The sequence below is a fragment of the Mesorhizobium sp. M0276 genome, assembly GCF_040321755.1.
In the GTDB taxonomy this organism is placed as follows: domain Bacteria; phylum Pseudomonadota; class Alphaproteobacteria; order Rhizobiales; family Rhizobiaceae; genus Mesorhizobium.
In genome coordinates, this window is record NZ_JAMYSC010000003.1 from 55,689 (window position 1) to 112,969 (window position 57,281).

Sequence of the window (57,281 nt, forward strand, 5' to 3'; positions counted from 1 at the left end):
GCACAAGATCGGGCGGCGTCGAGCCATCCTGGTCGCCGGCGACGCAGAGCGTCGGTACCGCGATGCGCCGCGCGCTGTCGGTGAAATCCGCATCGCGAACGGCCGCGCAAGTGCCGATGTAACCGGTAAGCGCCTGCCGGGTCATCATGTTCCAATAACCGTTCAGGTCAGGGTGACGCTGCGCGTGGAAGGCCGGCGTGAACCACGTTTTGAGCACCGCGCCGGCAATCTCCTGAATGCCTTTGCTTTTGACCGCGGCGATGCGTGCGTTCCAGCTTTCGGCGGTGCCGATCTTATGGGCCGTGTCGCACAGGATCAGGCCTTCGACCATTTCTGGGCGCCTGCGATAGAAGCCTTGCGCGATCAAGCCGCCCACCGACAGGCCGCACAGCACGACCTTGCTCAATCCGAAATGATCGATGAGGCCTGAGAGGTCATCGACATGATCGTCGATCGAACTGATGTCGCCGATATCGGACAGCCCATGGCCGCGCTTGTCATAGACCAGCAGCGGCATCTCACCATCAAGCGCCGAGACAATGTCGTCCCAGATCCTGAAGTCGGTGCCCAGCGAATTGATGAATATGATCGGGCGCACATTGCCGGTCGCTTTGATGTGGCGATGGTGCAGCGTGATGCCGCCGATGGTGACGAATGGCACGATTTCGATCCTCCATCCCCACATTGCACAAGGCGTTTGGCTCGGCAAAATGATTTTTGCGCCGTTTCATAAGCTCTGGGCCCATCAAATCCGTGTCGGACAGTCTGGCCCGACCACATCGGATGTCTTGCCGACCTGGTCGGCCCCAATCACGTCTGCATCAGTCTGGGCTGCGCGTTTCCGGCCGGCGCCACGAGCATCGACCGCATCATTTCCGACGACCCGCAGTTCCGGCCAAGAGCGAATATCAGGAGGGGCACGACCGAACCGCGAGGTCAGGCCGCCCGTATCGGCGATCGCGTTTTCGCCCGTACCCACTTGCCCATGCAGACATGAGGGGCCTGATCAGGCCATCGATTTTGGCAAGGCGGCGGCCAGTGCATCCACGGCCAGCCGCACCTTCAATGGCAAATGCGGCGTCTGCAGCCAAAGCGCGTAGCAGTCGTAGAGAAAGCGCGTCTCATCCGGCAACAGCGCCACCAGCGCTCCGGCCCGGATGCGGTCACGCACCAGCCAGTAGGGCAGCCAGGCGACCCCCATGCCCTCGGCAGCCGCGTCAGCGATGGCATCGAGATCGTCGAGACGCAGCCGGCCGGCTGGCGTGATCTCTTGCGTGAGTTGCCCCTCGCGCGCAAACAGCCACGGTTGAACGATCTGGCCGAGCCGGCGGTAGACAATCGCTTGATGGTCGACGAGATCCTCAATGCGCCGCGGTTCGCCGTGACGTTGGAGATAAGCGGGCGCCGCGCAGACGACCATGCCCTGGCGCGCGACGCGACGGGCGATCACTCCCGCCTTGTCGTCGAGGGCACCGGTGCGGATGGCAAGATCGTAGCCGTCCTCGGCGAGGTCGGCGAAGCGGTCGCTGAGCGACAGATCCAGTTCCAGCATTGGATATTGCCGCGCCAATTGCAGCAGCACGGGTGCCACGCAGTGGCGGCCGAAATGTGCCGGCATGGTAACACGCAATTTTCCACGCGGCTCCGCAAGCTGGTCGGCGGCAAGCGCGTCGGCGGCGTCGGCTTCGGCCAGCACCACGCGGCAGCGTTCATAGTATGCGCGTCCGAAATCGGTCAGGCTCTGCCTGCGCGTGGTCCGGTTGAGCAGACGCACGCCCAGCCGTTCCTCGAGAACCCGGACATGCTTGCCAACCATCGGTCCGGACATATCGAGTGCGACCGCCGCGGCTGCGAACGAGCCGAGGTCGACAGCCCTGACGAACACTGCCATGCTCTCAAGCCTATCCATATTCGGAACTCCTGCTTTCTACTGTTCTCCTTTGCAGCCATTTATCCTCGGCCAACCTAGCTGCATAGCTCATTCGGTTCAGATAATTTGGAGTATACCGAATGGCACGCGTAGTTCGCTTTCACCGGCATGGAGGCCCCGAGGTTCTGCGCATCGAGGATATCGAGCTTCCCGGACTGGGTCCCGGCGAAGTTCAAATCCGCGTCAAAGCGCTTGGTCTCAATCGCGCCGAGGCACTGCTGCGCGCCGGTGCTTATATCGAGACGCCGACGCTGCCCTCGGGGCTTGGCCTCGAGGCGGCGGGTGTTGTCGAGGCGGTGGGTGAAGGCGTGAACGACTTTATGCCCGGCGACAGCGTCAGTGTCATCCCACCGCAATCAATGATCCGCTGGCCGGCCTATGGCGAGTTGGTCACCTATCCCGCCAATCTCGTCGTCAAGCACCCGCCATCGCTCGACTGGCGGACAGCAGCGGCGGTCTGGATGCAGTATCTGACCGCTTATGGGGCGCTGATCGAGATCGCTAGCCTGCACAGCGGAGATATCGTCGTCATCACCGCTGCATCGAGCAGTGTCGGCCTTGCCGCGATCCAGATCGCCAACAGGGTCGGCGCGACCGTGATCGCGGTGACGCGAACGTCAGCCAAGAAGCAGGCGCTGCTCAACGCCGGTGCGTCGCATGTCGTGGTCTCGGCCGAGGAGGATCTGTCGGCACGGCTGAATGAGATCGCAGGGCAGCAAGGCGTGCGCGTCGTCTTCGACGCGATCGGCGGCCCGGTTTTCGAGCCGCTGACGGCGGCAATGGCACGCGGTGGCATCCTCATCGAATATGGTGGCCTCAGCCGCGAGCCGACGCCGTTCCCCTTGGGCGCTGTGTTGGGCAAGACGCTGACGCTGCGCGGCTACCTCGTCCATGAGATCACCGGCGACCCGGCGAAACTGGAAACGGCCAAGGCGTTCATCCTAGACGGGCTGGAGAGCGGAACGCTGAGGCCGATCATCGACAGGACCTTTGCGTTCGACCAGATCGTCGAAGCGCATCGCTACCTGGAATCGAACGAGCAGTTCGGCAAGATCGTGGTGACGGTTTGAGCAGAGATGGCGAACAAATCACCATTGCCGGCAGCATCGCCCTTGAAGGCGGGACTCTGCCCTCCTAACTGTGCCGTGCGGGCCGGGCCCCTCTGACAGTCGCTTTTGGCGATTGTGATGTCGGACCGCTTTAACGGGCCCGTTTCCATTCCTTTCGGTCAAGCGGGCTCAAATACTTTTGGTTTGGAGCCCCACATGACATCTTCCGTGCTTGGTATGGTTTGCCCCTCCTGTCGCGTCGCGCTCGTGATGAGCGAACGCCAAGGTATCGAAATCGATTACTGTCCGCAGTGCCGCGGCGTCTGGCTTGATCGAGGCGAACTCGACAAGATAATCGAGCGTTCCGGCAGGGAGGCGTCGCCCGCGCCGCAGCCGGCAGCATTCTCCCAGCCGCAACATGGCCAAGGGCGCGATGACGATTATTCCCGCTCGCAGGGCCACCGCTATCCGAAGCGGAAGAAATCATTTTTCGAAGAGTTGTTCGATTGACCGCATGACGCCCGGCACCCGGGGCCGGCGTTTGCTGAAAACTTCAATACCGCATCGACAAAGGTTCATCCCGATGATTTCGCGCACAAGCCGATTTGCAGCCCTCTTTGCAGGACTGTTCCTCGCATTTTCCATGGTCGCGATGGATCATGCCGAGGCCCGTCGCGGCGGCAGTTTCGGCAGTCGTGGCATGCGCACGTTCCAATCGGCACCGCCGACCAGAACCGCACCGGCGTCGACCGCACCGGTCGAGCGTTCGATGACGCCCAACACCGGTGTGAACGACGCGAACCGGCAGCCGCAGGCCGGCATGCAGAGGCCCGGCTTCATGAGCGGCTTCGGTGGGACAATGATGCGTGGCCTGTTGCTCGGCGGCCTGATCGGCCTGCTCGTCGGCCAAGGCTTCGGCGGTCTGGCCGGCATGTTCGGTTTCCTGCTTCAGGCCCTGCTCATTGGTGGCGCGATCATGCTGGCTATCAGGTTCTTCCGGTCGCAATCCGCGCGCGGTCCCGCCCATGCGCTCGCCGGTGCCGGCAATGCCCAGGCGTCGCGGTTTGAGAATCGCGCAACGACGCAGCAACAGACTGCGCGCCCTTTCACGATTCCCGGCTTTGGCGGCGATTCGGAACGCTCTGCGGACCCCGGTTCCGAGGAGATCACGCTGACCCAGACCGACCTCGACGCATTCCAGCAGCTGTTGACCGATGTTCAGGAAGCCTTCGGGCGCGAAGACCATGCTGCTCTGCGCCGGACGACGACCCCCGAGATGGTGTCCTATCTCTCGGAAGAGCTGGCCGACAATGCCCAGAAAGGTCTCAGGAACGAGGTGACGGACATCACTTTGTTGCAGGCCGACATTGCGGAAAGCTGGCACGAGGATGACCGCGACTATGCCACGGCCGCATTGCGCTACGAGTCTCGTGACGTGACGCGCGAGCGGGCCAGCGGCAAGGTCGTTGAGGGCGACGGTGACCACCCGACAGAGACGACCGAGTTGTGGACGTTCGTGCGCGAGAATGGCGCGAACTGGAAGCTCTCGGCAATACAACAGGCCTGAGCTTTGTCCGAGGCGGCTGCTTGCGGGCGCTCGGCGAACCAACGGACAGACGCGTGCCGATCTCGATGGCGTGCCCGGTATCGCTCAGCGCCTCGCAGGCAAATACCTGACAATCCTTGCGCATGAATTGCTCCCCTCCCCCGCCGCCACTTCGGCGCGCGGGGGCGGCTGACATTTCGCCTCTTCGTGCTTGCATCGTAATCCCACATGTGAAAAGAATATTTACAAAAGAAGATTGACGGGAGGAGACGGCGTGCATTCAGGCGGCTTGACGCGTGTTCAAACGGTTGCGCGAGACCTTCGGCACGACTGGCGGAGCCGGCCATGAACGACTTCGCGGCTACCGTCGGCGTCGCCTCGACGCACCCCAAAGACATGCCTGAGGACCATGCCGCGCTGCCGGTGTGGAATGCCGAGAACTGGTTCTATGAGGACTGGCCGGTCGGCCAGAAAATCCGCTCGTTGCGGCGTACCATGGCGGAAGGCGACAGCCATTTGTTCAACACGCTGGTGCTCGACATTCACCCCTATGTGCAGGACCAGATGTTTGCCGAGAGCGAAGGCATTTTCGGCAAGCGGCTGATCGCCGGCGCTTTCGTCTTCTCGGCCGGGCTTGGGCTGGTCGCCACCAATTGCATCAACGCCTTTTCCTATGGCTATGACAAGCTCCGCTTTATAAGGCCTGTCTTCATCGGCGATACGATCTATTCGATCCGCACCAACCTCGACAAGAAGCCCCGCTACAAGGAAATGGGGCTGATCCGCGCCAGCTACGAAGTGTTCAAGGGCGAAGGCGAGCTCGTTCTCTATTGCGAGCATCTGCAGACGGTGAAGTACCGCAACCCGGCCGACTTCGTCGGCAAGACGGAGAAATAGCAATGCCGGCAGCAGCCGAATTGCCGCTTGCCGGTCTCATTGTCGTGGACATGAGCCAATTCCTGTCGGGCCCATACTGCTCGTTGAGGCTGCTCGACCTCGGCGCTCGCGTGATCAAGATCGAGCGTCCGGATGGCGGCGACCTCTCGCGCCGGCTCTATCTCAGTGACACCGAGATCGGCGGCGATTCCACCATCTTCCACGCCATCAACAGGGCCAAGGAAAGTTTTGCCGTCGACCTGAAGAACGAGGCGGATCTCGAGGCGCTGCGCGGGCTTTTGGCCAAGGCCGACGTGCTGATCCAGAATTTCCGGCCCGGCGTCATCGAGCGGCTTGGCTTGGATTACGAGGCCGTTCGCAAGCTCAATCCGCGGCTGGTCTACGCCTCGATCAGTGGCTATGGCGAGGACGGCCCTTGGGTCAAGCGTCCGGGCCAGGACCTGCTGGCGCAGGCGCGTTCCGGCGTGATGTGGCTCAATGGAGACGAAGACCAGGGGCCGGTGCCGTTCGGCCTTGCCATCGGCGACATGCTGGCCGGTGCTGCCTGCGCGCAAGGCGTTCTGGCGGCACTGGTGCGACGTGGCATCACTGGCCAGGGCAGCCATATCGAGACAAGCCTGCTGGAGGCGCTGGTCGACTTCCAGTTCGAGGTACTGACCACGCATCTCAACGACGGCCGGCGTTTGCCACGCCGCTCCAGCTTCCGCAGTGCACATGCCTATCTGTCGGCGCCCTATGGCGTCTACCCGGCCAAGGACGGCTATCTCGCTATCGCCATGACGCCGATCCCCAAGCTCGCCGACCTGCTGTCACTTAGCGAGCTGGCGCCCTATCGTGACCTGCCTGCATCCTGGTTCACCGCGCGCGACGACATCAAGGCGATTATTGCGCAACGGATAGCCACTAAAACCGTCGACGAGTGGCTTGATATCCTCGAGCCGGCCGACATCTGGTGCGCCAAGGTGCTGACCTGGCCGGAGATGCTGGCGAGCGAGGGCTTCCAGTCGCTCGATATTCTGCAGACGGTGACGCGCGAGGATAATGTCTCGATCCTGACCACCAGTTCGCCGCTCCGGGTCGATGGCGTCAGAGCCAAGGTCGATCGGGCAGCGCCTCGTATCGGCGAGCACAGTACGGCAATCCGCGAGGAGTTCGGCCTGTGAGCGTGCCCACGCTCAAGGGCATGACCTGGAGCCATCCGCGCGGCTACGATCCTATGGTCGCCTGCTCATCGCTGTGGAAGCAGAAGACCGGGATCACCATCGAATGGGACAAGCGCTCGCTGCAGGATTTCGAATCGTTCCCGGTCGAGGAACTGGCGCGCGCCTATGATCTCATCGTCATCGATCATCCGCATGTCGGCCAGATCACTGCGGAGCGCTGCCTCGAGCCGCTGGATGTCGCTGGTCGCGAGGCGGAACTTGCAGCACTTGCCTCGGGCAGCGTCGGCCGGTCCTATCCGAGCTACAACTGGCAGGGGCGGCAATGGGCTTTCCCGATCGATGCGGCCAGCCAAGTCCAGGCCTGGCGGCCGGACGCGCTCGACGCGCCGCCGGCGCGCTGGAGCGATGTGCTCGATCTAGCCCGCCAAGGCCGGGTGCTGCTGCCATTGCGCCCGCCTCACGTGCTGATGGCGTTCTACACGCTCGCCGGCAATTTTGGCCGCCCTTGCGCAACGGACCCGTCCGGCGATCTCATCGATGCCGACGCCGGCGGCGAAGTCTTCGAGACGATGCGCGAGATAGCCGCACTGGTCGGCCCCGCCTGCTTCGAGATGGATCCGATCGCAGTTTCGGAACGCATGGCGGAGGCCGGCTCCCGCATCATCTGTGCACCGCTGATCTACGGCTATGTTTCCTATGCAATGTCTGGTTTTCGCGCGAACCGGCTGGCGTTCGCCGACATCCCGGTCGTCGGCTCCAGCGGTCCGATCGGTTCGGCGCTTGGTGGCACCGGCATAGCCGTATCGGCCTTTGCCGAAGCGAAGGATGCCGCGATCGCCTTCGCCTACTGGGTGGCAAGCGGCGAGGTCCAGCGCGGTCCCTATGCCGCCGCTGGCGGGCAGCCCGGCCATGCGGCGGCCTGGGAAGACCGGGCCGTCAATGAAGCGACAGGCAATTTCTATCGCGACACGCGCGCGACGCTGGAGGGTGCGTGGGTGCGGCCGCGCCATGAAGGCTATATGGCGTTCCAGCAGGCGGCGTCCGACCGCATTCTTTCCGGAATGGCCTCGCGGCACAAAGCCGCCGAGGTCATTGCCGATCTCAATCGCCTGTTCCGGGAGACTCTTCCGGCATCAAGCGATACCTCTAAAGCGTAAGCGAACTGGTCTAGTCGAGCCGCCACAGTTTGCGGGCATTCGCGAACAACAGCCTGTCGCGTTCGGCAATGCTGCAGCCCGAAAGCAGCGCGTGGGTCGCCGCCACCCAGGTCGAAAGGCCGCCGCCAAGCGTGCAGACCGGCCAGTCGCTGCCCCAGACGACACGGTCCCAGCCGAACGCGCCGATTGTGTGCTCGACATAGGGCCGCAGCGTCTCAGCCGTCCAGCTGCCCGGATCGGCATAGGCAACAACACCCGAAATCTTGGCCATGACATTCGGGCGCCGCGCGATCTCACTCATGTGCTCGCGCCACGGATGCTCGGTTCCACCCTTGATGTCGGGCACGCCACAATGGTCGAGAACGAACTGGACATCCGGCGCCAGGTTGGCCAACGCGATCGCTTTCGGGATCTGGTGCGGCAGCACGACGAGATCGAAGGTCAGGCCGGTGCCGCCAAGCCGCTTGATGTTCTCACGAAAGAGTACGCCTTCCGAGAGATCATCCGGCACGACATGGAGGACTCGGCGGAAGCCTTTGACGAACGGATTTGCTCGCTGCCTTTCAAGATAAGCCGGAAACTCCGCCTCTTCGGGGCGGCAGGCTGCGATCGCTCCAGCCAGCATGCTGCCGGGTTGCCGTGCCAGCCCTTCGACCCGAAGGGTCTCAGCCTCGATTTCGGCCGGGTCGACATCGACCTCCATATGCAGCACACGCCCGATGCCGACACGCTGCGCCTCCACGGAATATTCCTCATAGGAGAAATCGCGGTTGAGCGCCGGCACGCCTGACAGCCAGGGATAGCGCAAGGCTGAGCGATCGATGAGATGCAAATGGGTGTCGATGATCATGACGGGCTCCTCCTCGTGGCTGTTTCAGATCATCTCACGGAGGAATTCTTCATTCAAATAAGAATTCACGCCGATGAGCCGACTGCCGAGCCCGCGAGGTGCGACAGCTTTTGACATGTTGCCAGCAACAACTCGATCGTCCGGGTAATGTCTGGTGCCGACGGCGCGTTGACCACGGTGATATAGGGAATCGATAGCGCGGCGATCGCCTTGCCATCGGAACTGCGCACCGGAGCGGAGAGGTTGAAGACCCCGGCGGTCTGCATCGAGGCCATCATCTCGTAACCGCGGTCGCGGATCTGGTCGAGCCGGGTGAAGAACTCGGCCGACTGCGCCGTCTTGTCGGTGCTGCGGACGTGTTCCGAAATCATCATCTGACGCTCTTCCGGTGAGCGGAAGGCGAGCAGCACATGTCCCGAACCGGTGTCGAACAGGCTGATATGCGAGCCGACCCGGATCGAAATCCCCCAGTAGTTCGGTGCCTCTTGCTGGCCGATGACGACGGCGGAACCGCGATCAAAAACAACGAGTTGGTTGGCCTGCTGCGATGTCTCGGCCAATTCGCGCATCAGCGGTGTGGCGTAGGAAACCAGCCGACGGACGGGCGCGTGCAATTGCGCCAGTCCGAACAGTTTGAGCGTCAGCGAATAGCGGTCGCCGTCGAGCCGCGTGACGTAGCCGCGCCGCACCAGCCGATCCAGCATGCGGTAGAATTCGTTGGGGCTGCGATCGAGTTTCTTGGCGATTTCGGCCTGCGTAAGACCACCGTCGACGCCCGCCAGCAGTTCGAGGATATCGAGTCCCTTGTCGAGCGCCGGCGCGCGGTAGCGCTCGTCTTCGCTATCGTCCATGACTCATCCCTCCAGTGAATTTCATCCTTCATATACGCAGGAACACGGCTGGCGGAAACAAATTTCGTCTTGACGTACTCGTGAATGTTTTGTTTGTATATGAATGTAGGACTTCTTGTCATCAGACGAGTTGCGGTCGCCGCTGAGGCGGTACCAAGGGAGGATACCAATGAACAGACTGCTTTCCGGCGTGTGCGCCGGTGCATTGTTGCTTGCGTCAGGTGCAGGCGCTGCCTTTGCCGGCGACCTGCCCGGCAAGTTCGAAGGCGTGACCGTCGACGTGAAGCTGATCGGTGGCCAGCAATATGAAAAGCTCTACGAGCGCATTCCCGAATGGGAAAAGGCCACCGGCGCCAAGGTCAACATCCTGACCAAGAAGAACGGCTTCGACATCGACAAGGAGCTCAAGTCCGACATTGCCTCGGGCAGCACCAACTGGTGCGTCGGCTGGAACCATTCGTCGTTCGCGCCGCAGTATACGAGCCTCTACACCGACCTCAGCAAATTGCTGCCTAAGGAAGAGATCGACGCCTTCGTGCCGTCGACGATCACCTCGGCGACGATCGACGGCAAGCTGGAGATGCTGCCGCGAGCGCAGTTCGACGTCTCGGCGCTCTACTACCAGAAGAGCCTCTACGAGAATGCCGACAACAAGACCAAGTTCAAGGCGAAACACGGCTATGACCTGGTGCCGCCGGACACCTGGAAGGAAGTCACCGACCAGGCCGAATTCTTCGCCAACCCGCCAAATTTCTACGGCACGCAGTTCGCCGGCAAGGAAGAGGCGATCAACGGCCGCTTCTACGAGATGGTCATTGCCGAGGGTGGCGAGTATCTCGACAAGGACGGCAAGCCCGTCTTCAATTCAGAAGCCGGCATCCGGGCGCTCGACTGGTTCGTCAACCTCTACAAGGCCAAGGCCGTACCGGCCGGAACCACCAATTATCTCTGGGACGATCTCGGCCAGGGCTTTGCTTCGGGCACCGTCGCCATCAACTTGGACTGGCCGGGCTGGGCCGGCTTCTTCAATGACCCGAAGTCGTCGAAAGTCGCCGGCAATGTCGGCGTCAAGGTTGCGCCGAAGGGTTCTTCTGGCAAGCGCACCGGCTGGTCCGGCTTCCATGGTTTCTCGGTGACCGAGAATTGCCCGAATAAGGAGGCCGCGGCCTCGCTGGTATGGTGGCTGACCAACGAGGACAGCCAGAAGCTCGAGGCTGCCGCAGGTCCGCTACCGACCCGCACGGCCGTGTGGGACTGGGACTTGAAGCAGGCCGAAAACGATCCTTACAAGAAGGAGGTTCTTACCGCCTTCCAGGAAGAGGCCAAGCACGCTTTTGCCGTGCCGCAGACGCCTGAATGGATCGAGATTTCGAACGCCGTCTATCCCGAACTGCAGGCGGCGATCCTCGGAGACAAGACGTCCAAGCAGGCACTGGATGAAGCCGCCGCCAAGGCGACGCAAATCCTCCAGGACGCCGGCAAGCTCTAGTAACGGTTCCCAGGGCTGCCTCCCCCACTAGAGAATGGGGGAGGCGATCGCGTTTCTTTGGACGCCAGCGGTTTACGCTGATCCTTCGCCCCAGGCCCGCGCACCGCCGTCCAATGCAAACACCTCAAGGATTCTGATGAAGGGCCTCAAGCCATCCGCGCCATTCCTGCTGCTGCTTCCGGCCATGATCGTGCTGGCGGCCGTCGTCGTGGTGCCGTTGCTGCTGTCGCTCTATTCCAGCTTCACGCCTTTCCGCCTGACGCGGCCCGAGACATTCTACGTCTTCATCGGCTTCAGGAACTATCTCTCAATCCTGTCCAACACCGATTTCTGGTGGGCGTTCGGCCGCACGGTGCTGCTGCTGACCATCGCGCTCAATCTCGAAATGCTGCTCGGCCTCGGACTTGCGATGCTGGTCGAGAAGGCAACGCGCGGCCAGCGTATCCTGCGCACGCTGATGATGTTCCCGATGATGTTCTCGCCGATCCTCGTCGGCTTCCAGTTCAAGTTCATGTTCAACGACAATATCGGCCTGGTGAACAATGCCCTGCAGTCGCTCGGCATCACCAGGGATGCCATACCGTGGCTGATCGAAGGCCATCTCGCCTTCATCGCCATTTCGATCGCCGAGATCTGGTTGTCGACGGCGATCTTCGCGATCCTGATCCTCGCCGGACTGCTCGCCATGCCCAAGGAGCCGATCGAGGCGGCACAGGTCGACGGCTGCACGCCGTGGCAGACCTTCCGCTATGTGACGTGGCCGTTCGTCATGCCGTTCGCCTACATTGCCATGACCATCCGTTCGCTCGACGTGGCGCGCGCCTATGACATCGTCAAGATCATGACCGATGGCGGACCGGCGGGCCGAACCGAACTGCTTTGGACACTGGTGGCGCGCACCGCCTACAGCGACGGACGCATGGGCATGGCCAACGCCATGGCCTATTTCTCGATCCTGCTGTCGATCGCCTTCACCGTCTATTTCTTCAACAAGCTCGCCGCGGCGCGCACGCAGATCGGTGCTGAGTGGTGAGAATGGACGAAAATTCTTCCGCCCGCCTGAAGCGTCGGCTGATTGGCATTGTCTATCGCATCGGCCTGTTCCTGGCGATGCTGACCATCTGCCTGCCGGGTCTCTGGATCGTGCTCTCGTCGCTGCGGCCGGCGGTGGAGATCATGGCCAAGCCGCCGGTGTGGATCCCGCAGGAGATTTCGTTCGACGCCTACATCGCGATGTTCTCCGGCATCGGCAAGGGTGGCATCCCTGTCATCGAATATTTCCGAAACTCGCTGATCATCTCGGTGACCTCGACGGTCATCGCGGTGGCCATCGGCATGGCTGGCGGCTATGCCTTTGCGCGCTACCGCTTCCGCGGCAAGTCGAGCGTCTTTCTCGGCCTGATGCTGACGCGCACGGTGCCCGGCATCGCGCTCTCGCTGCCGCTGTTCTTCCTCTATGTGCGGCTTGGCATCATCGACACGCATTTCGGGCTGATCCTTGCCTATGTTGCGCTCAACGTGCCGTTCACGATCTGGCTGATCGACGGCTTCTTCCGCCAGGTGCCCAAGGACCTCGCGGAGGCAGCGCAGATCGACGGCTGCACGCGCTGGCAGGCATTCTGGCAGGTCGAGTTCCCGCTCGCCGGGCCGGGCATCGCATCCGCCGCGATCTTCGCCTTCCTGACCTGCTGGAACGAGTTTGCGCTGGCCTCGCAGCTGACCCGCTCGGTAAGCGCCAAGACGCTGCCGGTCGGCCTGCTCGACTACACGGCCGAGTTCACCATCGACTGGCGCGGCATGTGCGCGCTGGCCGTCGTGATGATCATTCCGGCGCTCACCCTCACCTACATCGTCCAGAAACACCTAGTCGGCGGCCTGACCTCCGGCGCGGTGAAAGGCTGATCCAATGGCAACCGTTACCCTCACCAAGCTGACCAAACGTTATGGCAATATCGGGATCGTGCACGGTATCGATCTCGACATCGCCGATCGCGAATTCATCGCGCTGGTCGGTCCATCCGGCTGCGGCAAATCGACGACGCTGCGCATGATCGCCGGACTGGAAGAGATCAGCGCCGGCTCGATCGAGATCGGCGGGCGCGTCGTCAACGATCTGCCGCCGCGCTCGCGCAACATCTCGATGGTGTTCCAGTCCTACGCGCTCTATCCGCACATGACGGTGCGCGAGAATCTCGGCTTCTCCCTGAAGATCGCGAATGCGGTCAAGGAAGACATGGAGCGCCGCGTCGCAGAGGCCTCGGCCATCCTCGGCCTCGACGCGCTGCTGGACCGACGCCCGTCGCAATTGTCGGGTGGCCAGCGCCAGCGCGTCGCCATGGGCCGCGCCATTGTGCGCGACCCCGATGTGTTCCTGTTCGATGAGCCGCTTTCCAACCTCGACGCCAAATTGCGCACGCAGATGCGCACCGAGATCAAGAAGCTGCATGCCAAGGTGCGGTCAACGGTGATCTACGTCACCCACGATCAGGTCGAGGCAATGACGCTTGCCGACCGCATCGTCATCATGCGAGACGGCCATATCGAACAGGTCGGCACGCCCGACGAAGTGTTCCGGCGCCCGGCGACGCGCTTCGTCGCAGGCTTCATCGGCTCGCCGCCGATGAACCTGCACGAGGCGACGATCGATGACGGCCGGATGGTTTTCGCCAGCGGCGAAAAATTGCCATTGCCCGGTCAGTTCAAGGCCAATGTCGCAGCCGGAGACAAGGTCGTGTTCGGGCTGCGGCCGGACGACATCTATCCGACCGGACACGGCATCAGCTCCGGGGGTGCGGCCGACGTCCACCAGATCGAACTGCCGATCACGGTCACCGAACCGCTCGGCAACGAGACGCTGGTGTTCGTCGAATTCAACGGCACCGACTGGGTTTCGCGCATGCTGAACCCGAGGCCATTGAGGCCGGGCGAGCGGGTGGCCATGAGCCTCGACATGTCGCAGGCGCATCTGTTTGCCACCGAGACCGGAAAGACATTGCGGAGCTGATCGGCATGGCCAAAATCGAGAAAGTCGACCTTTGCATGGTGGACCTTGTGCCCAAGGTCAAGCGCACCGACGCGATCCAGAGCTTCGTCAGCCAGGAAACGCCGATCGTCACCATCACGGATTCCGACGGCGCGGTCGGTACCGGTTACAGCTACACGATCGGCACCGGCGGCTCGTCGGTGATGCGGCTCCTCTCCGACCATCTGGTGCCGCGCCTGATCGGCCGCGACCCCGACATGATCGAGGCGATCTGGCACGATCTCGAATTTGCCACGCATGCCACCACCATCGGGGCGATCACGGCCATCGCCATCGCGGCGATCGATACCGCGCTTTGGGATCTGCGGGCCAAGAAGCAGAAACTGCCGCTATGGAAACTTGCTGGCGGCGCCAAGGACCGCTGCCCGCTCTACACGACCGAAGGCGGGTGGCTGCATATCGAGACGCAGGCACTGGTCGACGACGCGCTGGCCGCCAAGGCCAAGGGATTTCGCGGCTCGAAAGTGAAGATCGGCAGGCCGCACGGTTCGGAAGATCTTGCCCGCCTGTCGGCGGTGCGCAAGGCGGTCGGCGATGGCTACGAGCTCATGACCGACGCCAATCAGGGTTTCTCGATCGACGAGGCGATCCGGCGCGCGGCGAGGCTGCGCGAACTCGACCTCGCCTGGATCGAGGAGCCGCTGCCGGCCGACGACATCGATGGGCATGTGCGGCTGTCGAACTCGACGCCGACGCCGATCGCCATCGGCGAGTCGCTTTACTCCATCCGCCATTTCCGCGAATACATGCAGAAAGGCGCCTGCTCGATCGTGCAGGTCGATGTCGGCCGCATCGGCGGCATCACGCCCTGGCTCAAGATTGCCCATGCGGCGGAGGCCTTCGACATTCCGGTCTGTCCGCATTTCCTGATGGAACTGCATGTCAGCCTGACCTGCGCTGTTCAGAACGGCAGATATGTCGAGTACATTCCGCAACTCGACCAATTGACCGGCAAGCGCATACGCATCGAAGATGGCCAGGCGCTGGCGCCGGACGAACCGGGCATCGGCATCGACTGGGACTGGGACGCGGTCAAGGCCATGAGCATCGCCGAATTCACCACGGCGATCACGAAATAGGAGACGGGCATGCAGCGGATGGGGATGGTTCTTGGGCTGAAGCCGGAAAAAGTCGAGGAGTATGTCCGCCTGCACGCCGCCGTCTGGCCCGACGTGCTGACCAGGATCTCGGCCTGCAACATCAAGAACTATTCGATCTACCTGAAGCGGCCGGAGAACCTGCTGTTCAGCACCTTCGAGTACCATGGCACCGACTACGAAGCCGACATGGCCAAGATGGCTGCCGACCCCAGGACACAGGAATGGTGGGCGGTCTGCATGCCTTGCCAGGAACCGCTGGCGACGCGCAAGGAAGGCGAATGGTGGGCTGATATGGACGAGGTCTTCCATCATGACTGAAAGCGGTTTCGACCCTGCCTTGCTTGTCCAGTCATGGCCCAAACCCTCCAAGCCGCGGCCGATCGTCACCTTCGGCGCCGGCTCGATTGTCAGGGACGCGCATTTCCCGGCCTACCGGAAGGCCGGCTTTCCCGTCGCTGGGCTCTATGATCCCGATCACACCAAAGCGGAAAAGCTTGCTAGCCAATGGGGCGTGACGGCCTTTCGCACACTTGAGGAAGCGGCCGCCGTCGAGGGTGCGATCTTTGACCTCGCGACGCCGCCCACCCGCCATGCCGATGTGCTGAAAGCATTACCTGGCGGCGCCGTGGCGCTGATCCAGAAGCCGATGGGCGGCCACCTTGCCGAGGCAACCGAAATCCTCGAGATCTGCCGTTCCAAGAAGCTGCAGGCCGCAGTGAATTTCCAGGGGCGCTTCGCACCGATGATGCTGGCGCTGAAGGATGCCATCGCCAAGGGCTGGCTCGGCGAGATCGTCGACTTCGATGCCTGGCTGGCGTTGGCGACACCGTGGGAGCTGTGGGAGTTCCTGCTCAAGGCACCGCGCGTCGAGATCGCCATGCACTCGATCCACTATCTCGACCTGATCCGGCAGCTGCTTGGCGACCCGCGCGGCGTGCACGCCAAGACGCTCGGCCACCCCAACCATTCGGTGGCGCAGACGCGCACCAGCGCAATTCTCGACTATGGCGACACCGTGCGCTGCGCGCTGTCGATCAACCACGATCACAAGTTCGGTCGCCGGCACCAAGCCTCCGAGTTCCGCATCTGCGGCACCGAGGGCGCGGCCTATCTCAAGCTTGGCCTCAACCTCGACTATCCGCGCGGCGAAGCGGAGGTGCTGGAGATCTACCCAAAAGGCGGAACGGATTGGGTCGCGGTGCCATTGGCCGGAGCATGGTTCCCCGACGCCTTCGTCGGCCGCATGGCCAATGTCCAGCGTTTTGCTGCCGGAGAAGATGTTCTGCTGATCAGTCCGGTAGAGGACGCATGGAGCACGATGGCGCTGGTCGAGGCCGCGTATCAGTCGAGCGCGGCACCGGCGACGCCGATCGCGGAAAGGCCCTGATGGAACAGATCCAGTATTTCGAGGACTATGAGATCGGCTCGTCCCGCCTTACCAGCGGCCGCACCATCACCGAGACGGACTTTGTCGTGCATGCCGGCCACACCGGCGATTTCTTTCCGCATCACATGGACGCCGAGTTCATGAAGACGACGCCGTTCGGCCAGCGTATCGCACACGGCACGCTGGTGTTTTCGGTCGGCATCGGGCTGACGGCAACCGTCGTCAACCCTGTAGCCTTTTCCTATGGCTACGACCGGTTGCGCTTCATCAAGCCGGTGTTCATCGGCGACACGATCCGCACGCGCACAACCATCGCGGCCAAGGAAGACGATCCCAAGCGGCCAGGTTCAGGGCGGGTAATCGAGCGCTGCGAGGTGATCAATCAGCGTGGCGAAGTGGTGCTCGCGGCCGACCACATCTACATCGTCGAACGCAGGCCCCCGCAGGGCTGAGACTCGACCTGATGCCTATGAGCTGGCCTTGGCCATGAAGTCGGACCGAGAATGGTCGTGCAGATCTGGCAAGCGCCATATATGTTGTCGTATTCGTCGACTGTAGGTCTTTCAGCCAACTCCTCTCACGCCAGCCACTCTTTCACCGCCGGGCGAGCAAGAACCGCGCGCATCCGGTCCTCGGCGTCGGCGACAGCCAGCGCCATCGGCGCACGGGTCGGGCCACAATCGACGCCTATGACGCGGAAGGCCGCTTTCATGCCCGGCAGGACGCCGGTTTCCAGCACCACCTCGACGAAGTCCTGCGACACCATCTGCAGCATTTTCGCCCGTGCCAGATTGCCGGCGCGGATCGCCTGGTCGATCGCCACGTACAGCCTGCCGAGCAGATTGTAGGTGGTGCCGATGCCGCCATCGGTGCCGAGCATGCCGGCGGCGGCATAGATCTCGTCAAAGCCGTAGTAGAACAGCTTTTGCGGCTGCCGCTTGCGCAGCAGCGAATATTTGAACAGGTCGGTGGAGGTGTATTTGATGCCGATGACATTGCGCAGATCGAGCAGTCGGACCAGCAGGTTGAGCGGCAGCGGCCGGCCGGTGCGCAAGGGGATTTCGTAGACGATCAGCGGCAGGTCCGTCGCCGCCGCCAGCGCCTGGTAGTAGCCAAAGACCTCTTCGTCGGAGAATGGATAGGAATGCGGTGGCAGCGCCGACAGCGCGTGATAGCCGAGCTTTTGCGCCTGCCGTGCCAAGCGGATGGAATCGCGCAGGTTCGGCATGCCGACATGAGCGATCAGCCTGGTGCCGGTGCTTGCAGCACTGGCGAACACCACCTCTTGCTGAACCAGCAATTCGTCCGCCGTCAGCAGGCCAGATTCGCCGCTGCTGCCGCCGACATAGAGCCCGGCCAGGCCCTGGCGCAGGACGTAGTCGTTAATGTTGCGCTGGCGCTGCGGATCGAATTCGCCGGCATCGCTTAGTCCGGTCATCAAGGCGGCATACATGCCCGCCAATTCCTTGGTCATTTGGGAATCCTCAGTCCGTTCGGAAATTTCATTGTGTGGCCTCGCCTGCATGGTGGCAGGCGACGAGATGTTGCCCGGTGATGGGTGAGCCGAAATCGCGCACCTCCGGCGTCACCCTCGCGCAGATGTCGCTCGCCATCGGACAGCGCGGATGAAAATGGCAACCGGGCGGTGGCTTCGACGGATCGGGCACCGCACCGCCCAGCACGATGCGCCGGCGTGTACCACCGGCCTTGGGGTCGGGCACCGGGATCGCCGACAGCAGCGCGCGTGTATACGGGTGCAGCGGGCTGCCGAACACCCCTGCCGTGGTGCCGATCTCGACGATCCGGCCCAGATACATCACCGCGACACGGTCGCTGAGATAGCGGATCATCGACAGGTCATGACCGATGAACAGATAGGTCAGCCCGAGGCGCGCCTTGAGGTCGTCCAGCAGATTGACGATCTGCGCCTGGATGGAGACGTCGAGCGCCGAGATCGGCTCGTCGGCAATAATGAATTTTGGATTGGCCGCCAGAGCGCGGGCAATGCCGACACGCTGGCGCTGGCCACCGGAGAGCTCGAACGGGTAGCGGTCGCGCAGCGCTTCCCGCAAGCCGACCAGCGCCAGCAATTCACTGACGCGGGCATCGCGCGAGGCGCGCGTGCCGATCTTCTGCGCACGCAGCCCCTCGCCGATAATGCGCCCGACCGTCATGCGCGGGTTGAGCGATCCGAACGGGTTCTGGAAAACCATCTGCATGTCGCGGCGGCGCAGCTTGAGCTGCTCGCCTGTCGCAGCGGCATAGTCCCTGCCCTCGAAGACGATGCTGCCGGCGCTCGGCGGCTCGAGCCCGAGCACCGCGCGGCCGGTCGTCGACTTGCCGCAGCCGCTTTCACCGACCAGCGCCAGAGTCTCGCCGCGCATCACCTTGAAACTCACCCCATCGACGGCATGCACGGCGCCGACCTGTCGCCTGAGCACACCGCGCCGAATGGGAAAATGCACCTTGAGATCGGCGACGACGAGCAGCGGTTCTTGCTGTAGCGTCGCAGCCGGTGCCGCGCTTGGCGTAGCTGCCGGCGCACGCGGACATCGCTCGACTTGCCGCCAGCGCCAGCATGCGGCGGTGTGGCCGGCGCCGACCGTTTCCAGTGGCGGTTTCTGCTCGCGGCAGCGCGCCTCGGCATAATCGCAGCGCGGCGCGAAGGGGCAGAACGCCGGCGGCAGGGTGACATTAGGCGGCGCGCCCTTGATCGGCACCAGCCTTGTGTTTGCCGCCGTCAGCGATGGAATCGAATTCAACAAGCCGATCGTATAGGGGTGCGTTGTTGCCGAGAACAGCTCATCGACCGGCGCGCATTCGACGATCGAGCCCGCATACATCACCGCGACGCGATCGGCGAAGCCGGCAACGAGGCTGAGGTCATGGCTGATCCAGATGATCGCCATTCCGAGCTGTTTCTGCAGGCGAGCGACCAGCTCGACGATCTGTGCCTGGATAGTGACATCGAGTGCCGTGGTCGGCTCGTCGGCGATCAGGATCGACGGCTTGCAAACCAAGGCCATGGCGATGCCGATGCGCTGCAATTGCCCGCCGGAGAACTGGTGTGGAAAGGCGCGCATGCGCTGCGGCGCGTTGGCAATGCCGACGAGATCCAGCATGTCGAGCGCCTGGCGCTGTGCTTGTGGCTGGCTCAGGCCCTGGTGCTCGCGCAGCGCCTCGGTCAGCTGCAGGCCGATGGTCAGCACCGGGTTCAGCGACGACATCGGATCCTGGAAGATCATGGCGATGTCGCGGCCGCGGATCTGGCGCAGTTCGCTGTCGGGCATGGCCAGCAGATCGCGGCCTCGAAACAACGCACGGCCGGAGGTGACCCGGCCGGGAGGCTTGCGGATCAGGCCCATCAGCGTCTGCACGGTGACCGACTTGCCGGAGCCGCTTTCGCCGACGATGGCCAGCGACTCGCCTTCGGCAAGATCGAAGGAGACGTCGTTGACGGCATAGACGGAGCTGCCTTTGGGGCCGAATTCGACGCTTACGCCTTGTACGGAAAGCACAGCTTGCTGTCCTATCCCCTTTGCAGCCCTGTCGACGGAAAGCGTGTTGGCCTCCATCATTTGCCACCACCGCCCATGATGTGCTGCGGGTCGAGCGCGTCACGTAGGCCGTCGCCGACGAAGTTGATGCTGAGCACGGCCATCGCGATCATCGCGCCGGGCGGGATCCACATCCAGGGCTGCTCTCGAGGATCGACAGCGTGCGGGCATCGCGCAGCATGTTGCCCCAGCTGGCCGCCGGCGCCTGCGCGCCGAGGCCGAGGAAGGACAGCGAGGCTTCGAGCAGGATGACGGTGGCGACGTCGAGCGTGATCGCCACCAGGATCGGGCCCAGCACGTTGGGCAATATGTGTTCGAGAATGATGACCGACGGCGAGGTGCCGAGCGAGCGCGCGGCGAGGACGAATTCCTGGTTGCGCAGCGCCAGGATCTCGCCGCGCGTCAGCCGGGCGATGGACGGCCAGCTGAGCAGGCCGATCACCACCATCGTGTTGAAGATGCTCGGGCCGACCACTGCGACGAAGGCGATGATGATGACCAGGCGCGGAAAAGTCAGCACCATGTCGATCAGGCCCATCAGCAAGAGGTCGACCTTGCCGCCGAAATAGCCAGCAATGCAGCCGACGAAGATGCCTATTGCTGCCGAGATCGCCACCGCGGCGAAGCCGACCGTCAGCGAGATGCGGCCGCCATAGAGGATGCGGGCAAAGATGTCGCGGCCGGTGCCGTCGGTGCCCAGCCAATGCACGCCGCCCGGCGGCTGGTTGCGGCCGCGCAGGTCGATGTCGTTGGGGCCGTAATGCGCGATCAGCGGCGCCAGCATGCAGGCGAGCACGATGATGGCGAGCATGATCAGCCCAAGCGTCGCCAGACGGTGATTGAGGAAACGGCGGACCGCCTCGGCCCACAGGCCGCGCGAGACGCCGACAGCGATCGTTACATCGGCGGCGGTGACGTCAGTCATAGCTCACCCGCGGGTCGAGCACGCTGTAGGCAAGGTCGGTCGCAAGGTTCGCCAGCATGACGATGATGGCGGTGAGCAGCACATAGCCCATGATGACCGGGCTATCCCTGTTGACCACCGCATCGATGAACATCAGGCCGATGCCCGGCCACTGGAAGATCGTCTCGATCACCACCGAGCCGCCGAACAGCGTCGGCAAAGCGAGGCCGAAGACAGTGACCAGCGGGATCAACGCGTTGCGCAGACCGTGGCGCAGCGTGATCGTGCTTGGCCTGAGGCCCTTGGCCTTGGCGGTGCGCATATAGTCCTGGTTCAGCACTTCGAGCATGCCGGCGCGGGCGTAGCGCATGAAGATCGCGGCGCGGAACAAGGCGAGCGCGGCGGCCGGCAGGATCAGGTGCCTGAGATTGTCGAGGAGCGAGAAGTTGTCGCCCGCCGTCGAGATGCCCGACGACGGCAGCCAGCGCAGTTCAAGCGCAAAGACGTAGACGAGCAGCAGCCCCATGAAGAAATCCGGGATCGACACGCCGACGAAGCCGCCCAGCGTCAGCGAATAGTCGGTCAACTTGTATTGCCGGAGCGCCGAGATCACGCCCAGCGTGGTGCCGATGAGGAAGGCGACGAGCAGTGCCACCGCCATCAGCTCCAGCGTCATCGGCAGGCGCTCGCCGATGATATCGCCGACGCTGCGACCGTTGACGAAGGAGCGGCCGAGATTGCCGTGCAGGATCTGGCCGATCCAGTTGAGGTATTGGATGTAGAACGGCTGGTCGAGGCCGAGCTCGCCGCGCCGCATCGCGATCAGCGCCTCGCTCGACGGCGCCTCCGCCGTGATCATCGCCAGCACGGCGTCGCCCGGCATGGCATGCGCGATCGCGAAGACTATGACGGTGACGCCGAACAGCACCGGGATGCTGAGCAGCAGCTTGCGCATGAGATAGCTGAGCACCGGCTTCTCCTATCGCTGAAGGCGGCTGTTGAGGCGGTTGGTCATGAGGTTCCACCTCATAACCAACCGATGAGGGCGTCTACGCAGCGGCCTATTTTGCCACTTCCCACTTCTCGACTTCGTTGTAGACCGGGTGGTTGAAGATCACGAGCGGCTGCTCCTTGAAGTGCTGCGCCAGGCCAACGATGCGGTTGTTGAAAGCCAGCGGCCGCACCTCGTTCCACAGCCAGGCCTTGGGCAGCTCCTCGTTGAGGATGCGTGACGCTTCCTGGTAACTTTCGGCACGCACGGCTCGGTCGGTCGATTCCAGCCCCTTGTTGAACAGTTCATCGACCTTGGTATTGCAATAGCCCATGCTGAGTGGTTTTGCGCCGCAGACGACGACCGGCGAACCGAGCGAGGGATCGAGCCCCATACCGTTGGCGAAAAAGCCCATCTGGAAGCTGCCGTCGGCATAGGTCTGGTTGATTGCCGCCGGATCGAGCAGGCGCGGCTGGATGTTGACGCCGACTGCGGCCAGATAGCTCTGGATGGCGGTGACGGTGTCGACATTCATCTGGTCGGAATAGTAGTAGATGAAATCGACCGGCTGGCTGCCGTCCCAGCCCGCGTCGGTGAGCAATTGCTTGGCCTTGTCGGGATTGTAGTCGTAGGGCTCGAGGTCCTTGGCGCGTGCCCAATCCTGCGGAAACAGCGTGTTCGACAGCTCGCCGGCGCCTTGCTTGACCGTCTCGATGATGGCCTTGCGGTCGATGGCGTAGAGCATCGCCTGACGCACCCGCACGTCGGCAAAGCGCTTGTTCTCCAGGTTGAACTGCAAGTAGGTCGGCAAGCCGGCGGAGAATTTCGGCAGCACCGTCAAATAGTCGAGCTTCTGCAGCCGGGCGAGTTCGGAGATGGGCACGCCACCGCCCTCATAGGACATGGCGTCGACCTCCTGCGTTTCGAGTGCGGCGATGATCGGCGGCACGTCCTTGTAGATCTGGTAGATGATGCGCTCGAGCTTCGGCGCACCGAGGAAATAGTCGGGATTGCGGTCGACCTCGACATACTGGTCGCTTTCGTATTTCTTCCAGATAAACGGGCCGGTGCCGACGCGGTTGACCCAGAAGGCGTTGCCCTTGATATCGCCGGGCGCGACCTTGCCGAGGATGTGTTCGGGAAAGATGCTGATCGCGATAAGCTGCAGCTCGACCCAGAGAGGCTTGGCGCTGTCGAGTTCAATCTGGACGGTCGTGTCGTCAAGCGCCTTGACCCCGGCAAGCGAGGAGGCCGAGCCATCCTGGAAAGCCTTGTATCCGGCCACCGAGCCGAGCTTCTGCGCCCAAGGCGAGCCAACCTTGGGGTTGGCGTAGAGGTTGAGGCTGAACACCACGTCCTTGGCGGTGAAGGGCGTTCCGTCATGCCATTTGACGCTATGGCGCAGGCTGAAGACATAGGTCTTGCCGCCATCGGGCGTCTTCCAGCTTTCGGCCAGCATCGGTTGCACGCCATCGCCCGTCCATTTGATGTGGACCAGTCCCTGCAGCACGGTCTCGTCGAGCCTATGGCCGCACGTGGTGTGCAGTGTTCCCATCTCGATGCAGCCGGTGCGCACGGCGGAACGGAACGTGCCGCCCCCCTCGGCCTTGGCGATCACTGCGGCAAACATCAGCGCCATCGCCGGCACAAGGCTCATCAGCAGTCGTCTCATGGAAATCCTCCTCCCATTGCTTTCCGCCGGCCGAAATCGGGGCGATGCCCCTGCTCCAGGCCTGCTCCCGCGTCAGACCCTCGCCTGCCGCGCCGACCGCCGCGCCATTGGCCGGCGGCGACCTCCTCCAAACCCATCGGTTCCGCAAGTCCTCGCTTGCGGCGACTGGTCTAATAGCTTAAAAGGTAGACCATGCACAATATGCCGGTTCGAAAAAAATTATCCGATGAAGTCCGCCTCCGCCTGGAGGAGATGATCCGCGACGAGGTCTATGCGGTCGGCGCCTCGCTGCCGTCCGAACGCGACCTGATGTCGATGTTCGATGTCGGGCGCCCCTCGGTGCGCGAAGCGCTGTTTGCGCTGGAGAAAATGGGGTTGGTGCGCATCAACAGCGGCGAGCGGCCGAAGGTGACGCGGCCGACGTCGAAAAACATGCTGGAGCAGTTGACCGGCACGGCGCATCTGTTGATGGACCAGCCCGACGGCATCGGCCATTTCGAGCAGCTGCGGCTGTTCCTCGAAGTCTCGATCGCGCGCCATGCCGCCGAGGTGGCGACGCGCGAACAGATCGATGCGCTGGCAGCGGCACTTGCCGAGAACGAGCGCGCCATCCCGCGCGCCCGCGCCTTCGCCATCACCGATGTCGCGTTTCACCGGGTGCTGACCGCAATTCCCGGCAACCCGATCTTCCTCGCCGCTCATGAAGCGCTGGTGGAATGGCTGATCAACCAGCGCATCCACATGGCCAACACCGAAATGGAAAACCGCAGGAGCTTTGCCGGCCATAAAGCCGTGCTCGAAGCCATCGAGCGGCACGATCCGGAAGCTGCAGGCGGAGCGATGCGCGAGCATCTGGAAAACGCCCGGCGCAAGTTCAACTCGGGTGTGGCGAAACCCGACTAGACGCGCCCGTCTTCACGCTTCGATCTTCATGCCGTCATCTCGGTATTTGGCGCCGCACAGCGATTGGTCGGGCCGCGTCAGAAAGCGACCTTGTCGCCGCCTTTCAATGACAGGATTTCCCGTGCCTCGTCGGGCGTCGCCACTTCCATGCCGAGCCCTTCGATGATCCTGCGGGCCAGGAGCACTTGTTCCGCGTTCGATTTGGCAAGCTTGCCCTTGCCCGCCCACAGGCTGTCCTCCAGCCCAACGCGGATGTTGCCACCGAGTGCGGCTGATTGTGCGGCGATACGCAGTTGGCTGGCGCCGGCGCCCAGCACCGACCAGCGGAACTGGTCGCCGAATAGCCGGTCGGCCGTGCGCTTCATATGGGCCACGTCTTCAGGATGCGTGCCGATACCGCCAAGCAGGCCGAACACCGACTGCACGAAGAAAGGCGGCTTCACCAGCCCACGGTCGGCGAAATGGGAAAGGTTGTAGAGATGGGCGATGTCGTAGCACTCGAATTCGAAGCGCGTGCCATTGTCGTAGCAGGTCGCCAGGATGTACTCGATGTCCTTGAACGAGTTGCGGAAGACGAGGTCGCGCGTCGCTTCCAGATGCGGCTTTTCCCAGTCGAACTTGAAGGTCTCGTATCTGTCGGCGAGGTGATAGAGCCCGAAATTGATCGAACCCATATTAAGCGAGGCGACCTCGGGCCTGAACTGGGCGGCTGGGCGCACACGCTCCTCGACCTTCATGTAGGGGCTGCCGCCGGTGGTGATGTTGATGGCGGCTTTGGTGCCTTGCTTGACGCGTGGCAGGAAGCGGGCGAAGGCCTCCGGCGTCTGGTCGGGCTTGCCGGTCTCCGGGTCGCGGGCATGCAGATGCAGGATCGCGGCACCGGCTTCCGCCGCGGCGATCGCCTCCGAGGCAATCTGGTCGGGTGTGATCGGCAAATAGGGCGACATCGTCGGCGTGTGGATCGCGCCCGTCACCGCGCAGGTGATGATGACCTTGCCCTTGGTCTGCTGAGCGCCGCGGGTCGTCTCAATCATTGTCCATACTCCTGGTCCGATTTTTTCTTGTGCGCCGCCAGCGCCATCAGCCGGCGGTCGCGCCATACCTGCCGCTCGCCGAGGTTCTCGCGCGGCAAGCGTTCGCGGCGGTCGGCTTCGACGGTCTTCATCACCTCGCCCGCCCAGTCGACGCGGCGCAGCATCTGCGGAAAGATGTTCGAATAAATCGACTGATAGCGCTCGACATAGTCGCGCACGCCGCCGGGCGCGTTCAGATCGATTGTCTCGAACGGACCCATGAATGACCAGCGCAGCGCCAGTCCCTCGCGGATGCCGATGTCGACATCCTCGACGCTGGCGTAACCGTCGGCGACAAGCCGGAACGCTTCCTCAAGCAATGCGCCTTGCAAGCGGTTCATGATGAAGCCGTCGAGCTCGCGCTTCATCACAAGCGGTGCGTGGCCGGCATCGATGAGGAAGGCGCGGGTCCTTTCCAAGGTCTCGGCGGACGTCCACGGCGCGGGCACGATTTCGGCTGCCGGAATGAGATAGGGCGGATTGATCGGATGCACGACCAGGCAGCGATGGCGCCTTTGCAGATGGTTGGTGAATTTCGATGGCAAGAGCGCCGAAGTGGAGCTGGCGATGATCGTTTGCGGATCGGCAAGCCTGTCGATCAGAGAGAATACGTCACGTTTCACCTCCAGGTTTTCGGGCGTGTTCTCCTGGACATGGGCTGCACCGGCCAGCGCCTCCGCCAACTCGGCGACGATTGCGATCCGGCCGAGCACGGCGTCGACCGCCTGTCCTCGCAGGAGGTCGTTCCGGGCGAGATCGCCAAGCACGCCGGCAACGTAGTCGCGGGCGCCACCTGTCGCGGCGGGCGACTGGTCCCACATCCGCACACTATGGCCGGCACGGGCAAAGCTGATCGCCCAGGCTCGCCCGATGAACCCGCTTCCGACAATTGCGACATTGGCCATGGATTATTCCTCAGAGTGTTTCGACATTGCCGTCGACGCCGAGCGACTGGCCGGAAATGTTGATGCCCGCATCGGAGAGCAGGACGGCGACCATCGCGGCGACATCATAGGGGCTGGTCATGCGGCGCAGCGAGATGTTCTGTAGATAGCGATCCCTCATCTCCTCATGGCTGATGCCGACCTGCTTGGCACGTGCCGAGATGACGCCTTCTATGCGCGGCCCCTCGATGATGCCGGGTAGGATGGCGTTGACCCTTATGCCGTGCGGCCCGAGCTCCTTGGCGAGACTCTGCGTGAAACCGATGACACCGAACTTCGCCGCCGAATAGGGCGTGCGGAAGGCGTAGCCATGCCGGCCGGCCGCCGACGACATCGAGACAATCGAGCCGCCGCCCGCCGCCTTGATCAGCGGTACCGCGCGCCGGGCACACAGGAACTGGCCGGTCAGGCAGATGTCGATGCAATGTCGCCAGTCCGCCGGATCAATCTCCTCGACACCGCCGGTCGGTCCGGCAATGCCGGCATTGTTGATCAGCGCATCGAGACCGCCGAGCTTTTCCTTAACGGCCTCGAAAAGCCGGTCGACGTCGTCGTCGCGCGAGACATCGGCCTTGATCGCGGCGACCAGATCGATCTTGCCGGGAGCAGCGGCCAGCGCCTCGTCGGAAACGTCGCAGACTATGATGCGAGCGCCGAGCCGCGACAGCGTGTCGGCTATGGCAAAACCGATGCCTCCAGCGCCTGCCGTCACCAGCACGCGCTGGCCTTTCAGCCCGGTCAGAAAGTCGTCCTGCATGCAACAGCTCCAGCGAGATTCCTGGCTATATAGAAACGGACACTGGCGTGGGTACGCGGTTCGCGCAAGTGAGAGCCGGTTTAGCCTACAAGCGCCGGGAACGCGGCGGGAGACCGGCAGTCATGACCTGGGCATTCACCGTTATCGGATTGCCAAGGTATGGTAGTGTGATTATACCAGTTGATAAGCTGACGACGGGCGATGCCGTCGGATGAGACCAGGAGTAGTGGCCAGATGACAACGATTGCTCTGTTCGGTGCCGGCGGGAAAATGGGGTACCGCCTATCAACTAATTTTCGCGGATCGCCCTACACGATACGCCATGTCGAGGTCAGCGAGGCCGGCCGCGAACGGCTGAAGACAGGACTGGGTTTCGATGCGATGAGCGCCGACGAGGCGCTCAAGGGCGCCGATGTGGTGATCCTGGCCGTTCCGGACACGCATATCGGCAAAGTGGCGACCAGCATCGAGAGCCAACTGGCGCCGGGCACGATGGTGGTGGTGCTCGACGCGGCGGCACCGTTCGCCGGTCATCTGCCGAACCGGCCGGACCTCACCTATTTCGTCACCCACCCCTGCCATCCGCCGATCTTCAATGACGAGACCGACATGGCGGCCAAAAAGGACTATTTCGGCGGCGTCAAGGCCAAGCAGCATATGGTAAGCGCCTTGATGCAGGGACCGGAAGAGGATTACGCCAAGGGCGAGGCGATCGCGAAAATCATCTGGGCGCCGGTTATGCGCTCGCACCGCGTCAGCGTCGAACAGATGGCGCTGCTCGAGCCTGGCCTTTCGGAGACGGTGTGCGCCTCGCTGTTGGTGGTCATGAAGGAGGCCGTGGACGAGGTCGTGGCACGCGGCGTCGACAAGCAGGCGGCGCTCGACTTCCTGCTCGGCCATATGAACGTGCTCGGCGCCGTCATCTTCGGCGAGACCCAGGGCGTGTTCTCGGACGCCTGCAACAAGGCGATCGAATTCGGCAAGCCGGTTCTGATGCGTGACGACTGGAAGCGCGTCTTCGAGCCGGAAGAGATCGCCGCCAGCATTCAGCGCATCACCTGACAGACGACAGGCGCTTGCCATCGCGCCTCGATGTGCCTGCGTACTGTTTTCCGGCGTCCAGTTTGCGATCATCAGGTACATATCACCTGAATTTGTGGTTGACTCATCATACCAGTTGGCTTAGCTGTTCTTGGCTCGGATCGACAAGGTTTCGCACGAAGCCTTGGCGAGGGGAGGATGGCCGGGGAGCAACGATCCGTGGAGGGGAAGCCATCGACGGCTTTGGCCCGAAAGCGATCTGCCGACCGCGCCGCTCACGAATTCGAATGCCGAGGCCTTGGTTGACCAAGGCAATTTTTCAAAAGGGAGGACTTCATGAAACTCACACGCAGAATGACGCTTGCGGCTTTCGCCGGCATGCTGGCGCTTGGCACGGCGATGCCCGCCTACGCGGCGGATCTCATCGCCATCATCACACCCTCGCACGACAATCCGTTCTTTAAGGCGGAAGCAGTCGGCGCCGAGGCCAAGGCCAAGGAACTCGGCTACGAGGCGCTGGTCCTCGTCCATGACGATGACGCCAACAAGCAGTCGGAGCTGATCGACACCGCGATCGGTCGTGGCGCCAAGGCGATCATCCTCGACAATGCCGGCGCCGACGCCACAGTCGCCGCCGTACAGAAGGCCAAGGATGCGGGCATCCCGTCCTTCCTGATCGATCGCGAGATCAACGCCACCGGCGTCGCCGTGGCGCAGATCGTCTCCAACAACTATCAGGGCGCCCAACTCGGCGCGCAGGAATTCGTCAAGCTGATGGGCGAGAAGGGCAACTTCGTCGAGCTGGTAGGCAAGGAATCCGACACCAATGCCGGCATTCGTTCCAAGGGTTATCACGACGTCATCGACGACTATCCGGACCTGAAGATGGTCGCCCAGCAGTCGGCCAACTGGAGCCAGACGGAAGCCTATTCCAAGATGGAATCGATCCTGCAGGCCAACCCCGACATCAAGGGCGTCATCTCCGGTAACGACACGATGGCGATGGGCGCCAATGCAGCACTTGCCGCGGCGAACCGCAAGGATGTCATCGTCGTCGGCTTCGACGGATCGAACGACGTGCGCGACTCCATCACCTCGGGCGGCATTAAGGCGACCGTCCTGCAGCCGGCCTTCGCGCAGGCGCAGATGGCGGTCGAGCAGGCCAACGACTTCATCAAGAACAAGAAGTCGCCGGCCAAGGAAAAGCAGCTGATGGACTGCGTTCTGGTCAATGGCGACAATGCCGCCAAGCTTGAGACCTTCGCACTGACCAACTGAGCCAGCGTGATTTGAACAGCGAGGGGCGAATTTCGATTCGCCCCTCGCCGCCATTTTCCGTGGGCCGACCACCACCATACTGAACAACAGGCCATCATGCTGAACACTAAGCCGAACTGGCCGATCCTTGCCGTGACGATCGGCATCAGCCTGACCGCCTGCAAGATCCTGCCGACGAAATCGGCGGACGGCGGCAATGCGCCCGCCTTCGATCCGGACAAGATGGTGGAAGAGATATGGGCGGCGAAGGTCGTGCCTTATCTCGAACAGAAAGCCGGACCGTTTCCGCAGGTTCACACACTGGCAACAACCGATGCCGCTTCTGCCGGCGCCAAATATGGCAATCCAAACAAGCAGGCGAATTCGCCGTGGACATTCGCGGTTCGCGTGGAAGGCAAGATCGTCGCGGCGAATACCCAGTCGCGCGCGGCGACGGTCGACATCGATGTCGACGGCGACGGCAAGGCCGATGCGCGGGTGCAGATCGGACCGGCGGTGCGCGGCACCGCGCTGCGCGACAGCCTGGACTTCATCCAGTTCAACGACTTCACCAACCAGATCGACTTCGCCCAGTTCGGCAAGGCGTTCAACAGCTACGCAGACAAGATGGTGCTGTCCAAGCTGCCGCGCGAGGCGCTGGAGGGCCGCAACGCAAAGGTGCTCGGTGCCTATACGCTGGGCAGCGGCCAGGACCTGCCGCTGGTCACGCCGGCGGAGGCAGAGATCGGGCCGAAGCCATGAGCGCGGCCGGAGAGCGCGACATCATCCTGAAACTGGAGGACGTCTCCAAGGTCTATTCCGGAACCGTTGCGGTCAAGCGCGCCAATTTCGAGGTACGCAAGGGCGCCGTCAACGTGCTGGTCGGCGAAAACGGCGCCGGCAAGTCGACGCTGATGAAGATCATCGCCGGCGTCGAACGGCCGACAGCCGGCCGCATACTGCTGGAGGGCGAAGAGGTGTCCTTCTCGTCGTCCGGCGATGCGGTGAACCGCGGCATCGGCATGGTGTTCCAGGAACTGAACCTGTTCGGCAACATGAGCGTCGCCGAGAACATTTTCGCCACCCGCGAAATCACCAACCGCTTCGGCAAGATCGACCGCAAGGAACAAGAGCGCCGCGCGGCGGAATTTCTGGAACGCCTGCAAGCCGGCATACGGCCCGACATGCTGGTCGAGGATCTGCGCATCGGCCAGCAGCAGCTGGTCGAGATCGCCAAGGCGGTCTCGCTCGACGCGCGCATCCTGATCATGGACGAGCCAACCTCGGCGCTGAGCGCGGCGGAAGTCGAAATCCTGTTCAAGGTGATCGCCGACCTCAAGGCGCGCGGCGTCGCCATCGTCTACATCTCGCACCGGCTGGAGGAACTGATCCGCATCGGCGACTACATCACCGTGCTGCGCGATGGCCACATCACCGGCCAGGAGGAGATGAAGAACGTCGACACGCGATGGATCGTGCGGCAGATGATCGGCTCCGATGCCAAGGATTTCGCCAAGGCCGACGGTCATATTCCCGGCGAAGAAATCTTCCGCGCCGAGGACATTTGCCTGCCGCGTGCCACCGGCGGGCTTGCAGTCGACCATGTCTCGCTGTCGCTGCGAGCCGGCGAGATCCTCGGCATCTACGGCCTGATGGGCGCCGGGCGCAGCGAGTTGTTCGACTGCATCATGGGCCGCCACGGCCATTCGACGGGCGAGATCTTCATTGGCGGCAAACAGGTCAGGGAGCGCGACACGACGCGACGCATCCGGCGCGGGCTGGCGCTGATCCCCGAGGACCGCCAGCGCGAAGGGCTGGTGTCGATCCTCTCGGTCGCCAGCAATCTGACGCTGGCCAGCCTGTCGCGATTTGCCCGCCTGTTCCATATCCGTGGCACCGAGGAAAAGCAGGCGGTGACACAGATGGTGCGGGAACTGGCGATCAAGGTCGCCGACCCAGTGCAGGAGGTTTCGTCACTGTCGGGCGGCAACCAGCAGAAGGTGGTGATCGGCAAGGCGCTGCTCACCGGACCCAAGGTGCTGTTGATGGACGAGCCCAGCCGCGGCATCGATGTCGGCGCCAAGGCCGACGTGTTCCGCACCATGCGCAAACTGTCCCGCGACGGCTTGGGAATTTTGTTCGCCACCTCGGATCTCGATGAGGTGATGGCGTTGTCCGACCGCATCGCGGTGATGAGCAACGGAAAACTGACCGGCATATTCGATCGCGCAGAGGCGACGGAGGCGGCACTCGTCGCTGCCTCGGCGCTCGGCCACGGACCGGTTCGACAGATGGAGAGCACCGCGCATGACTGACATCCCAGCCAAGGCGGCAGCTCCCTCCGCGTCCAGCGGCTCCGTGCTGTTGACGCTGATGAAGCTCAGGACCTTCATCGCGCTCATCGCCGTCCTGATCTTCTTCTCGATCGCGGCACCGAATTTCCTGTCGACCGCCAATCTGATCCTGATGTCGAAGCATGTGGCGCTGAACGCGTTCCTGGCGATGGGCATGACCTTCGTCATCATCACCGGCGGCATCGACCTTTCGGTCGGCTCGATCGTCGGCTTGTGCGGCATGGTGGCCGGCTATCTCGTGCTCAACGGCATCGACCTGCAGATCGGCTATACCATCTATTTCAACGTCTTCGAGATCGCGCTGATCACGCTTGCGGTCGGTATATTGATCGGGGCGGTCAACGGGTTGCTGATCACCAAGCTGAATGTCGCGCCGTTCATCGCCACGCTGGGCGTCCTCTATGTCGCGCGCGGCCTGGCACTGCTGTCGTCGGACGGCCGCACCTTCCCGAATCTCGTCGGCAAGCCGGAGCTTGGAACCACCGGTTTCGGTTTTCTCGGCGCCGGCCGGCTGCTTGGCCTGCCGGTGGCGATCTGGATCCTGATCGTCGTTGCACTGGGGGCCGCCTATCTCGCCAAGTACACACCGCTCGGGCGCCACATCTTTGCCGTCGGCGGCAATGAACGCGCGTCGCGGATTTCGGGCGTCCGTGTCAACATGGTGAAGATGTTCGTCTATATGTTCTCAGGTTTCTGCGCGGCGATCGTCGGCCTGATCATCTCGTCCGAGCTGATGGCCTCGCATCCCGCGACAGGCGAAAGTTTCGAGCTCAACGCCATTGCGGCGGCGGTGCTCGGCGGCACCTCGATGTCGGGCGGCCGCGGCACGATCGGCGGCACCATCGTCGGCGCGTTCGTCATCGGCATTCTTTCGGACGGATTGGTGATGATGGGTGTGAGTTCGTTCTGGCAAATGGTGATCAAGGGCCTCGTCATCATCGTCGCCGTCGTCGTCGACCAGGCGCAGCGGCGTCTGCAGAGCCGCGTAACGCTGATGCAAATGGCAAAGGCGGGCTGATCATGGCGGAGCTGCGGGGAGCGCTGATCGGCTGCGGCTTCTTTGCCGTCAACCAGATGCATGCCTGGCGCGACATAGCGGGCGCCTCGATCGTCGCCATCTGCGACCGCGATCCGGAACGGCTCAGGATCGTCGGCGACCAGTTCGGCATTGCGAAACGCTATACCGACGCGACCTCTCTGTTCGAAGGCGAGACGTTCGACTTCGTCGATATCGCCACCACCGCGCCCAGCCATCGTCCCCTTGTCGAGATGGCGGCCGCCCACCGCGTTCCGGCGATCTGCCAAAAGCCGTTCGCGCCGACGCTCGCCGACGCCAAGGCGATGGTGAGGGCTTGCACCGACGCAGGCGTGCCGCTGATGGTGCATGAGAATTTTCGCTGGCAGTCGCCGATCCAGGCGGTACGCGCCGTGCTCGACAGCGGCGAGATCGGCACGCCTTTCTTCGGGCGCATTTCCTTCCGCTCCGCCTATGACGTGTTTTCCGGCCAGCCCTATCTGGCGACGGGAAAGCGCTTCATCATCGAGGACCTCGGCATCCATATCCTCGACATCGCCCGCTTCCTGCTCGGCGACGTCTCGACGATCACGACACGAACGGCTCGCATCAACCAAGCGATCGCTGGTGAGGATGTCGCGACCATGCTGATGGATCATACCAGTGGCGCCACCTCAGTGGTCGATTGCAGCTACGCGACGAAGCTCGCCACCGAGCCGTTCCCCGAGACCCTGATCGAGATCGACGGCAGCGACGGAACGATCCGGCTGGCGCAGGGTTACCGGCTCACCGTCACCTGCCAGAGCGGCACGGCCGCCACCGACGTTTCGCCGCCGCTGCTGCCGTGGGCGTCGCGGCCCTGGCACAACATCCAGGAAAGCGTCGTCGCCATCCAGCAGCACTGGGTCGACTGCCTGGCAAAGGGAATTGAACCGGCGACCTCGGGCACGGACAATCTCAAGACGTTTGCGCTGGTCGAGGCCGCCTATGCCGGTGCTGCGAGCCGTCAACCGGTGCAGCTCGACGCCTTGCTGAAATGACGGCTGACGCCTTCCTGCTCTACGGCACGCGTGCGGTCGAGGCCGAGCCGATCAGGCTGAGCGCAGGCGCGCTCACCGCCGACTTCGTCAACGGCAATCTGCGCACCATTCGCCTTGGCGGCACCGAATTGCTGCGCGCCATCGCCTACATCGTCAGGGATCGCGACTGGGGCACCTATGAGCCGGCGCTGACGGACCTTGTCATCGACCAGAATGCAGACACTTTCTCGGTCGGCTATTCGGCAAATTGCACCGGGCCGGACGGAAGCCGGCTCCGCTTCCGCGCCACGATCGAAGGTTCCGCCGAGGGTCGCTTGACGTTCGATGTGAGCGCCCTGCCCGAGAGCGATTTCGAGACCAATCGCTGCGGCTTCTGCATCCTGCACCCGATCGCCGGCCTCGCCGGCGGCCCGGTGTCCGTCGAGCATACGGACGGCAGTATCGTCGCGACGAAACTTCCCGAACTGATCGACCCCTGGCAGCCTTTCAAGGATATCCGCGCCATCACCCATGAAGTTCGGCCTGGCGTCACCGCCGAATGCCGAATGGAAGGCGACACTTTCGAGATGGAAGACCAGCGCAACTGGTCGGACGCGTCCTACAAGACCTATGTGCGACCGCTGGCGCTGCCGTGGCCCTATGTGCTGCCCGCCGGCCAACTTCTGCGGCAGACGATCAGCCTGCGCATTGCTGATGACGGCAAAGCGCCAGTTGCCGCCGTGGCCAGCGAAACGATCCGCGTCGAACTTGGCGAAGCTGGACCAAGGCTGCCCGATGTCGGTGTGGTCATCTATCCCGAGGATGTCGAGACGGCACTGCCGAACCTCGCCTTGCTGACGACACTCGGCCCACGACAGCTGCTGTTTCACTACGATCCGACGCGCGGCCACGGGCTCGACGCTTTGCGCGCTTTCGCCCGGCTCGCAATTGCTTACCCAGCTGAAACGACCCTCGAATGCGTCGTTGCCTGCACTGGCGACCTCGAAACCGAAATGTCAGGCGTCGCCGACCTGGTGCACCAGGCCGGGCTGAGCCTCTCGGCCATTGCGGTGTCGCCTTCGGTCGACCGGCAGTCGACGCCGCCGGGCAGTGCGTGGCCTGAGTGCCCGCCGCTCGAAGCGGTCTATGCCGCGGCGCGGCGCGCCTTTCCAGATGTCCGACTCGGCGGCGGCATGTTCAGTTATTTCACCGAGCTCAACCGGAAGCGCGTACCGGCGGACCAGCTCGATTTCATCACCCATTGCACCTGCCCGATCGTGCATGCGGCCGACGATCTCAACATCATGCAATCGCTGGAGGCGCTGCCTTTCGTCACCCAATCGGCACGAGCGATCTTCAGGACAAAACCCTACCGGATCGGTCCGGCGACGATTGCCATGCGCCAAAACCCCTATGGCGGCGCGACCAAGCCCAATCCCGGGGGACAGCGCATCGCCATGGCCGACAGCGATCCTCGTCATGCCGGCCTTTTCGCCGCAGCGTGGACGATCGGATATGCCGCGCGTGTGGCACCGGCCGGGCTGGAGATGCTGACGCTTTCCAGCTTCACCGGGCCATTCGGCGTGCTGGCGTCATCCGGGGAACCCGTCGCGGAAGGATCACCCCGGCCGATCTTCAGGGCGATCAAGGGACTTTGCGAGATGGCCGGCCTTGCGCATGTGGCGGCAAGGACGAGCGATGAGACGAAGGTGCTGGCGCTGGCAGGTCGTTCTGCCTCGGGCGAGACTATCGCGTGGCTGGCGAACCTGACGGCGGACGACGTGCCGGTCGACATTTCAGCTTTTGGCCGAGGCCACCTCGTGATGACCCCTTACGCGATAGTCCGGATCGGCTGAAGTTACTTTTCGGAGTTCATCACATAGAGCGCGCGCGAGCGCTCAAGGTGCTTGATCATCGCCTTCTCGGCGCCGTCGGCATCCTTGTTCTCGATGCGGCCGATGATCTCTTCGTGCTCGGTCAGCGTGAAGTTTTCCTTACCGGTCCAGATCAGCATTTCGGTGTGATATTCCTTCAGCCAGCCCAGCATCGCCTCGCTGACGGCGACATAGATCGGATTGCCGGAGATCGCGGCGATCTGGGTATGGAACTTCATATCGGCGGAGATGAAAGCCTCGGAATCACCGCGAAAGCCGCGCTGTTCGGCAATGGTGGCGCGCAGCCGCTGCACGTCCTCGGCGGTGGCCTTTTCGGCGGCTTCCCTGACCATGCCGCGCTCGAAGAAGATGCGCGCGGTCTTCAGATGTTCCAGCGTGTCCTTCGATGACGACAGGATGATCTTGGCCGCGCCATCGACCTGCTTGATGATCGACTTGGCTGTCAACTGAAGCACCTTGGCGCGCTCGCCATGCGAGATCGCGACGAGCCCCATATTGCTCAGCGCCTGCATCGCCTCGCGGATCGCCGGCCTGCCGACCTCGAAGCGCTCCATCAGCTCTCGCTCTGATGGCATGTCGTCGCCCGGCATCAGTTCGCCGCTGGTGATCAGGCGCTTCAGCCGCAAGAAGACCTCGTCGGAAAGCTTGCGCCGGACAATCGGTTCCGAACGGTTCATCGTCGCGAATCACTCCCTTGACCCGGCCATATCTAACACTGCCGCCACAATTCCCCGAAATTGCCCTCTGTCGATCCGACCAAGGCTTCCAGCGGATATGTCTTGCAATACTTAGGTACTCATTATACCAGATTTCGCACACTGGTGAATCTTTTTCGAATGCTCGGCGTGAGACAACAGACCATGATCACCCTCACCTATCGCATCGAAACGCCTGGCAGCATCGAAGCGCTGGCCGCCAAGATCGCCAGCGACCAGTCGACCGGCACCTTCGTCGCGCTGCCTGGCGAGACCGAGGAGCTGAAGGCCCGGGTGGCGGCGCGCGTGCTGGCGATACGACCTCTACCCGATGCCGAGCGGCCGTCCCTTCCCGATGCCGGCGACGGGCCGTTCAGGCGCGCCGATGTCGACATCGCCTTTCCCTTCGATGCCATCGGCACCGACCTCTCGGCGCTGATGACGATTGCCATCGGGGGCACCTATTCGATCAAGGGCCTCTCCGGGATTCGCGTCGTCGACATGAAGCTGCCGAAGGATTTTCGCGGTGCCCACCCCGGCCCACAATTCGGTGTCGCCGGCAGCCGCCGGCTGACCGGTGTGACGGACCGCCCGATCATCGGCACGATCGTCAAGCCGGCGCTCGGGCTGCGGCCGCCGGAGACGGCGGCAATGGTGGCGGAACTGATCGCCGCCGGCGTCGATTTCATCAAGGACGATGAGAAGCTGATGAGCCCGGCCTATTCGCCCCTGTCGGAACGGGTGAAGGCGATCATGCCGCTCATCCTCGATCACGAGCAGAAGACCGGCAAGAAAGTGATGTATGCCTTCGGCATCTCGCATGCCGACCCGGACGAGATGATGCGCAATCATGATCTGGTTGTGAAGGCCGGCGGCAATTGCGCTGTTGTCAACATCAATTCGATCGGTTTCGGTGGCATGGCCTTCCTGAGAAAACGCTCCAGCCTGGTGCTGCACGCCCATCGCAACGGTTGGGACATCCTCACCCGTCACCCCGGCCTCGGCATGGACTTCAAGGTCTGGCAGCAGTTCTGGCGGCTGCTCGGCGTCGACCAGTTCCAGATCAACGGCATCGCCTCGAAATACTGGGAGCCGGATGCATCCTTCGTCGAATCCTTCAAGGCGGTGACCACGCCGATCTTCTCGCCTGATGATTGCGCGCTGCCGGTTGCCGGCTCCGGCCAGTGGGGCGGCCAGGCGCCCGAGACGTACGGACGAACCGGCCGGACGGTCGATCTCCTCTATCTCTGCGGCGGTGGCATCGTCAGCCATCCGGACGGGCCGGGCGCCGGCGTGCGTGCCGTGCAGCAAGCCTGGCAGGCGGCGGTCGACGGCATTCCGCTTGCCGACTTCGCCCTGAACCACCCTGAACTGGCGCGGTCGATCGAAAAATTCGGCGAAGGCAAGGCAGCCTGAAGCCATGCAGGACCTGCTTCTCAGCTATTATGGCGACGACCTGACCGGCTCGACCGATGTCATGGAGGCGCTAGAACTCGGCGGCGTGCCGACCGTGCTGTTCATGCGCCAGCCGGACGCGGCCCTGCTGTCGCGATTCGCGCATTGCCGGGCGATCGGACTGGCCGGCACCAGCCGCAGCGAGACGCCGCAGTGGATGGACACGCATCTGCGCGAGGCTTTCGCCTGGCTGAAGATGCTCAACGCCGCGATCTGCCACTACAAGGTCTGCTCGACCTTCGATTCCAGCCCGGCGATCGGCAGCATCGGCCGGGCCATCGAGATCGGCCGCTCGGTGTTCGCGCAGGCCAGTGTGCCGCTGGTAGTCGGCGCGCCGCAGCTCAAGCGCTACACCGCCTTCGGCCATCTGTTCGCCGCCTACCGCGACCAATATTTTCGTATCGACCGCCACCCGGTGATGAGCCGCCACCCAACGACGCCGATGGATGAGTCGGATCTGCTGATCCATTTGTCGCGGCAGACGGCGCTGAGCTCCGGGCTGATCGATCTTGCTACGCTACAGTCCGCGTCGCGGTCGGCGGCATTCGATCGCCTGACCGCAAACGGCACCGCAATCGTGCTTATCGATGTCGACAATCTGGAGACGCAAGTCCTGGCCGGCAACGAGCTGTGGCGCGTTCGCAAGCCCGGCGGTTCCTTCGTCGTAGGTTCGTCCGGAGTGGAGTACGCGCTGCTGGCGGAGTGGGCGTCGAATGATATAGTCGGCGCGGGACAAGGCTTTACGCCACCGGGCGCCGCCGACCGGATCGCCGTGGTGTCGGGCAGTTGCTCGCCGACCACCGAACGACAGATCCGGCACGCCCTGACCGACGGGTTCGACGGCATCGAGGTCGATCCCATCGAACTGATTTCCGAGGCTTCCGAGCAGGCGATCACGCGTGCGACGGAAAACGGACTTGCCAGTCTGCAAGCCGGGCGCAGCATCATCCTCTACACCGCGCTTGGCCCTACAGCCGACAGGGGCACCGAAATCGACCGGCAGGAAGGCGCCCGCCACAGGCTTGGCCGCGGCCTCGGAGAAATCCTTCGCAGCCTTACCATCGAACAGAGCCTGCGGCGCGTGGTCATTGCCGGCGGCGACACGTCGAGCCATGCACTTGGCGAGATGGGTGTCGATGCCCTGACAATCCGCATGCCGCTGCCCGCTTCGCCGGGTTCGCCGCTCTGCTTTGCCCATTCGCGCGTCAAGGCGATCGACGGACTGGAGGTTGCGCTCAAGGGTGGCCAGGTCGGAACCGATCGCTATTTCTCAGCCATCCGCGATGGCCTCGGCGATTGAGCCAATACTGCGTCAAGGTGCTGGCCGGCGGGAACACCTCTAGGCGTGAAATACTCCTTGCCGGGTAGAAATCCCGATAACACCCGGTATTATCTGCGAAAATGCCGAAATCGGGAGGATGCCGGTGCAGACCAAGAAGATCATCAATGACGGCAATCGCGCCGTCGACGAGATGCTGGAAGGCATCCTGGCGGCGCATCCCCGCCATCTCAAAAGCGTGGACGGCAGCCCACGCTCGATCATCGCCCGCGATGGACCGCGCCAAGGCAAGGTGGGCCTCGTGATCGGCGGCGGCTCGGGCCACGAGCCGAGCTTTCTCGGCTTTGTCGGCAAGGGATTGGCTGACGCGGCCGCCATCGGCAATGTCTTCGCTTCGCCGCCGCCCGACCCGATCCTCGAATGCGCCAAGGCAGTCAGCGGCGGCGCCGGAGTGCTCTTCATGTACGGCAACTATGCCGGCGACGTGATGAATTTCGACATGGCCGCCGAGATGGCGGCGATGGACGACATCGAGGTGCGTACCGTGCTGAGCACCGACGACGTCGCCTCGGCACCGCGTGACCAGCGGCACAAGAGGCGCGGCGTCGCCGGGAATTTCTTCATCTTCAAGGCGGCCGGTGCTGCCTGCGACCGGATGCTGTCCTTCGACGAATGCGAGCGTGTCGCCGGCAAGGCCAACGACCACACTTTCACCATGGGCGTGGCGCTGTCGCCCTGTTCGCTGCCGCAGACCCGCCGGCCGAATTTCGAGATCGAGCCGGACGAGATGGAGATCGGCATGGGCATTCACGGCGAACCCGGCATCGCGCGCGAAAAATTGAAAACAGCCGACGAGATCACCGACGAGATGCTGGACAGGATCCTCGGCGAGATGGCGCCGGCGCGCGGCGACAAGGTCGCGGTGCTCGTCAACTCGCTCGGCTCGACGCCGCTGATGGAACTCTACATCATGAACCGGCGCGTGAAGCAGAGGCTCGACGAGATCGGTGTGTCCATCCACGCAAGCTGGGTCGGCAACTACTGCACCTCGCTCGAAATGGCGGGGGCCTCGATCACTCTGCATCGGCTTGACGGCGAGTTGCAGACGATGCTGGACCACCCGTGTGACTGCGCCATGTTTCGCGCCGGCTAACCTTCTCTGCGGCAAGGACAAAGACATGACAATCGACACTGCCCGCCTTGTTGCGATGTTCGCGGCGATCGCAAACGCCATGTCAGCCGACAGGGACAGGCTGTGCGCGCTTGACGGGGTTATCGGCGACGCCGACCACGGCATCGCGATGGAGCTTGGGTTTTCCGCGGCACGCGATGCGGTAGCCGCGCTCGACACGGCGGCCGCTGACCCGACTGCCTTGCTCAATACGGCGGCAAAGTCGTTCCTGAACGCGGTCGGCGCCTCCTCGGGTCCGCTCTATGCGACTGCGTTGATGCGTGGCGCGGCAGCCGTGAAGGGCAAGACGACGCTTGACGACGCGGAAACGGTCGCGCTGTTCCAGGCCATGGCCAAGGGCATTCAGGATCGCGGCAAGGCTGAACCTGGCGAAAAGACGATGATCGACGCATGGGCGCCTGCAGCGCAAGCGGCGGGCGACGCGCTGGCTTCCGGCAAGGATCTGGCGGGCAGTCTCGAGGCTGCCGCGCAGGCGGCTAAGGCAGGCGCGGAAGCGACCAAGACGATGATCGCCACCAAGGGCCGGGCCTCCCGCCTCGGCGAGCGCTCGCTTGGGCATATGGACCCAGGCGCCGCGTCCGCCGTGACCGTGATCGAGGCGATGCGGGTCGCCTTGACCAGGTAACTCAGCAGCAGGTCCCTCGCGTCAGCGCTTGGCGTCGAGCTTGTCGACGGCCTGTACATTTGCGGCGGAGGGGCCGTTCGGATCGAATTCCGAGGCCAGCCATGCGTCGGCGATCGATTTCGCCAGTTCCGGACCGATGACGCGGGCGCCCATGGTGATGATCTGGGCGTTGTTGGACTTGGCGGCGCGCTCGGCGGAATAGGTGTCGTGGGTCAATGCGGCACGAATGCCCGGCACCTTGTTGGCGGATATGCTGACGCCGATGCCCGTGCCGCAAAACAGGATGGCCCGGTCGTACTTGCCGTCGAGAACTTCGTGGCCGACCGCGGCGGCGATATCGGCGTAGAACCCAGCCTGGCTGAGATCAACGACCTGCAGTTCCGGCTTGCCGGCGAGGTGCTTGGCGATGACATCGAGCAGCGGCTTGCCGGCGCTATCGGCTCCGAGTGCGATCTTCATGGTGATGAACTCCTTTGCTTTGGTCTTTAGCGGTCAGCTATGGCGGCCGACGCCTTTTTCAGAATGTCGATATAGCCTTCCGCTTGCCACGCGGAGCGGCCGATGAACAGGCCGTCGATATGCGGCTGGCCGATCAGTTCGGCCGCGTTGCCGGGATTGACGCTGCCGCCGTAAAGCACAGGCGGGGCAATCGGCAACCGGTCGGCGGCAATTTTCTTGATCAGCGCCTGCTGCCTGTCGGCATAGTCGGCGCTGGCGGGAATGCCCTTTTCGCCGATCGCCCAGACCGGCTCGTAGGCAAAGAGGATTTCTGCTGACGGTGCATCGCCCTCAAGGCCTTGCAGCGCACCAAGAACCTGCGCGGTCAAAACCTCATCGGCGCGGCCGGATTCTCGCTCGGCCAGCGTCTCGCCGACGCAGATCAGCGGCACGAAACCGTGCCGGACCGCAGCCGCGGTTTTCAGTCCCACTGTCGCATCCGTTTCACCGAAATGCTCTCGGCGCTCGCTGTGGCCCAGTTCGATCAGGTCGAGCCCACAATCCTTCAACATCACCGGCGAAACCTCTCCAGTCCAGGCGCCGGCGTCGGCCCAATGCATGTTCTGGGCACCGACCTTCACGCGTGTCTTGGCCAGCGCGGCCTTGACCTGGCGCGCGGCGGTAAACGGCGGGATGACGAAAGGCTGTATCGCCTGATCGAAACCGGGCACGAAAGCCGTCAGCGCATCGGCGAACTGCAACGCCTCCGACAGCGTCTTGTTCATCTTCCAGCTCGTGCCGACCCAATATGGGGTCATTCTTTTCTCCTTCAACGCGTGTTTTCCTAGCCACCAGTGCCGGCGTCGAGCCGGTATTTCACTCAGACTCGAGGCTTGAGGCTGTCGCGGCCACTGTCGATGTAAGGCGCCCAGAAATCCACCGACTCGCGGATCATCTCGATAACCTGACGGTCGACCGGTTCCCTCTCCCTGAAGGAAAGTTCAAGGCAAATTTCATTGTCGGTGCCACCGCCCTGCCGAACGGCATCCAGCAGCTTTTGCGGCACTATGCGGCCATCCTTGTTGTAGGCGGCCGTGAACGGCCAGTGGCCGCCCTTGTTCATGGAAGACTGCTTGATGTGGATGATCGGCGATTGCAATGGAAACGCTTTCGCCCAGGCATAGGGATCGGTGTCGGCAGGGTTGGGCGAGGTCACATCGCCATGGTCGATATCGACCATCATCTTCATCGGAATGGGCAGCTTCGCCGCATCGATGGCGCTCTGCAGCGTGACGCAGCTTTCGATCGTGTGGCCGAACTCGCGGCCGACCGACATCGGCTCCCAGAACAGATAGGTCAGGCCCGCCGCCTTGGCGTGTTCGGCCACCTCGCGCCAGCATTCGAGCGCGATGTCGAGCAGCACTGCCCGCCGTTGCGGATCGTTAAAGTCCTTGTAGGTGAAGATGGCGAACTGCGTGCCCATGCCCGACGCGCCGAGTTCGGCGGAAATGTCGGCAAAGGTCTTGAACCAGTCGATATAGTGGCGCCGGACATCCGCATCCGGGTGGCCGAAATGGTTGAGCCTGCCATAGGGTCCGGTCATGCCCGAGGTGATCCGCACGCCGGTCCTCGCCAATGCGCTGTTGAACAGGCGAAGGAATTTGGCAATCGTCGCCGCCGGCCAGCCCGGATTGACGAATTCGTGCGTCAGTTGCACGTCCCGGATGCCAATGCCGTAGGCGATCGCGTCGATCAGATCATCTGGATCGGCGAAGCGGTTGACCAGGGGATTGGTGTTGAGGGAAAGCGTGAAGGCCATCAGTCCGTCGTCGCCATGATGTTGGAGAACCAGTCTTCAAATGTCTTGCGCTCAGCCGCATTGATATGCAGGCCATGTTTGGTGCGGCGCTCCAGTATATCGACTGATGTGCCGGCCCATTCGGTCTCGACAAGGAACTTCGCCTCCCGTTCATAAAAATCGGGTCCGAAGCGGTGGCCGAGATCCGCTTCGTTATGCACGCCGGCCAGCAATTGCCTGGCGCGGGTGCCATAGGTTCGAGCGTAGTGCTTCACCAGCGACGGACTGAGCCATGAAAACTCGGAATGCAGATCACTCAGGAACTGCTCGAAGTCAGCATTGGGAATGTCGCCCCCCGGCAAGGGAATTTTGGCCGTCCAGGCTTTCTTCATGGTCGGAAAGAACGGCTGGATCTTTTCCAGCGCATGTTCGGACAGCTTGCGGAAGGTGGTGATCTTGCCGCCGAACACCGAAAGCAGCGGCGCGTTGCCGTTGGAAGCGTCGAGTTCGAAAATATAGTCGCGCGTCACCGCGCTTGGATTATCGGCATTGTCGTCATAGAGCGGACGCACGCCGGAGAAGCTGTAGACCACGTCCTGAGGCGTCAGCTGCCGCTTGAAATAGCGATTGACCACCTTGATCAGGTAATCGACTTCGCTTGCCTCGGCTGCCACTTCCTCGGGCCTGCCTTCGTAGGGAATGTCGGTGGTGCCGATCAGCGCCAGATCGTTCTCGTAGGGGTTGACGAAGATCACCCGCTTGTCGTTGTTCTGGATCAGATAGGCCTGCCGTCCCTCCCAGAATTTGGGCACGACGATGTGGCTGCCCTTCACAAGGCGAACATTGCGGGTGGAATTCTGCCCAGCGACGCGGCTGACAATGTCGTTGACCCATGGCCCTGCCGCATTGATCAGTGCGCGCGCCCGGACTTTCGTGATCGCACCCGTGCGGCCATCCTGCATATCAATCGACCACAGGCCATTTTCGCGTCGTGCCGCAATGCATGCAGTACGAGTCAAAACCGTCGCGCCGCGCTGCCTGGCGTCCAGAGCGTTGAGCAACACCAGCCGCGCATCGTCGACCCAGCAGTCGGAATATTCGAAGCCGCGCTTGAATTCGTTCTTGATCGGCGCGCCTTCCGGCGACGTTCTCAGATCAAGTGTCCTGGTTCCCGGCAGCCGCTTGCGGCCGCCAAGGTGGTCGTAGAGAAACAGTCCGAGCCGGACCAGCCATGCCGGCCTGTCTTGCGGGCTGTGCGGAAGAACGAAGCGCATCGGCCAGATGATGTGCGGCGCCGCCTCGAGTAGAACCTCGCGTTCGATCAGCGCTTCGCGAACCAGCCGGAATTCATAATATTCCAGATAGCGCAGACCGCCATGCACCAGCTTGCCGGAGCGCGAGCTGGTGCCTTGGGCGAGATCGTCCTTTTCGCACAGGATAACGGACAGCCCGCGCCCTGCCGCGTCACGCGCTATGCCGGCCCCATTGACGCCGCCGCCGATCACGAAGAGATCGACGACATCTGTTGTATTGCTCAAGATCTTGCTCCTGTGCGGTGCGCCATGCCCTTCCACACCGGCCGAAGCGCCCGGTGCGCCGCAACGAAGGAAGGGAAGAGCGCATCGTAGGTTTGCGATAGCACCTCATCATAGGCATCGCAGTCGCCGAGAAGCGGCGTCACCCACTCGGCGGCGCAGTCTTCCATCGAGCCGTAGACGCCGAGGCCGACCGCGGCCATCATCGCGGCACCTGCAGCGCCGGCTTCCTGGCGGCTGCTCGTTCGGACTTGCGCCCGTGTCGCCGCCGCGATGATGCGGCGCAAAGACGGGCTGCGCGCGGCGCCGCCCGACAGGCGAATCTCGCTCGGCACGGGACCCATCGCCTGGTAGCAATCGCGGGCTGCGAAGGCCAATCCCTCGAGGACGGCGCGCGCCAGATCGCCAAAGCCGTGCTTTACCGAAACTCCGATGAACCCCGCGCGTGCATCGGGGTCGACGAATGGTCCGCGTTCGCCAGCCAACGATATGTAAGGCTGGTAAATCAGCGATGCCGGCTCGGATGCTTCCACCCAGACATCGAGTGCCTTCAGCAAATCATCATGAGAAGGTTTGCCGCCAGCCGTCGCGAGCACATCGCGCGCCAGGCCAAGCAGCCAGTCGATGTTGAGCGTCGCCGCCATGTTGGACTGCAATTGTGCGAAGCCGCCTGGAATAGGCATGGCGATGGTGTAGCCGGAGCCATTATCGTTCAGCACGACATCGCCGGGAGCGGCTGCGAAGCGCGTGTGGATGCCGGTCGAGCCAATCACCGTGCAGCCGACATTGCCTGAGGGATCGTAGAGGCCGGCTCCGAGAGCCGTCATGACCATATCCACGTAACCCAGCACCACCGGTGTGCCTGCGAGCAGGCCGGTCTCTGCCGCCGCCGATCGTGACAACGCATGATGGTCGATGGTGCCTTCCAGCATGGGAGGCAGAAGGCGGCGATGCGTCGTCAGATCCAGGATGTCGAGGACCTCGTCGGAATAGCTGCGCGACCGAAAGTCTCCGAAAGTGAATGTCCCTTCCGAAGGATCCGTGGCGCGTTCGCCCGTCAATTTGAAGTAGAGCCAATCCTTGCAATGCAGTGCGGTGGCAGCCCGCTCCAGCATGGCCGGACTGTTCTTTTTCATGAAGGCAAGCTGGGCACCCTGCTGGCAGGAATTAAGTCCCGTGCCGGTCAGCTCGAATCGCCGGCGATCCCTGGGATCGGCACGCATCTCGTCCACCAGATGTCCGGCGCGGGCGTCGAGCCACAGCCATGCGCGCGAGACCGGCAAGCCGTCGCCATCGATCAGCCAGGTTCCGTCGCCCTGCCCGGTGATGGCAACCGCCGCGGTTCGTTGCGCGAGGTCGGGGATCTTGGCCGCGAGATCCCGCACGGTCCGCGCCATGTCGCGCCACGTCTGGTCGAGGTCCTGCTCGGCGCCGCCGCCTTCCAGCGTGACGAAGCTGTTGGGCACCGACGTCATGGCGAGCTGCCGCCCGGACAGATCGAAAGCGACCGATTTGATCACCGACGTTCCCGCGTCGATGCCGATCAGCAGGTCTTTCATGCCGCAAATTCCGGTTGGTTAAGAAGGCAGTTCACGAGGGCGATTTCGCAGAAGAGGCAGGGAGTGTCCGCAAGGACACCCCCTGTTCAGGTTTCACTCCGACAGCACGAAGGGTGCGGTGTACTTGTCGACATTGTCCTTGGTGATGAGAAGGCAATCGAACAGCTGCTTCTCGGTCGCCGCGCCTGTGGCGCCGGTCTTGATGAACGAGTCCGCCTGCTGCACGGCCTTGGCCGAGAAGATGGCAACCGGCTGCAGCACGGTGTACTGCAGTTCGCCGGACTTGATCGCCGCAACCGCATCCGGGGAGCCGTCGAAGCCGCCGACCTTGATGCCAGCCAGCTTGCCGGCTTCCTTCAGCGCCGCAACCGCGCCGAGCGCCATTTCATCATTGCCGCTGATCACGGCGATGATATTGGGATTGGCCTGCAGCATGCTCTGCATCTTGTCGTGGCCCTGGGTCCGATCCCAGTTGGCGACCTGCGAAGCGGCCTTCTCGAGGTCCGGATACTGGCTCAGCACAGTTGCGTAGCCGTTCGAGCGCGTCGCGGCGTTGTTGTCCGACGGGGCGCCGAGCAGTTCGACATATTTGCCCTTTTCGCCGACTGCCTGCACCCACTGCTGGGCACCGAGAGCGGCACCCTGCGCGTTGTTGGAGACGAGCTGCCCCTTGGCGAGGCCCTCCTGGTTGATCTCGGCATTGACGAGGAAAACCGGGATGTTGGCGGCAATCGCCTTCTTCACCGCACCGACGGAGCCGTCAGCGTTGGCCGGATCGAGAATGATGGCCACCGACTTGTTGGTGATGGCGGTGTCGATCAGGTTGCTTTCCGTGTTGGTGTCGCCCTTGTGGGCGCCGACATTGGCCGTGTAGCCGAGCTTCTCGGCCTCGGCCTTGGCGACGTTGCCCTCGGTGAGCCAGTAGGGATTGGCCGGATCGTTGACGATGATCGAGATCAGACCCGCGGCAGAAGCGGCGGCCGTGAACCCGACGACCATCGCGGCCGCAAGCAGACTTTTCAGTATGGTTTTCATGTATATTCCTCCAATGATTACGCGGTGTTGCTGCCAGTTCACCTGGCAGTCTTCCCTTGGGCAGGATTGGCCGCTTCGGCCTTCCCCCGTTTCTGAGAAGTCGGTTGGCCACCCGTAGCGCTTGGGAGCTTGCTGCGGCGGCGATACTGAACGGCATTGAGCAGCACGGCGAGCACGATGACCGCGCCGGTGAACACTGTTTGCCAGTAGGATGAGATGCCAATGATCACCAGACCGTCGGACAGGAAGCCGATGACGAAGGCCCCGAGCAGGGTTCCGCGGATGTTGCCGCGCCCGCCGGTCAGTGCCGCGCCGCCGATGACGACGGCCGCGATGGCCGTCAGTTCGTAAGTGGTGCCTGCGGTCGGTCCTGCCGATGTCAGCTGCGAGGACAGGATCAGGCCGGCAATGGCGGCGCAGATGCCTGACAGCACATAGACGGAAATCTGCACCGTCTTGACCGGAACGCCGGACAGTTCGGCCGCACGCTCATTGCCGCCCGAGGCGTAAAGCCAGCGCCCGAAGGCGGTGCGGTTCAAGACGATGCTGCCGATGAGCGCGATCACCACGAGAACCACGACGCCGGTCGGCACGCCGAACAGGCGGTTGAAGCCAAGCGCATCGAAGCCGGTGTTTCCCAGCTCCGGTTTGCCACCGAGATTGTTGTAGGTCAGGCCACTGGTCATCAGCAGCGCCAGGCCGCGCGCCATGTACATGACGCCCAGCGTCGCGACGAAGGCCGGAACCTTGAAGCGGGCGATGAGCACGCCGTTGATCAGCCCGACGACGGCGCCCAGCATGCAGGCAAGCACGGCGACCACCCAGACCGGCGGATAGAGAACGACGCCCAGCCAGGTCAGCGTCACGCCCTGCATCAGGAATCCGGCAACGACGCCGGCGAGGCCGAGCGTCGACCCCACGGACAGGTCGATGCCGCCATTGAGGATGACGAGCAGCATGCCGATTGCGAGGATTCCGAAGATGGCGACATGCGAAGCCATGGTGAGGAAGTTCGCCACCGAGAGGTAGTAGGGCGACAGGAACGAGAAGACGACGATGATCACGATCAGGGCAAAGAAAGCGCGTCCCTCGAGCAGCAGCTTGGCGAGATCAAAGCCTTCGCCGCCCGCGCTTGGACTGGATTGTTTTCTGGCCTGGCTGACATCGGTCATGGTCTGGGCTCCGAAATTCCTGGTGATCAGGCGACCACGGCTTCGCCGGAGGCGGCCATGATCTGCTCTTTGGTGGCGTTGGCGCCGAACTGCGCTGAAATCTTGCCCCGGCGCATGACGACGATGCGGTGCGCGATGCTGAGGCACTCGTTGACCTCGGAGGTCGAGAAGATCACTGCAAGGCCCTGCGCAGCGCGTTCGCTGAGCAAGCGGAAGACCTCGGCCTTGGCGCCGACATCGATGCCCCGGCTCGGCTCGTCGAGAAGGATAACCTTGGGGTTGGTCGTCAGCATCTTGCCGATGACCACCTTCTGCTGATTGCCGCCCGACAGCGATCCGATCATGGCGTTGCCACCGGCGGTCTTGATGGTCACTTTGCGGATCGAATCCTCGACCAGCCCACGCTCCCTGGTGCGGGACAGAAACAGCCCCTTTGCGAACGCTTCGATGCTGGCAAGCGAGAGATTGCGGCCGACGGTCATGGTCTGCACCAGCCCGTCGCGCTGACGGTCCTCGGGGACCAACACCAGTCCCTTGGCGATGCGCTGGGCAATACTCAGTCCCGAGACGTCCTCGCCTTCCAGAAGCGCGCGGCCGCCCGCCATCGGCACCCGTCCGGCGACCGCTTCCAGCAATTCCGTGCGCCCGGCGCCCATCAGCCCATAGATGCAGACGATCTCGCCCGCTCTGACGTCCAGCGACAGATGATCGACGACGGAATAACCGGAGCCCGAAGTGTCGACGACGCTGACATCCTCGATCGACAGGGCGACCTCGCCGAACGCATGACCGGTCGGCGGCGAACCGAGATCGAAGTTCTCGCCGACCATGTTTCGCACGATCCATTCGAGGTCGATATCCTTGGCCTCTGCCGTCGCCGTGATCGCGCCGTCGCGCAGGACGACGGCGTAGTCGGTGATCTGCAGCGCCTCTTCGAGATGATGCGATATGTAGACGATGGAGACGCCGCGGCTGGTCAAATCGCGGATCACCTTGAACAGCACCTCCACCTCTGAGGCGCTGAGCGCCGAGGTCGGTTCGTCCATGATCAGGATACGGGAATCGACCGACAGCGCCCGCGCGATCTCGACGATCTGCTGCTGCCCGAGGCGCAGATCCTCGACCAGGGTCATCGGATCGATATCCTCTTCGAGATCGGCCATCAGTGCGCGCGCCTGGCGCGACTCTTCGGCGAAGTCGAGGCCGGTCCTGGTGCGCAGTTCGCGGCCCATGAAGATGTTGTCGCGTACGCTGAGGTTCGGCGCCAGGCTGAGTTCCTGGTGGATGATCGAGATGCCGCGATCGCGCGCGTCCGAGGACGACGAAAAACTGACGAGATTGCCGTCGAGCACGATGTCGCCCGACGTCGGCGTGACGACGCCGGACAGGATCTTCATCAGCGTCGACTTGCCGGCGCCATTTTCTCCGAACAGCGTCGTGACCTTGCCGCGATGGATGTCGAAATTGACGCCCCTGAGGGCATGGACGCCGCCATACGACATGACGATGTTGCGCGCCGAAAGCACGGCGTCGCCATTCGCAGCCGGTTTCATTTGACGTCCAGCCTCACGGGAGTGACCAGCCAGCTCTTCGGATTGACCAGCTTGAACGCGCCGACAACCGAAACGGTCTTGCCGGCCAAGGTGCTCGTGTCGACCTTTGCCAGGACTCCCTTCTTCATCTCGTTGTTCAGCGCCGAGCCGGCGTCCTGGTATTCTATCTGGTTGGTGAATTGGCCGAATGTGATCTTGCCGGTGGCGTCGCGCAGTTCGGTGCCGTTGATCGCCGGTCCCGTCTGCACGCGGATCATCAACGTGTCGGGCAAACCGTCGACTGCGACCTTGTAGATGCCCGATTTTCCTTCGCCGACAACGCCGGTGAACTTGACCGAAATGACTGGCCCGACACCTGCGGGCACGCCGTATTCCTTCTCGGCCGTCGCCCTGTCCTTGGCGATCGCCGTCGCCACTGTCACGGCGTCGGCGGCACGGGTCTCGACATCGGCCTGCACCTTGGGAAATTCCGACTTGCCATAATCTGCTGCGGAAAACACGGCGCTGCGGACGTCACCGGCGGAGCCGATCCTGACCACCTTGGTGTCGAGCGCCATGGCGCCGAGTAGGACGACGACCGCGACGCCGGCAAGTATCCGACGCAAGCCGGGCGAGGCCTGCCGGGTCGATACGGTGGCAGCCTTCGCACTCATGACGCAACCACCTGCAGGGCAGATCTGCCGTTGTCACGCATTTGACGATCCTCCGTTCACATGGGGCTTTGCACCATTGGATTGGTTCTTTTCGACAAGAGCGCGTGCAGTGCTTTCATCGGTGATCAGGCCGCTCAGATAGCGGCTTTCGAGCACCGCTTTGATCGCGCGCACTTTCACCTTGCCGCCGGCGACGGCGACAATCCTACGGCCTTTCAACTGATCCCGCGGAAGCGCCAGAATTCTCTCCGACAGCGCCGTTTCCACCGGGCGTCCTTTGTCATCGAAGAAGTGGGCGAGCAGCTCGCCAACGCCACCGTCACGTTTGACCTCATCGATTTCGGAATGTTCGATCATGCCGGTAGCGACCAGCGAGGCTTCCCGCATGGCGGTTCCTATGCCGACGAACATCAGGTCGGATCGGCTTGCGAGAGCGAAGACATCGCTAATGCCGCGCTGGCCAAGCAGCACCTCACGGTCCTCGGCAGTGTTGGCGACGAAAGGCACCGGCATCACATAGGCCTGCGCGCCTGTCCGCTCGGCCAGGCGATGCATGACATCGTGCGGGTTGGCCGCGAATTTGCGCGTCACGCCGCCAAGCAGCGAGACGAAACGGATATGGGCGGCGGCGGTGCGCGTCAGATACTCGACGCTTGCCGCGAGGGTACGACCATGGCCGACGCCGATCAGCATGTCCTCGCCGCGATCGATCTCGCGCTTCAGAAACTGCGCGCCGGCGATGCCAAGCGCCTTCAGCGGCAGATCGTCCTGATCGAGATCAGGAACGACCTCGCAGTAATCGAGCCCATAAGCATCGATCAGCTGCTGCTCGAGGTCGATGCATTCGCCGACGTCGCCGTCGATAATCACTCTGACCAGGCCATCCTGAGTGGCCCGGGTGATGAGCCGATGCGCCTTGAGGCTGGTCAAGCCGAGCCGTTTGGCCACCTGGGCCTGTGTGAGACCGCCGGCATAGTGAAGCCAGGCCGCGCGGGTGGCGAGGCTGGATTCATGGTCGCGGTTAGCGGTTCCGCCGGATTTCAAGCCATCTCCTCCCCAGGATGATATTATTATCTTTGTGTGCAAAAATTTTCACATCCCTGCATCGCTGTCAATCCCTCGCCGGATTTGGCCTACGGGGAATTCTGTGTGGCCCTATTAGGAGGTCTGCATATTGGGTGATCATAATGATGTGTTATTTTAACGTCAATCGATGTTATATCGCTTCAATGCCATCGAGACAGCAACCGGTATTTGCTGCCGATCTTCAAACTAAATGTCTGTTTTCAATCATTTATGCCCGGCGGCACATAAATCCCAATCAGGCTGTGTTGCGGTGTGTTGCACATGCGACGGAGCCATGGGCAAACCGATAGGATTGCCTTGAGAAAAGCCATCGGCATTGCCCGATGACGCGATCAGGCCAGCCGCATCAGGTTGCGGCCCTTGAGCTCCACAACGGCGGCTTCGACTTCCCGCGCAATGCGCCCAGCACTCCAGCCCAACGCCCTTCCGGCGATCGACGCGATCTCCTGCAGGTCCCGGCCTGTCAGGGAACCTGATATCGCCAGGGTGCTGCGACGCATGACGATATCAGTCAGATGTTCCACGAACTCGCTGCGGACGATGTAGTCGATTTCCGATTTTCTGTAGCCTTCGGAATCCGGCAGATCGCCCTTATCGTCCAGTTCGTGCCCGGCAATCTCCAGGGCTCTGGTTCCGTAGCGCGACAGCAATTCATCGAGACGCCGTTCCGCGATGCCCGTTTCCGACCATGCCCGGGCCAGCCAGTCTGCGCGTGCCGCCGCATCGGCTGGAAAATCCCTGCCGCCGCCAATTGGCATGGCTTGCGTTGAGACCTCGCGCTTGCGCTGCAGGCGACCGAGCACGGTGCCGGCGACTTCCTCTGCAAAGCCACGGAACGTTGTCCATTTGCCGCCGACCAGCGAGATAACCGCGAAAGGTCTGTTCTGGTCCGGCTCGGCGATCGGTGACGAGTGATCGCGGCTGATCAGCCCGGGCACCGATGCATCCGAGGAAGGCAGCGGCCTGATGCCGCTATAGACGTAGACGATCTGCTCGCGCTCGAATGCCATGCCCGGCAGCAGCGTTCGCACGCTGTCGAGCAGGTACTCGACTTCGTCAGGCTCGCAGCGCACCTCGTCGGGATTGTCGGCCTTGATGTCGGTTGAGCCGACCAGCGCCAAGCCGAGATAGTCGTAGACGAGGCAGATACGGCCGTCGTCGGTCTCGAAATAAAGCATGCGCCCGGCAAGGCTTTTGACCAGTTCGTCGTGCCTCAGCAGGATGTGAGAGCCCTTGGTGCCGCCGATCATCTTCGAGGGCGCGCCAAGCAGATCGTTGACACGATCGATCCATGGACCGGCGGCATTGACCACCAGCTTCGGCCGCACCGAAAAGGCGGCGCCGTTTTCCGGCTGGAATGTCAGTACGCCATTGGACGAGGCCACCAGCGCCGTGTAATTCGCGCTGGCCGAGGCCGCGTTCGCCTGCAGCCCATCGAGGATCAGTTCGAGCACCAGCCTTTCGGGGTGGCTTATCTTGGCGTCGTAGTAGGTGCCGGTGGCGACGATCGAAGGGTTGAGCGCCGGCATCCCGCTGAGCGCCTGGCGCCGCCCGACCATGCGGTGGCGCGGCATGACCCGGTTTCGCGAGCCATAGAAATCATAGATCATCAGGCCGATCTTGATCAGGATGGCGCCGCGGCTGCGCGGTGCGCTGGTCGAGCCGAACAGCGTTCGCAGCGCCGCCAGCATGCCCTTGCTCCAGGAGAAGATCGGGATGACGGTCGGCAGCGGACTGACATAATGCGGCGCGTTCTTCAAAAGCAGATTGCGTTCGAGCGTCGACTGCGCCACCAGACCGAACTCGCCGGTTTCGAGATATTTCAAACCGCCATGAATGAGCCGCGACGGCGCGGCACTGGTGCCCGCGCCGAAGTCGCTCTTGTCCACGATCAGGCAGCTGACGCCTTGTGCGCACAGATCGCGAAACAGGCCCGCCCCGTTGATGCCGGCGCCGAGAATGACGACGTCGACCTCGCCTGTCCCGGCCATGGCAGCCAAACGCCCTGCGGGGTTTCCCGTACGTGCTGCTTCCGTTGGGTTCATGGCGCTTTCGTCTTGACGATGCGCAGCTTGACGCCGGCCCGTTCGAGGGCTTGCGCCCGCGCATCGCCCAAGCCTTCGGTCGCCAGCACGACGTCGAAGCTGGTCAGGTCGTCGAAGACGTGCAGCGCGATCCTGTCGAACTTTGCGTGATCGACCAGAAGGATGCGCTTGACCGATGCGGCCATCATCGCCTGCTTGACCCGCACGACATTGGGATCCTGGATGAAGGCGGTGGTTCCGGTGATGGCCGAAGCCGAACAGATCAGCACATTGGCGCGCAATTGCGCCACGGCGTTCTCGCAGACGATGCCGATATAGGCATTGTAGGTGACGTGGTACTGGCCGCCGAGACAGATGAAGTCGATGTCGTCGACATTGGTCAGCAGCGACGCCGTCGCCACCGAATTGGTGATGACGGTCAGCGGCTTGACGTCGAGCAGCAGCGTGGCGACGGCGTTTGCCGTCGAGGAATCGTCCAGCATCACCACCTGGCCGGCTTCGACATAATCCAGTGCCGCCCGCGCCAGCGCATCCTTTTCAGCCCGATTGACCGTCACCCGATAGCGGAAGGCGCTTTCGTAGAGGCCGGACGGCTGAACCGTCACCGCACCATGCAGCTTGCGCAATACGCCCTGCTGGGCCAGCCGGTCGATGTGCCGGTGGATGGTCATGCGCGATACGCCGAAATGCTCGACCAGATCGTCGATGCGCACCTGGCCGAGCTTGATCACATAGTCGGCGATCTCTTCGCGTCGTTCGTCGGCCTTGATCATGCGGTTCCCCCAGTGTCTGGCCGCGCCAGCTTCTCGATCTCGGGCCAATGCGGTTCGAGCGCACCGGCTATGCGGCCATAGAGGGAAAAGCGCTCGTTGAACACAGCACTTGAGGCCGGCACTGGCTCGTATTGGCGCGCCGTCATGCCGGCCTGCGTGGCACCTTGTTGCGGCGTCGCGAATATGCCGACCGCGGCACCCGCGCAAAGGGCAGCGCCAAAGGCCGCGGCCTCGTCGGTCGAGGTGATGGTGACCGGGGCGTTCAGCACATCGGCAAACATCTGGACAAAAGCCGGATTGCGCGAACCGCCGCCGGTTAGGCGGATCTCGCTGATAGGAAAGCCCTCGCGCAAGGCTTCGACATGGGTGCGATGATTGAAAGCAATGCCCTCCAGAACCGCCTTGAGCATATCGCCGCGATCGTGCCAGCCGTGCAGGCCGACAAAGCTGCCGCTGGCGAAATCGCCAAACGGGGAGCCGAACAGATAGGGGTGAAACAGAATGGTCGACCGCTTCTTCAGCGCCACGTCGATCTCTGCTGCAAGCAACTCATGGATCGAGCCACCATCGACCGATGCCTTTTCCTGCTCCGAGCGGCAAAACGTATCGAGAAACCAGTCATAGTTTGCGGTCGAGGCCGGCGAGATCGCCATATTGTTCCAGCGGCCTGCGTCGATGGCGTTGCGGCAGAACCAGCGCGGGTCGACGCGCGGTTCCGAAGAGACGACTTCGTTGATGGAATAGGTCCCGGCGACGATGGCGAGCATGCCCTCCTCATGGCCGCCCATGCCAAGGGCCGAGGCGGTCACGTCATGCAGTCCGCATGCGACTGGAGTTCCCTTGGACAAGCCAGTCATCTCGGCGGCTTCGGCGGTGACATGCCCGACGATCTCGGCAGAGTGCGCCATCGGTGGCAGCGCATCGAAAAGATCGTCCAGTCCGAAGATGCGCATCGCCTCCGGCGCGAAGGCTTGCGTGCGGAAATCCGTGAATGAGGTGCTGGCCTCCGTGCGATCGGTGCCGATCGTGCCCGACAGGCAAAAGCGCAGCCAGTCCTTGCAGGCCAGTATATGCCCGATGCGCCCATAGCGATCGGGTTCGTTCTTCCTGATCCAGGCCAGCAGCGCCGACGGCGCCGAGACGTGCGGCGCCTGGCCGGTGCGCGCCAGCGCCTCTTCGAAGACCCGATCCGCCGACCATCGTTCGACAATCTCGCCGGCGCGGCTGTCCAGCGACAGGATTCCAGGCCCCAGCGGCCGACGATCCTTATCTAGCAGATAGAGACCATCGCCATGCGCGGTCGCCGCCACCGCCCTGATATCGTCTGCCGGGCGGCCACAGAGGGCGATCGCCTCCTTGATTGCGTCGGCGGTGGCCTGCCAGAGGCCAGCCATGTCGCGCTCCACCCAGCGCGCTTGGGGCATCGATTGCGGCACCCGCCGACGCGCCACGGACAACTGAGTGCCATCAGCATCGAAGATCACCGCCTTGGTAACCGTGAGACCGTTATCGATTCCGAGCAAACTGGGCACGGTCACCGCCTCTTTCAGCGACTGGCAATGCGCACTGCAAGGTTATCCTGCAGCTGGGGTAAGGGTGGCAGACATAGCGACGATCGACGAGCAACGGTGATACAAAAGCGATGGCATCCAACGGATTAATCGAACCATATATCGATGTTAATTTAACGTCAATGTATGGGACAACACTTTTGACGCGCGCGTCAAAATGGACATCGATGCTTATAGCATTCTGATTCAATTCGATTTTTTGGCGCTAAAAATATCCCACCAGGATCGTTCAATCGGCCGCCGATCGCCATCGATTAATCCGCAAAGCCGGAGCATGGCAACTGCCTCAACCGCCGCTACTTGACGACCACAATCCTCAGGTTGCGGTATCAAGGTCTGTTAGAGCTCACAATCTGCCGAGACAGCAACAGAGCGAAAAACGTCGCGACAGGCGGCACCTTCCCCATCCTAGAAAGGTCCAAATTACATCAGGTGGACCATCCGCAATGAGTGTCAAACCGCATCGGTGTGGTTGTCTGGATCGGATGCACCTGCTCCCATTTGGCAAAGAACCCCGCGACCGTTTCCGGTCGCGGGGCGTTGGGAGCGTTCTCGGGAAGAGCTGGTGGTCAAATGTTGGCGAGCAACTCGTTGACGCGGCTTTCCATGTCGGCAAGGGCGGCGTCGACGTCTTTCTGGCCAGTGATTGCAGCGCTCATCTCTTCGCCGACAATGTCCTGGATCGCAAACTGACGCTGCACGGCTGACGGCAGCGGCCTGCCGAGATCGGCGACAGCGGCGATCGTGTTGCGATGCGGCAGCGCCTTGAAGGCATCCGAGGTGATGATGGCCTTGTATGCCGGCAGGTGGCCGGTGCGCGACCATTCGAAGTCGTTGTCGGCGAAGAACTTCAGGAACTTGCCGATGGCCGCGGTCTGTTCAGGCGTGCGATTCTTCTGCGAGACTGCCCAGGTGTGGCCATCGGCATATTGCGCATGGGCACCGCCAAAAAGCTGCGGATATGGGTACACGG

At 62.8% G+C, this 57,281-nt stretch carries 53 protein-coding genes (2 of these 53 cut by a window edge); 26 read left to right on the top strand and 27 right to left on the bottom strand.

All coding sequences use genetic code 11. The annotated features are described in order from the left end of the window. Both pcaD and NKJ01_RS03550 read right to left on the bottom strand, forming a co-directional pair. On the bottom strand, positions 1–661 hold the 5' portion of the coding sequence (gene pcaD, locus NKJ01_RS03545) for a 3-oxoadipate enol-lactonase (protein WP_352726147.1). It extends 149 nt beyond the left edge of the window; the window shows 661 of its 810 coding nt (coding positions 1–661); it begins with the start codon at positions 659–661; the stop codon falls past the left edge of the window. A gap of 345 nt (positions 662–1,006) precedes the next feature. After that, the gene (locus NKJ01_RS03550; protein ID WP_352726149.1) at positions 1,007–1,909 is read right to left on the bottom strand and encodes a LysR family transcriptional regulator; all 903 of its coding nucleotides are present in this window, start codon (positions 1,907–1,909) and stop codon (positions 1,007–1,009) included. A gap of 101 nt (positions 1,910–2,010) precedes the next feature. Here NKJ01_RS03550 and NKJ01_RS03555 point away from each other — a divergent pair, with 101 nt between their 5' ends. The 6 genes from NKJ01_RS03555 (at position 2,011) to NKJ01_RS03580 (ending at position 7,742) form a co-directional block, all read left to right on the top strand. Beyond that, on the top strand, positions 2,011–3,000 hold the full coding sequence (locus tag NKJ01_RS03555) for a zinc-dependent alcohol dehydrogenase family protein (RefSeq protein WP_352726151.1): 990 nt from the start codon (positions 2,011–2,013) through the stop codon (positions 2,998–3,000). Positions 3,001–3,195: 195 nt separating this feature from the next. After that, positions 3,196–3,489, top strand: a complete 294-nt coding sequence (locus NKJ01_RS03560) for a TFIIB-type zinc ribbon-containing protein (RefSeq protein WP_023756692.1) — start codon at positions 3,196–3,198, stop codon at positions 3,487–3,489. Between the two features lie 73 nt (positions 3,490–3,562). Next, positions 3,563–4,546 carry a Tim44 domain-containing protein gene (locus NKJ01_RS03565; RefSeq protein ID WP_352726153.1) on the top strand — a complete coding sequence of 328 codons (984 nt, stop codon included), beginning with the start codon at positions 3,563–3,565 and terminating at the stop codon, positions 4,544–4,546. A 324-nt stretch (positions 4,547–4,870) separates the two neighbouring features. Further along, complete coding sequence (locus tag NKJ01_RS03570) at positions 4,871–5,422, top strand: MaoC family dehydratase (RefSeq protein WP_023756694.1); 552 nt, start codon at positions 4,871–4,873, stop codon at positions 5,420–5,422. A 2-nt stretch (positions 5,423–5,424) separates the two neighbouring features. Further along, positions 5,425–6,585, top strand: a complete 1,161-nt coding sequence (locus NKJ01_RS03575) for a CaiB/BaiF CoA transferase family protein (protein ID WP_352726155.1) — start codon at positions 5,425–5,427, stop codon at positions 6,583–6,585. After that, the gene (locus NKJ01_RS03580) at positions 6,582–7,742 is read left to right on the top strand and encodes an extracellular solute-binding protein (protein WP_352726157.1); all 1,161 of its coding nucleotides are present in this window, start codon (positions 6,582–6,584) and stop codon (positions 7,740–7,742) included. Before NKJ01_RS03575 ends, NKJ01_RS03580 begins: the two co-directional genes overlap by 4 nt. Positions 7,743–7,752: 10 nt before the next feature. Here the strand turns inward: NKJ01_RS03580 and NKJ01_RS03585 are convergent, their stop codons facing one another. After that, positions 7,753–8,592 (bottom strand): amidohydrolase family protein, encoded by an 840-nt coding sequence (locus NKJ01_RS03585; protein WP_352726159.1) that lies wholly within the window; start codon positions 8,590–8,592, stop codon positions 7,753–7,755. A 65-nt stretch (positions 8,593–8,657) separates the two neighbouring features. Further along, positions 8,658–9,443, bottom strand: coding sequence for an IclR family transcriptional regulator (locus tag NKJ01_RS03590; protein ID WP_023756698.1), 786 nt, complete (start codon positions 9,441–9,443; stop codon positions 8,658–8,660). 169 nt (positions 9,444–9,612) lie between these two features. On the opposite strand from NKJ01_RS03590, the gene NKJ01_RS03595 reads away from it, so the two are divergent. The 8 genes from NKJ01_RS03595 to NKJ01_RS03630 all read left to right on the top strand — a co-directional run bounded on the left by NKJ01_RS03595 (position 9,613) and on the right by NKJ01_RS03630 (position 16,914). Next, entirely contained in the window at positions 9,613–10,932 is a 1,320-nt protein-coding gene (locus NKJ01_RS03595) for an ABC transporter substrate-binding protein (RefSeq protein WP_352726161.1), read from the top strand. 133 nt (positions 10,933–11,065) lie between these two features. Continuing rightward, on the top strand, positions 11,066–11,965 hold the full coding sequence (locus tag NKJ01_RS03600) for a carbohydrate ABC transporter permease (protein WP_502905854.1): 900 nt from the start codon (positions 11,066–11,068) through the stop codon (positions 11,963–11,965). Between the two features lie 2 nt (positions 11,966–11,967). Beyond that, on the top strand, positions 11,968–12,834 hold the full coding sequence (locus tag NKJ01_RS03605; protein ID WP_352726164.1) for a carbohydrate ABC transporter permease: 867 nt from the start codon (positions 11,968–11,970) through the stop codon (positions 12,832–12,834). Positions 12,835–12,838: 4 nt separating this feature from the next. Then, positions 12,839–13,936, top strand: a complete 1,098-nt coding sequence (locus NKJ01_RS03610) for an ABC transporter ATP-binding protein (protein WP_352726165.1) — start codon at positions 12,839–12,841, stop codon at positions 13,934–13,936. Positions 13,937–13,941: 5 nt separating this feature from the next. Continuing rightward, positions 13,942–15,054 (top strand): mandelate racemase/muconate lactonizing enzyme family protein, encoded by a 1,113-nt coding sequence (locus NKJ01_RS03615; protein WP_352726167.1) that lies wholly within the window; start codon positions 13,942–13,944, stop codon positions 15,052–15,054. A 9-nt stretch (positions 15,055–15,063) separates the two neighbouring features. Next, positions 15,064–15,393, top strand: a complete 330-nt coding sequence (locus NKJ01_RS03620) for an L-rhamnose mutarotase (RefSeq protein ID WP_352726169.1) — start codon at positions 15,064–15,066, stop codon at positions 15,391–15,393. Continuing rightward, a complete protein-coding gene (locus tag NKJ01_RS03625; protein ID WP_352726171.1) occupies positions 15,386–16,462 on the top strand; it encodes a Gfo/Idh/MocA family protein in 1,077 nt (358 codons plus the stop codon). The genes NKJ01_RS03620 and NKJ01_RS03625 overlap by 8 nt, the downstream gene beginning before the upstream one ends. Then, positions 16,459–16,914, top strand: a complete 456-nt coding sequence (locus tag NKJ01_RS03630; RefSeq protein ID WP_352726500.1) for a MaoC/PaaZ C-terminal domain-containing protein — start codon at positions 16,459–16,461, stop codon at positions 16,912–16,914. Before NKJ01_RS03625 ends, NKJ01_RS03630 begins: the two co-directional genes overlap by 4 nt. A gap of 125 nt (positions 16,915–17,039) precedes the next feature. On the opposite strand, the gene NKJ01_RS03635 is transcribed toward NKJ01_RS03630, so the two are convergent. The 5 genes from NKJ01_RS03635 to NKJ01_RS03655 all read right to left on the bottom strand — a co-directional run bounded on the left by NKJ01_RS03635 (position 17,040) and on the right by NKJ01_RS03655 (position 23,586). After that, positions 17,040–17,936: a dihydrodipicolinate synthase family protein gene (locus NKJ01_RS03635; protein ID WP_352726173.1), complete on the bottom strand. Its 897-nt coding sequence runs from the start codon at positions 17,934–17,936 to the stop codon at positions 17,040–17,042. 28 nt (positions 17,937–17,964) lie between these two features. Continuing rightward, a complete protein-coding gene (locus NKJ01_RS03640) occupies positions 17,965–20,040 on the bottom strand; it encodes a dipeptide ABC transporter ATP-binding protein (protein ID WP_352726175.1) in 2,076 nt (691 codons plus the stop codon). 88 nt (positions 20,041–20,128) lie between these two features. Continuing rightward, on the bottom strand, positions 20,129–20,944 hold the full coding sequence (locus tag NKJ01_RS03645; RefSeq protein WP_352726176.1) for an ABC transporter permease: 816 nt from the start codon (positions 20,942–20,944) through the stop codon (positions 20,129–20,131). Continuing rightward, the gene (locus NKJ01_RS03650; protein ID WP_352726178.1) at positions 20,937–21,893 is read right to left on the bottom strand and encodes an ABC transporter permease; all 957 of its coding nucleotides are present in this window, start codon (positions 21,891–21,893) and stop codon (positions 20,937–20,939) included. Before NKJ01_RS03650 ends, NKJ01_RS03645 begins: the two co-directional genes overlap by 8 nt. Positions 21,894–21,984: 91 nt before the next feature. Beyond that, entirely contained in the window at positions 21,985–23,586 is a 1,602-nt protein-coding gene (locus NKJ01_RS03655) for an ABC transporter substrate-binding protein (protein WP_023756716.1), read from the bottom strand. A gap of 201 nt (positions 23,587–23,787) precedes the next feature. On the opposite strand from NKJ01_RS03655, the gene nanR reads away from it, so the two are divergent. Continuing rightward, entirely contained in the window at positions 23,788–24,489 is a 702-nt protein-coding gene (nanR, locus tag NKJ01_RS03660) for a transcriptional regulator NanR (RefSeq protein ID WP_352726501.1), read from the top strand. 77 nt (positions 24,490–24,566) lie between these two features. Here nanR and kce read toward each other — a convergent pair whose 3' ends face one another. From kce to NKJ01_RS03675, 3 genes are read right to left on the bottom strand one after another with little or no spacing between them, the layout of a single operon-like run. Beyond that, on the bottom strand, positions 24,567–25,523 hold the full coding sequence (gene kce / locus NKJ01_RS03665; protein WP_352726181.1) for a 3,5-dioxohexanoate:acetyl-CoA acetone transferase: 957 nt from the start codon (positions 25,521–25,523) through the stop codon (positions 24,567–24,569). Then, the gene (locus NKJ01_RS03670) at positions 25,520–26,467 is read right to left on the bottom strand and encodes a 3-hydroxyacyl-CoA dehydrogenase (protein ID WP_352726183.1); all 948 of its coding nucleotides are present in this window, start codon (positions 26,465–26,467) and stop codon (positions 25,520–25,522) included. Before NKJ01_RS03670 ends, kce begins: the two co-directional genes overlap by 4 nt. A gap of 10 nt (positions 26,468–26,477) precedes the next feature. Continuing rightward, positions 26,478–27,263 (bottom strand): SDR family oxidoreductase, encoded by a 786-nt coding sequence (locus NKJ01_RS03675; protein WP_352726185.1) that lies wholly within the window; start codon positions 27,261–27,263, stop codon positions 26,478–26,480. A 234-nt stretch (positions 27,264–27,497) separates the two neighbouring features. Here NKJ01_RS03675 and NKJ01_RS03680 point away from each other — a divergent pair, with 234 nt between their 5' ends. The 7 genes from NKJ01_RS03680 (at position 27,498) to apnL (ending at position 35,805) form a co-directional block, all read left to right on the top strand. After that, positions 27,498–28,325: a phosphogluconate dehydrogenase C-terminal domain-containing protein gene (locus tag NKJ01_RS03680; protein WP_352726187.1), complete on the top strand. Its 828-nt coding sequence runs from the start codon at positions 27,498–27,500 to the stop codon at positions 28,323–28,325. 315 nt (positions 28,326–28,640) lie between these two features. Next, positions 28,641–29,582, top strand: a complete 942-nt coding sequence (locus NKJ01_RS03685) for a D-ribose ABC transporter substrate-binding protein (protein WP_352726189.1) — start codon at positions 28,641–28,643, stop codon at positions 29,580–29,582. Between the two features lie 96 nt (positions 29,583–29,678). Then, positions 29,679–30,323 carry a DUF2291 family protein gene (locus tag NKJ01_RS03690; protein WP_352726191.1) on the top strand — a complete coding sequence of 215 codons (645 nt, stop codon included), beginning with the start codon at positions 29,679–29,681 and terminating at the stop codon, positions 30,321–30,323. Then, a complete protein-coding gene (locus NKJ01_RS03695) occupies positions 30,320–31,876 on the top strand; it encodes a sugar ABC transporter ATP-binding protein (protein WP_352726193.1) in 1,557 nt (518 codons plus the stop codon). Before NKJ01_RS03690 ends, NKJ01_RS03695 begins: the two co-directional genes overlap by 4 nt. Continuing rightward, on the top strand, positions 31,869–32,933 hold the full coding sequence (locus NKJ01_RS03700; RefSeq protein WP_352726195.1) for an ABC transporter permease: 1,065 nt from the start codon (positions 31,869–31,871) through the stop codon (positions 32,931–32,933). Before NKJ01_RS03695 ends, NKJ01_RS03700 begins: the two co-directional genes overlap by 8 nt. A 2-nt stretch (positions 32,934–32,935) precedes the next feature. Next, on the top strand, positions 32,936–33,970 hold the full coding sequence (locus NKJ01_RS03705) for a Gfo/Idh/MocA family protein (protein ID WP_352726197.1): 1,035 nt from the start codon (positions 32,936–32,938) through the stop codon (positions 33,968–33,970). Further along, positions 33,967–35,805: a D-apionate lactonase gene (apnL, locus tag NKJ01_RS03710; protein WP_352726199.1), complete on the top strand. Its 1,839-nt coding sequence runs from the start codon at positions 33,967–33,969 to the stop codon at positions 35,803–35,805. Before NKJ01_RS03705 ends, apnL begins: the two co-directional genes overlap by 4 nt. A 2-nt stretch (positions 35,806–35,807) precedes the next feature. Here the strand turns inward: apnL and NKJ01_RS03715 are convergent, their stop codons facing one another. Further along, positions 35,808–36,521, bottom strand: a complete 714-nt coding sequence (locus tag NKJ01_RS03715) for a transcriptional regulator NanR (RefSeq protein ID WP_352600665.1) — start codon at positions 36,519–36,521, stop codon at positions 35,808–35,810. Positions 36,522–36,704: 183 nt separating this feature from the next. Here NKJ01_RS03715 and oiaX point away from each other — a divergent pair, with 183 nt between their 5' ends. From oiaX to dhaL, 4 genes are all read left to right on the top strand, one after another. Next, on the top strand, positions 36,705–37,955 hold the full coding sequence (gene oiaX / locus NKJ01_RS03720) for a 3-oxo-isoapionate-4-phosphate decarboxylase OiaX (protein ID WP_352726502.1): 1,251 nt from the start codon (positions 36,705–36,707) through the stop codon (positions 37,953–37,955). A gap of 4 nt (positions 37,956–37,959) precedes the next feature. After that, complete coding sequence (locus tag NKJ01_RS03725) at positions 37,960–39,294, top strand: four-carbon acid sugar kinase family protein (protein WP_352726201.1); 1,335 nt, start codon at positions 37,960–37,962, stop codon at positions 39,292–39,294. A gap of 118 nt (positions 39,295–39,412) precedes the next feature. Then, complete coding sequence (locus NKJ01_RS03730; protein ID WP_352726204.1) at positions 39,413–40,426, top strand: dihydroxyacetone kinase subunit DhaK; 1,014 nt, start codon at positions 39,413–39,415, stop codon at positions 40,424–40,426. Positions 40,427–40,451: 25 nt separating this feature from the next. Continuing rightward, positions 40,452–41,090: a dihydroxyacetone kinase subunit DhaL gene (gene dhaL / locus NKJ01_RS03735; RefSeq protein WP_352726207.1), complete on the top strand. Its 639-nt coding sequence runs from the start codon at positions 40,452–40,454 to the stop codon at positions 41,088–41,090. Between the two features lie 21 nt (positions 41,091–41,111). On the opposite strand, the gene derI is transcribed toward dhaL, so the two are convergent. The 14 genes from derI to NKJ01_RS03805 all read right to left on the bottom strand — a co-directional run. Then, complete coding sequence (gene derI / locus NKJ01_RS03740) at positions 41,112–41,549, bottom strand: D-erythrulose-4-phosphate isomerase (protein WP_023756733.1); 438 nt, start codon at positions 41,547–41,549, stop codon at positions 41,112–41,114. Between the two features lie 26 nt (positions 41,550–41,575). Further along, on the bottom strand, positions 41,576–42,346 hold the full coding sequence (locus NKJ01_RS03745; protein ID WP_031259445.1) for a triose-phosphate isomerase: 771 nt from the start codon (positions 42,344–42,346) through the stop codon (positions 41,576–41,578). Between the two features lie 62 nt (positions 42,347–42,408). After that, a complete protein-coding gene (locus NKJ01_RS03750; RefSeq protein WP_023756735.1) occupies positions 42,409–43,347 on the bottom strand; it encodes a sugar phosphate isomerase/epimerase family protein in 939 nt (312 codons plus the stop codon). Next, positions 43,347–44,864, bottom strand: coding sequence for a glycerol-3-phosphate dehydrogenase (locus NKJ01_RS03755; protein ID WP_023756736.1), 1,518 nt, complete (start codon positions 44,862–44,864; stop codon positions 43,347–43,349). The genes NKJ01_RS03750 and NKJ01_RS03755 overlap by 1 nt, the downstream gene beginning before the upstream one ends. After that, the gene (locus NKJ01_RS03760; protein WP_352726211.1) at positions 44,861–46,420 is read right to left on the bottom strand and encodes an FGGY-family carbohydrate kinase; all 1,560 of its coding nucleotides are present in this window, start codon (positions 46,418–46,420) and stop codon (positions 44,861–44,863) included. The genes NKJ01_RS03755 and NKJ01_RS03760 overlap by 4 nt, the downstream gene beginning before the upstream one ends. A 93-nt stretch (positions 46,421–46,513) precedes the next feature. Further along, complete coding sequence (locus NKJ01_RS03765) at positions 46,514–47,455, bottom strand: D-ribose ABC transporter substrate-binding protein (protein WP_352726213.1); 942 nt, start codon at positions 47,453–47,455, stop codon at positions 46,514–46,516. A gap of 38 nt (positions 47,456–47,493) precedes the next feature. Beyond that, complete coding sequence (locus NKJ01_RS03770) at positions 47,494–48,627, bottom strand: ABC transporter permease (RefSeq protein ID WP_352726215.1); 1,134 nt, start codon at positions 48,625–48,627, stop codon at positions 47,494–47,496. 26 nt (positions 48,628–48,653) lie between these two features. Beyond that, positions 48,654–50,180: a sugar ABC transporter ATP-binding protein gene (locus NKJ01_RS03775; protein WP_352726217.1), complete on the bottom strand. Its 1,527-nt coding sequence runs from the start codon at positions 50,178–50,180 to the stop codon at positions 48,654–48,656. Continuing rightward, the gene (locus NKJ01_RS03780) at positions 50,177–50,833 is read right to left on the bottom strand and encodes a DUF2291 family protein (RefSeq protein WP_352726218.1); all 657 of its coding nucleotides are present in this window, start codon (positions 50,831–50,833) and stop codon (positions 50,177–50,179) included. Before NKJ01_RS03780 ends, NKJ01_RS03775 begins: the two co-directional genes overlap by 4 nt. Before the next feature lie 33 nt (positions 50,834–50,866). After that, positions 50,867–51,877, bottom strand: coding sequence for a sugar-binding transcriptional regulator (locus tag NKJ01_RS03785; protein ID WP_352600691.1), 1,011 nt, complete (start codon positions 51,875–51,877; stop codon positions 50,867–50,869). Positions 51,878–52,251: 374 nt separating this feature from the next. Next, positions 52,252–53,910: a glycerol-3-phosphate dehydrogenase/oxidase gene (locus NKJ01_RS03790; protein ID WP_352726504.1), complete on the bottom strand. Its 1,659-nt coding sequence runs from the start codon at positions 53,908–53,910 to the stop codon at positions 52,252–52,254. A gap of 50 nt (positions 53,911–53,960) precedes the next feature. Beyond that, entirely contained in the window at positions 53,961–54,737 is a 777-nt protein-coding gene (locus NKJ01_RS03795) for a DeoR/GlpR family DNA-binding transcription regulator (RefSeq protein WP_031259448.1), read from the bottom strand. Beyond that, positions 54,734–56,269, bottom strand: a complete 1,536-nt coding sequence (locus tag NKJ01_RS03800; protein ID WP_352726221.1) for an FGGY-family carbohydrate kinase — start codon at positions 56,267–56,269, stop codon at positions 54,734–54,736. Before NKJ01_RS03800 ends, NKJ01_RS03795 begins: the two co-directional genes overlap by 4 nt. Before the next feature lie 608 nt (positions 56,270–56,877). Beyond that, on the bottom strand, positions 56,878–57,281 hold the 3' portion of the coding sequence (locus NKJ01_RS03805) for an ABC transporter substrate-binding protein (protein ID WP_352726505.1). It continues 910 nt past the right edge of the window; 404 of the gene's 1,314 nt are visible here — the last part of the coding sequence; the start codon falls outside the window, past its right edge — the gene reads right to left on this strand; it ends in the stop codon at positions 56,878–56,880.

Coding starts and splice junctions, on each gene's coding strand:
- NKJ01_RS03550 (WP_352726149.1), bottom strand. CDS start 1,909: ATGGATAGGCTTGAGAGCATGGCAGTGTTCGTCAGGGCTGTCGACCTC.
- NKJ01_RS03555 (WP_352726151.1), top strand. CDS start 2,011: ATGGCACGCGTAGTTCGCTTTCACCGGCATGGAGGCCCCGAGGTTCTG.
- NKJ01_RS03560 (WP_023756692.1), top strand. CDS start 3,196: ATGACATCTTCCGTGCTTGGTATGGTTTGCCCCTCCTGTCGCGTCGCG.
- NKJ01_RS03565 (WP_352726153.1), top strand. CDS start 3,563: ATGATTTCGCGCACAAGCCGATTTGCAGCCCTCTTTGCAGGACTGTTC.
- NKJ01_RS03570 (WP_023756694.1), top strand. CDS start 4,871: ATGAACGACTTCGCGGCTACCGTCGGCGTCGCCTCGACGCACCCCAAA.
- NKJ01_RS03575 (WP_352726155.1), top strand. CDS start 5,425: ATGCCGGCAGCAGCCGAATTGCCGCTTGCCGGTCTCATTGTCGTGGAC.
- NKJ01_RS03585 (WP_352726159.1), bottom strand. CDS start 8,592: ATGATCATCGACACCCATTTGCATCTCATCGATCGCTCAGCCTTGCGC.
- NKJ01_RS03590 (WP_023756698.1), bottom strand. CDS start 9,443: ATGGACGATAGCGAAGACGAGCGCTACCGCGCGCCGGCGCTCGACAAG.
- NKJ01_RS03595 (WP_352726161.1), top strand. CDS start 9,613: ATGAACAGACTGCTTTCCGGCGTGTGCGCCGGTGCATTGTTGCTTGCG.
- NKJ01_RS03605 (WP_352726164.1), top strand. CDS start 11,968: ATGGACGAAAATTCTTCCGCCCGCCTGAAGCGTCGGCTGATTGGCATT.
- NKJ01_RS03610 (WP_352726165.1), top strand. CDS start 12,839: ATGGCAACCGTTACCCTCACCAAGCTGACCAAACGTTATGGCAATATC.
- NKJ01_RS03615 (WP_352726167.1), top strand. CDS start 13,942: ATGGCCAAAATCGAGAAAGTCGACCTTTGCATGGTGGACCTTGTGCCC.
- NKJ01_RS03620 (WP_352726169.1), top strand. CDS start 15,064: ATGCAGCGGATGGGGATGGTTCTTGGGCTGAAGCCGGAAAAAGTCGAG.
- NKJ01_RS03625 (WP_352726171.1), top strand. CDS start 15,386: ATGACTGAAAGCGGTTTCGACCCTGCCTTGCTTGTCCAGTCATGGCCC.
- NKJ01_RS03635 (WP_352726173.1), bottom strand. CDS start 17,936: ATGACCAAGGAATTGGCGGGCATGTATGCCGCCTTGATGACCGGACTA.
- NKJ01_RS03640 (WP_352726175.1), bottom strand. CDS start 20,040: ATGATGGAGGCCAACACGCTTTCCGTCGACAGGGCTGCAAAGGGGATA.
- NKJ01_RS03645 (WP_352726176.1), bottom strand. CDS start 20,944: ATGACTGACGTCACCGCCGCCGATGTAACGATCGCTGTCGGCGTCTCG.
- NKJ01_RS03655 (WP_023756716.1), bottom strand. CDS start 23,586: ATGAGACGACTGCTGATGAGCCTTGTGCCGGCGATGGCGCTGATGTTT.
- nanR (WP_352726501.1), top strand. CDS start 23,788: ATGCCGGTTCGAAAAAAATTATCCGATGAAGTCCGCCTCCGCCTGGAG.
- kce (WP_352726181.1), bottom strand. CDS start 25,523: ATGATTGAGACGACCCGCGGCGCTCAGCAGACCAAGGGCAAGGTCATC.
- NKJ01_RS03670 (WP_352726183.1), bottom strand. CDS start 26,467: ATGGCCAATGTCGCAATTGTCGGAAGCGGGTTCATCGGGCGAGCCTGG.
- NKJ01_RS03675 (WP_352726185.1), bottom strand. CDS start 27,263: ATGCAGGACGACTTTCTGACCGGGCTGAAAGGCCAGCGCGTGCTGGTG.
- NKJ01_RS03680 (WP_352726187.1), top strand. CDS start 27,498: ATGACAACGATTGCTCTGTTCGGTGCCGGCGGGAAAATGGGGTACCGC.
- NKJ01_RS03685 (WP_352726189.1), top strand. CDS start 28,641: ATGAAACTCACACGCAGAATGACGCTTGCGGCTTTCGCCGGCATGCTG.
- NKJ01_RS03690 (WP_352726191.1), top strand. CDS start 29,679: ATGCTGAACACTAAGCCGAACTGGCCGATCCTTGCCGTGACGATCGGC.
- NKJ01_RS03695 (WP_352726193.1), top strand. CDS start 30,320: ATGAGCGCGGCCGGAGAGCGCGACATCATCCTGAAACTGGAGGACGTC.
- NKJ01_RS03700 (WP_352726195.1), top strand. CDS start 31,869: ATGACTGACATCCCAGCCAAGGCGGCAGCTCCCTCCGCGTCCAGCGGC.
- NKJ01_RS03705 (WP_352726197.1), top strand. CDS start 32,936: ATGGCGGAGCTGCGGGGAGCGCTGATCGGCTGCGGCTTCTTTGCCGTC.
- apnL (WP_352726199.1), top strand. CDS start 33,967: ATGACGGCTGACGCCTTCCTGCTCTACGGCACGCGTGCGGTCGAGGCC.
- NKJ01_RS03715 (WP_352600665.1), bottom strand. CDS start 36,521: ATGAACCGTTCGGAACCGATTGTCCGGCGCAAGCTTTCCGACGAGGTC.
- oiaX (WP_352726502.1), top strand. CDS start 36,705: ATGATCACCCTCACCTATCGCATCGAAACGCCTGGCAGCATCGAAGCG.
- NKJ01_RS03725 (WP_352726201.1), top strand. CDS start 37,960: ATGCAGGACCTGCTTCTCAGCTATTATGGCGACGACCTGACCGGCTCG.
- NKJ01_RS03730 (WP_352726204.1), top strand. CDS start 39,413: ATGCCGGTGCAGACCAAGAAGATCATCAATGACGGCAATCGCGCCGTC.
- dhaL (WP_352726207.1), top strand. CDS start 40,452: ATGACAATCGACACTGCCCGCCTTGTTGCGATGTTCGCGGCGATCGCA.
- derI (WP_023756733.1), bottom strand. CDS start 41,549: ATGAAGATCGCACTCGGAGCCGATAGCGCCGGCAAGCCGCTGCTCGAT.
- NKJ01_RS03745 (WP_031259445.1), bottom strand. CDS start 42,346: ATGACCCCATATTGGGTCGGCACGAGCTGGAAGATGAACAAGACGCTG.
- NKJ01_RS03750 (WP_023756735.1), bottom strand. CDS start 43,347: ATGGCCTTCACGCTTTCCCTCAACACCAATCCCCTGGTCAACCGCTTC.
- NKJ01_RS03760 (WP_352726211.1), bottom strand. CDS start 46,420: ATGAAAGACCTGCTGATCGGCATCGACGCGGGAACGTCGGTGATCAAA.
- NKJ01_RS03765 (WP_352726213.1), bottom strand. CDS start 47,455: ATGAAAACCATACTGAAAAGTCTGCTTGCGGCCGCGATGGTCGTCGGG.
- NKJ01_RS03770 (WP_352726215.1), bottom strand. CDS start 48,627: ATGACCGATGTCAGCCAGGCCAGAAAACAATCCAGTCCAAGCGCGGGC.
- NKJ01_RS03775 (WP_352726217.1), bottom strand. CDS start 50,180: ATGAAACCGGCTGCGAATGGCGACGCCGTGCTTTCGGCGCGCAACATC.
- NKJ01_RS03780 (WP_352726218.1), bottom strand. CDS start 50,833: ATGAGTGCGAAGGCTGCCACCGTATCGACCCGGCAGGCCTCGCCCGGC.
- NKJ01_RS03790 (WP_352726504.1), bottom strand. CDS start 53,910: ATGGCCGGGACAGGCGAGGTCGACGTCGTCATTCTCGGCGCCGGCATC.
- NKJ01_RS03795 (WP_031259448.1), bottom strand. CDS start 54,737: ATGATCAAGGCCGACGAACGACGCGAAGAGATCGCCGACTATGTGATC.